Source organism: Nocardioides sp., from assembly GCF_035576065.1.
Taxonomy (GTDB): Bacteria; Actinomycetota; Actinomycetes; order Propionibacteriales; family Nocardioidaceae; genus Nocardioides.
The window spans coordinates 1-56,211 of record NZ_DATLWX010000022.1 but is presented as its reverse complement, the minus strand read 5'-3'; the positions used below and the strand labels follow the sequence as shown (position 1 = coordinate 56,211).

Below are 56,211 nucleotides of genomic sequence, written 5' to 3'. Positions count from 1 at the left end.
TCGCCTCGGCCTCCGTCGCGCTGGCCGTGGAACGGATCGCCTACAAGCCGCTGCGCAAGAAGAACGCGCCGCCCCTCATCTTCCTGATCACCGCCATCGGCTGCTCGCTGGTGCTCGTCGAGATCTTCGGCCACGTGCTGCGGTTCTTCTTCGGCCCGCCCTTCGGTCGGGCGCCGGTGAACGTACCCTCCCCGATCCAGACGGTCGTGCTGCTGGACGTCGGTGGCGTGCGCATCACCAACGTCCAGGTCTTCATCGTCGTGGGCGCCATCTTGATGATGGTCGCGCTCGACCAGTTCGTGAACAGGAGCCGCCTCGGTCGTGGGGTCCGGGCCGTGGCCCAGGACGCCGACACTGCTGCTCTCATGGGGGTCAACCAGGACCGGGTCATCATGCTGGTCTTCGTCCTCGGTGGCGCCATGGCCGGTGTCGCAGCCCTGCTCTACACGATCGCCTTCGACCTCACGAAGTTCGACATCGGCTTCATCATCGGCATCAAGGCCTTCACGGCCGCCGTGCTCGGCGGGATCGGCAATCTGCGCGGAGCTCTCGTCGGAGGGCTGCTCCTCGGCATCGTGGAGGTCTACGCCTCCACCGTCTTCAACTCCAGCTGGGCCGACGTCACCGCGTTCATCGTGCTGGTGCTGGTTCTGATGTTCAAGCCCACCGGCTTGCTGGGTGAATCGCTCGGAAAGGCACGCGCATGAGTGACAGTGACGGCGACAACGACTACAACTACACGACCGAAGGGCCGTCGGTCGCGGGGGACCGCAAGGCCGGCTTCATGGGGCTGCCCAGCCTCGGCATCGCGGACCGGTTTGCGGCGCTGCCGCTCTGGGGCAAGGTGCCCATCGTCCTGGCGCTGGTGTCCTTCGCGTTCTACCTGCCCTACCTCACGATCCTGCCGTTCGCCTTGGTCCGGACCGACCTCACCTCGGGCGGCTCCGACTGGGCCGGCGTGCTCTTCCTGGTCGTCATCTACATGATCGTCGCGATCGGCCTCAACGTCGTGATCGGCCTGGCCGGCCTGCTCGACCTGGGCTACATCGGCTTCTACGCGCTGGGGGCCTACACGGTGGCGATCTTCGGCTCCCCGTCGTCGCCGGTGACCAAGCTGATCGCGGACAAGTTCGGTCTCTCGGAGGGCTGGGCAGTTCCCTTCGCCCTCTGCATTCCGCTGGCCCTGGCGGTTGCCCTGATCTCCGGTGTAGCCCTGGGCGCACCGACGCTGCGTCTGCGCGGCGACTACCTCGCCATCGTCACCCTGGGCTTCGGCGAGATCATCCGGATCCTTTCGCGCAACGTCGACGCCGTGACCAACGGTCCTGCTGGCATCATCGGCGTCCCGCGTCCGCCCGAGCCGAGCGACAACTACTTCTCCAGCATCGAGTCGGCCCACTGGTACTGGCTGGCCCTGGCTGTCCTCATCCTGCTGATGTTCATGACCCGACGTCTCGAGGACAGCCGCGTCGGCCGAGGCTGGCTGGCCATCCGCGAGGACGAGGACGCTGCTGCCGTGATGGGAGTCGACGCCTTCAAGTTCAAGCTCTGGGCTTTCGCCATCGGTGCGGCACTGGGAGCCATGGCGGGCCTGCTCTTTGCCAGCAAGCAGGCCTATGTCGAGCCGACCGGCTTCGCGCTCAACCTGTCCTTCCTGTTCGTGGCCATGGTCGTCATCGGCGGCTCGGGCAACATGGTGGGCGTCATGCTCGGGGCCTTCCTGATCACCTACCTGCCGGAACGGTTCCGCGGCTTCGATGACTGGCGACCGTTCGCCTTCGGCGTGGCCATGGTCCTGGTGATGGTGCTGCGGCCGCAGGGCCTCGTTCCGAGCCGACGGCGTGCCAGAGAGTTCGAAGACCGCAAGCACGAAGCAGAGGAGGCGGCTGCCGATGTCTGAGCAGACCATGGAAACCGGCGCGCACAAGGCTGACAGTTCCGGCGACGCGATCCTCGTCGTCGACAACGTCACATTGCGCTTCGGCGGTGTCGTCGCCCTCGACGAGGTGGCCTTCGAGATCCGGCGGGGGGAGATCCTCGGTCTGATCGGCCCCAACGGGGCCGGCAAGACCACGTGCTTCAACGTGATGACCGGGGTCTACACCCCGACGTCCGGCGAGATCCTCTTCGACGGCGACCGGGTCAGTGGGGTCAAGCCCCACAAGATCAACGCCATGGGCATCGCCCGCACGTTCCAGAACATCCGTCTCTTCCCGGAGATGACGGCGATGGAGAACGTGATGGTGGGGGCCGACGCGCGACACAAGACCAGCGTGATGGGCACCCTGTTCCGCCTCTACCGCGTCAAGCCGAAGGAGCACGAGCTCCCGGACAACCCGCTCAAGCGCAGCCTGGCCAAGACCTTCGGGATCAGCCGGCACGCGCTCGAGGAGCGGGCCGGGCGCCAGAAGTCGATGGAGATGCTGCGCTTCGTCGGCATTGCCGACCGCGCGCACGAGCTGGCACGCAACCTGCCCTACGGCTACCAGCGGCGGCTCGAGATTGCTCGCGCCCTCGCCACCGAGCCCAAGCTGCTCTGCCTGGACGAGCCGGCCGCCGGCTTCAACCCGGCCGAGAAGGCCGACCTGATGAACCTCATCCGGCGGATCCGCGACAAGGGTCAGACCGTGCTGCTGATCGAGCACGACATGAAGCTGGTCATGGGCGTCACCGACCGTCTCGTCGTGCTCGAGTTCGGACAGAAGATCGCTGAAGGGTTGCCTGAAGAGGTCGCCCGCAACCCCAAGGTCATTGCTGCCTACCTAGGAGAGCCGGACGATGCTGCTCAAGCTTGAGGATGTCGTCCTCAGTTACGGAAAGATCGAGGCCCTCCACGGGATCAGCCTCGAGGTCAACGAGGGGGAGGTCGTTGCCCTGATCGGCGCCAACGGTGCGGGCAAGACCTCGACGATGCGGGCCATCTCCGGGGTCCGTGGCCTCTCCTCGGGGCGGATCACCTTCAACGGCGAGGACGTGACCAAGCTCCGCGCCGACCAGCGCATGCGCAAGGGACTCTGCCTGACACCCGAGGGCCGGGGCGTCTTCCCGGGCATGACGGTGACCGAGAACCTCGACATGGGGGCCTACACCCGCAAGGACAAGCAGGGGATCGCGGAGGACTTCGACCGCGTCTTCGGGCTCTTCCCCCGGTTGAAGGAGCGCCGCAAGCAGGTGGGCGGCACGATGTCCGGCGGTGAGCAGCAGATGCTCGCCATCGGCCGTTCCCTCATGTCGCGACCCAAGCTGCTGTTGCTCGACGAGCCGTCCATGGGTCTCGCGCCGATGCTGATCCAGCAGATCTTCTCGATCATCAGTGAGATCGCGGAGCAAGGGACGACGATCCTCGTGGTGGAGCAGAACGCCAAGCAGGCTCTCTCGCGCGCCGACCGGGCCTATGTCCTGGAGACCGGTCGGATCGTGAAGACCGGTTCGGGTGCTGGGCTGCTCGACGACCCGACGGTGCGCGAGGCCTACCTCGGCGTCGCCTGAGGTCACACCCCCTTCCTGCACCTAGCGGGATAGGCGGGCGTATGGTCGGGCAGTGGGGCCGGGAGACTTCTCGGTACGGGGAATGCATTCGTCACGGGGCAGATCCTGGGGAGTTGAGGCATGAGCCGGTCATCGGTCAACGTGCGGACAGCCGACGTCGCTGACGCGTCTGTGTTGCGCGAGCTGTGGAACGAGATCCTGCGCCGCGGCACGCCCGAAGAGCAGGTGGCGGACGTACGCCGGGTCATCGCGGACTGCGAGGACCGCGCGGATCGCTGCATCGCTGTAGCCGAGTGCGACGGCGAGGTGGCGGGCGCGGTGTTCCTCATGGCCACGACCCTGTCTCCGCTTAACCTCGAACCCACCGTGATGGCGGTCTCGCCCCACGTCCTGCCCGTCTTCCGGCGACGCGGAGTCGGCACGGCGCTCATCGACGCCGCTGCGCGCTTCGCGGAGAACCAAGGAGTGGGCACCGTGGCCACCGCCGCCATGGCCAACTCGCGCGATGCCAACCGCTTCATGGCCAGGCTTGCTCTCACGCCCCAGGCCACGCTGCGCGCGGCGACGACGTCGGCTGTGCGCGCCAAGCTGTCCGCCCGGCGCTCAGCGACAGGTCGCCGCGGCTCGCGGCAGATCGACAAGGTCCTGGCCGCTCGGCGGATGGGCCGGGAGCACGCCCACCAGTAGTCGGTTTCGAGCCCTCAGGCCTTGGTGGGCTTGTCCAGGAGCGCGCAGGTGATGCGTGAGGTGCACAACCGCCTGCCGGCCTCGTCGGTGATGACGACCTCGAAGGCGGCCATGCTCCGTCCGAGGTGGATCGGGGTGGCCGTGCCGGTGACGGTGCCCGCTGTCACGGACCGGTGATGGGTGGCATTGATGTCGACGCCGACCGCGATCTTGCCCGGGAACGCGTGGATCGCCGACCCGATGGAGCCCAGGGTCTCCGCCAGCGCGACCGACGCACCCCCGTGCAACAGTCCGTAGGGCTGCGTGTTGCCCTCCACCGGCATGGTCGCGACGATCCGCTCGGGCGAGATCTCGGTGATGACGACCCCCATCTTCTCGTTGAGGCCTCCCATGCCGTACGGCATCATCGCCACGAACTCGTCGATGCCGATGTCGATCGAAGGCAGTCTGGGCTCGCTCATGGAGGCATTCTGGCCGACACCCGGTCGGTCGGCGGCGTCGGTCCAAACGGTTAGAGTCGCGCTGTGTCCGAGACGAGTGCCGCCACCACCTCACCGACCGCCCGACTGCTCCTGCTCGACGGCCACTCGTTGGCCTATCGCGCGTTCTTCGCACTGCCGGTGGAGAACTTCTCGACCGCGACCGGACAGCACACCAACGCGGTCTACGGCTTCACCTCGATGCTGGTCAACGTGCTCCGCGACGAGGTGCCCACCCATGTGGCCGTGGCCTTCGACAAGTCCCGGCAGACCTTCCGGCTCGAGGAATACCCGGAATACAAGGCCAAGCGCAACAAGACCCCGGGCGAGTTCAGCAGCCAGCTCCCGCTGATCCAGCGGGTCCTCGATTCGCTGCGCATCCAGCACCTCGAGCTCGACGGCTACGAAGCCGACGACATCATCGCCACGCTCTCCACCCAGGCCCTCGCCGAGGGCATGGAAGTGCTCATCCTCACCGGTGACCGCGACTCCATCCAGCTCGTGACCGAGTCGTCCACCGTGCTCTATCCGATGCGCGGGGTCAGTGACCTGGCTCGGCTGACGCCGGCCTATGTGGAGGACAAGTACGGCGTCCCGCCCCACCGCTATCCCGAGCTGGCCGCGATCGTGGGCGAGACCTCCGACAACCTGCCCGGTGTGCCCGGGGTCGGACAGGGGTACGCCGCCAAGTGGATCAACCAGTTCGACGGGCTCGACAACGTGATCGCGCGCGCCGACGAGATCCCAGGCAAGAAGGGGGAGGCGCTCCGGGCACACCTCGGTGATGTGATCCGCAACCGACACCTCAACGCGCTCATCTGCGACCTCACGCTGCCAGTGCGCCCGGGCGAGACCGTCCGTCAGCCCTGGGACCGTACGACGGCGCTCGAGCTCCTCGACGAGCTCGAGTTCCGCGGGGAGCTGCGCACGCGCCTGATGGACACCATCGATCCCGCCGCCGACGAAGGGATCGCCGAGTCGGGCTTCGAGCTCGACGGTGAGCGGCTGGAGAGCGGCACAGTCGCGGCGTGGCTGGCGAAGCACGCCGGTGACGGCGAGCGCGTGGCCGTCGCCGTACAAGGATCATGGCGGGCCGGGACCGGCGAGGTCGTGTCGGTGGCTCTCGCGTCCGGGCCGGCTGCTGCGGCCTGGATCGACGTCACCGAGATCTCGCCCGAGGACGACGCTTCCATGGCGGGCTGGCTCGCCGACAGCGCCCAGCCGAAGGTGTTGCACGACGCCAAAGGCCCGGCCCTGGCGCTGGCTGCACACGGGTGGGAGCTGTGCGGACTGGCGGTGGACACCGCCCTGGCGGCCTACCTCGTCCAGCCGGACCAGCGCTCCTACGACCTCGCCGACCTGACCCTGCGCTACCTCAAGCAGGAGCTCCGCCAAGACACCGGGGACGCTGACCAGCTGAGCTTCGACACCCTGGGCGACACTGGAGCAAGCGACGTCGCCATGCTGACCGCGCGAGCAATCCTCGACCTGGCCAACGCCCTCGACGACGCGGTCGAGGAGCACGGCGGCACGGCGCTGCTGGCCGATGTCGAGCTGCCGCTGATCGGGACCCTCGTGCGCATGGAGCAGACCGGCATCGCGATCGACGTCGACCACCTCGAGGTGCTCGAGTCCGAGTTCGGGGACCAGGTCAAGGCCGCCGCCGCGGACGCCTACGACGTGATCGGCAAGGAGATCAACCTCGGGTCCCCGAAGCAGCTGCAGGTCGTGCTGTTCGACGAGCTTGACATGCCCAAGACCAAACGCACCAAGACCGGCTACACCACCGACGCCGACGCGCTGCAGTCACTGTACGAGAAGACCGAGCACCCATTCCTCCAGCACCTCCTCCGTCACCGCGACGTGATCAGGCTGCGACAGACGGTCGAGGGGTTGCTCAAGACGGTCGCCTCCGACGGGCGGATCCACACCACCTACAACCAGATCATCGCGGCGACCGGGCGGCTCTCCAGCACCGACCCGAACCTCCAGAACATCCCCATCCGCACCGAGGCCGGCCGGCGCATCCGAGAGGGATTCGTGGTGGGTGAGGGCTACGAGTCGCTGATGACGGCCGACTACAGCCAGGTGGAGATGCGCATCATGGCCCACCTGTCCGAGGACGCCCTGCTGATCGAGGCCTTCCGCTCCGGACAGGACTTCCACTCGATGACGGCGGCCCGGGTCTTCGACACGCCGGCCGACGATGTGACGCCCGAGCAGCGCGCCAAGATCAAGGCGATGAACTACGGGTTGGCCTACGGGCTCTCCGCCTTCGGGCTCTCCCAGCAGCTCCGCATCGAGCCGTCCGAGGCCCGGGGACTGATGGACGAATACTTCGAGACGTTCGGCGGCATCCGCGACTACCTCGGCGGCATCGTCGACGAGGCGCGGCGCTCGGGCTTCACCGAGACGATCATGGGCCGCCGCCGCTACCTGCCCGACCTGACGAGCGACAACCGGATGCGGCGCGAGACGGCCGAACGGATGGCGCTCAACGCGCCGATCCAGGGCTCGGCAGCCGACCTGATCAAGGTGGCGATGCTGGGCGTGGAGTCCGCCATCATCGACCAGGGCCTGTCGTCACGGATGCTGCTGCAGGTCCACGACGAGCTCGTCCTGGAGGTGGCGCCGGGGGAGAGCGAGGCTCTCGCCGAGCTCGTCCGCGAACACATGGGGAGCGCGGCCGACCTCACCGTCCCGCTCGACGTGTCCATCGGCACCGGCCGCAGCTGGCACGACGCCGCTCACTGAGGGACCGAGGCCGCGACTGTCTCCTCGGGTTCGGCAGCACCCTCACGCAGGAACCAGGCGCTGATCGCCAAGAGGACCACCAGCAACGCGACATCGACCAGCACGACGACCGTCACGAGGCCGAGCACCGAGTCGGCGCTCAGGCCGACGCCGACCAGGGCGATCAGGGCCGCCCAGACGACGTAGACCGAGCGCTTGCCCTGGCGCGCCAGCACGGAGTAGACCAACAGCTGGATCATCGAGAGCAGGGTGCCGAGGATCGCGAAGATCCACAGGCGGGGCTCCACCTCGGCAAAGTCCGCGCCGCCAACGAACCGGATGGCGATCCCAGACAGCAACCAGGCCGCGAGGGTCCCGACGGCACCGAGGGCAGCAACCAGGGAGAGGCTGACGACCAGCGCCCTGCGGCGCTCGCCCCCGGTCGCCATGGACGGGAAGGCGACGACCACCACGAACTGGGGCAGGAACAGCATCGCTTTGGTGAGGATGAGACCGCCTGCGTAGAGGCCTGACTCGTCGTTGGACATGACGTTGCGGGCCACGATGATGTCCACGCTGCTGAGCGCGAAGAAGGCAAAGAGGGCCTGACCGTTGCTGATGCTCTCCTTGAGCAGGGCCATGCCGGTGTGCGCTGGGTGGGCGACGCTGGGGCGGCGTCGGTGCCGGAGCGCCCAAAGACCCACCAGGACAGGTGCGAAGAAGCTGACGGCCACACCGATGAGGCTCCAGAGCTCAGATGGTCGCCAAGCGATGAGGAGGCTGCCGATGATGAGCCGTGGCACGCCGCTCATCACGTAGAGCAGGCCGAGAGCCGCCCACCGGCGCTCGCCCTGGAGGATGCCGGCAAACCCGCCTGTCAGGGTCAGCGGCACCGCGCATGCGGCGATGATCAGGGCCGAGCCGAGGTGATCGAGGTTGAGCACCCGCTGGATGACCGGGCTGAGGAGCATCAGGATGAGACCGAGGGCGGCGGCTGACCGGTAGGTCACCCGCAGGATGGAGTCCTCGATCTGAGCCACGTGCTCGGGCTCGGCAGAGATGCGTCTCGCGGCGGTCGCCTGCAACCCCAGTGCGCCGACACTGACGACGAGCAGCAGGTTGAGGGAGGCGGCAAGTGCGCCGTACCCCTCAGTGCCGAGCAGTCGGGACGCGACGATGACGAAGCCGTACGTCGTCACGTTCATCATCGCCATCGACACCGCGATGCCAGAGCTGCTGTTGGCGACGCGAAGCAGCGTGTCTCTCATTTGCACGCGGGTGAGCCTAGTTGCTCGGGCCGCCACTACAGTCGGCAACCAGCACAACCCGCGCGGCGGGCTCTCGTCGGGCAGCGGAGGGGAACGACCAGGTGGCACGAGCGGACAGGTGGGCTCCGACCCTGTGGTCCCTGGTGCTGGCGGTGTTGATGCTCGGCGGCGCGCTGGGTCCCGGCTACGTGCTCAGCTACGACATGGTCTGGGTCCCGGACCTTGTCCTGACACGCGATGCGTGGGGGGTCGGTACGGCGCTGCCCCGAGCTGTCCCCTCCGACGCCGTCGTGGCGGTCCTCGACACGGTCATCCCAGGGATGCTGCTGCAGAAGCTGGTGCTGCTGGGCTCCCTCGTCGGTGCCGGCACGGGTGCCGCGGCTCTCATCGGGCGGCGCTCCCTCGGGGCACAGCTCGTCGCCGCGTCGCTGATCATGTGGAACCCGTTCGTCGTCGAGCGGCTGGTGATCGGGCACTGGCCGGTCCTGGTGGGCTACGCGGTGCTGCCGTGGCTGCTCCTCGTCGTCCGCCGCTGGGACGTCGGTGCCAGGTGGCCGGCGGCGCTGCCCGTCCTGCTCGTGCTTGGTTCGCTGAGTGCGAGCACGGGGGTGGCGACCGGGATCGCTGCCCTGGCCGGCGGCTGGCGTCGCCGAGCAGGCAGGCGCAACGCACTGCTCGCCGCATCCGTGCTGGCCGCCAACCTGCCGTGGCTCGTCGCCGGGCTGCTGCACGCGGCCGACGCCACGTCGGCCGCCGCAGGCGCGGAAGTGTTCGCGGCGAGCGGCGAAGGGCTGCTGCCCGGACCGTTGGCGGCACTGTCCCTGGGTGGGATCTGGAACGTCGAGGTGGTGCCGGCGACGAGGCTGGGGTTCCTGGCCGTGGCGTCGCTGGTCGCTGTCGGAGCGCTGGCGGTGGCAGGTGGGCTGACGCATCGCCGTACGCCGATAGCCGGCCTCGCCGCGCTGGTCGTGTGCTGGGCTGCCGGGTGGGGACTGGCGGTGGTCAGCTGGGCCGCGCCGGATGCGATCGGCTGGCTCGCCGCGCACGTGCCAGGGGGCGGACTGCTGCGGGACGGCTCGCGACTGTTGGCACTGGCCGCCCCGCTGACGGTGGTGCTCGCCGCCCGGGGGGCCGATGCCGCGCTCGAGCGCCTGCCGGACCCGCCCACCAGGGTGCTGGTCGCGGGGCTGCTTGCCCTCCTGCCGGTCGCTCTCATGCCCGACGCGGCGTGGGGCTCGTCGGGCGAGCTGAGGGCGGTCTCCTACCCCTCGGTGCTCCACGACATGAGAGCCGCGGTCCACGAGGCGCCGGCGGGCGACGTCGTGCTGTTGCCCTTCACCAGCTATCGCGCGCCCGAGTGGAACAACGGGCACAAGGTGCTCGATCCGCTCCCGAGGTTCGTGGGGCGCCAAGCGATCGCCAACGACGTCCTGTCCGTCGACGGGCGACCGATCCCGGGGGAGGACCCGCGCGCTGCCGACGTCGCAGACGCACTGGCGCTCGGCACGCCCGAGGAGCGGGGACGGGCGTTGGCGGCACTCGGGGTTGCGGTGGTCGTCTCCGAGCAGCTGGGGACGCAGGAGATCGTCGAGGTCACCGGGGAGACCACGTTCGACGAGGACGGTCTCCGCGTCGTCGAGGTCGAGGGGGAGGTCCGCGCCGAGGAGGTGCCGAGGCAGTGGACGGCTGCCATGGGAGTCGCGTGGGTGGCCTGGCTGGGACTCTTCGTGGGCGGGTCGGCGAGCGGGGTACGGCGCAAGGTGACTCGCGAGTAACCAATGCTCTTGAAATGGCATATTTGTCGCAACGGGCTGTTATTCTCCTGGAGAACCTTTAGAAAGGGTCCACCACTCCATGAACTCGAATCTCATCGGTCCGATCGCCAGCGTCCTTGCTGGCGGCGTCCTTGCGGCCGTGTCCGTGTTCGGACTGATCTCGTCGCAGACCGCGCCCCCCTCGACGTCCCCGGCCATCGCTGAGGCGCCCGAGTTCGACTACGGCACCACGGCGGAGTGATCCGGCGGGGCAACCCGCTCGAGGCCGGCCTCGCCGCGCCTCACTCCTCGGCTGGATCCTGACTGTCGATCCTTTCTCCGCGCAGCGCGCTCGCCACCACGTGGGCGAACGACTCCTGTGCGTGTTGCCAGGTGAAGGCGTGGCTCATCTCCAACGCCCCCTGGCCCAGCCGCTCCCGCTCGGCGTGGTCTGAGAGCAGTCGACGCGTTGCGTCGGTGAACTCTGCGGAGTCTTCGACCAGGACCCCTGAGTGCAGGTGCGCGATCGACTCGCGCGTCCCACCGGCCGAGCGGTAGGCGACCGCCGGAGTGCGGTGCATGCCCGCCTCGCCGATCACCAGGCCCCAGCCCTCCTTGAGCGAGGGGAGCGCGAGCACCCAGGCCTGCTCGTAGACCTCGTGCTTGCGTCGTTCGTCGACATGGCCTTCGAAGACCACGGTGTCCCCGGCCCCGCGGGACGCAGCGTGCTCGTGCAGCTCGGCCTCCCACCAACCCGACCCGATCACGTGGAGGCGGAGGCCTGGGTGCTCCTCGCGAAGGGAGAGCGCGGCGTCGATGGCGTGCTCGACCTGCTTGTGGGGCACCAGACGACCCACCACGGCGATCATCGGGTGCGTCGCCTTGCCCACGCCGACGGGGATGACGGGGTCCGTCCCGTTGTGGACGACGGCGATGCGTTCCCGGTCCACCCCGAGCTCCTGGAGCTCGTTGCGGGTGGCGCGTGACACTGCGACGTACTGGCACGACCGGTAGAGCCTCGGAGCGACGGCGTGCTCGATCCACCAGCCGACCCGGCCCGTCAGGCCGGGGTAGACGACCGGCCACTGCTCGCGGTGCACGTGGTGCACCAGCACCACGACGGGCGCGCGCGTCGCTGCCCGGGTGAAGAACGGCAACCCGTTCTGCACGTCGACGACGACATCGATGCGGCCGAACTCCCGGCGGAGCAAGGCCGAGACACCCTCGCGATAGACAGTCAGCTTGGTGCCGCGTCGGACGAAGCGGACGCCGTTGATGGTCTCGTCCGGTGGTGCTGCGGCGTGGGCGGCGCACAGGATCGTCACGCGGGCGCCCCGCGCCACGAGGCCTTCCGCCATCTTCTCGAGATAGCGCTCGGCACCGCCGCCCTCGGGGTTGTGCGTGTCGCGCCAGCTGAAGAACGCGACGTGCCGGCCGGAGATATCACGATGGTCAGACATTGCGAACAGACGTTACTACCAGAGGGTAAGGTCGCCGGGTGCCGCGCCTGACTCGTTCTTCTCCGGCCCGCCGGACTGAAGAGTCCTGGCGGGCCGATCTGCGCCGTTCGCTGTTCCTCTTCAACGAGTTCCGCTACGAGCAGCCTGATCCCGCACGCTTCTACACAGCTCTGGCGCAGGACTCCGCCGCCCACGTGGGGGAGTATGCCGACCTGTCCGGAGCGACGCTCCTCGACGTCGGGGGCGGGCCCGGCTACTTCCGCGACGCCTTCACAGAAGCGGGCGCCACCTACTTCTCCCTCGACTCCGACGTGGGCGAGCTCGCGGGGGCAGGCGACATCGGCTCCGGGACGGTCATCGGCAGTGGCATGGACCTGCCGTTCCGCGACGACGCGGTCGACATCTGCTACTCCTCCAACGTCCTTGAGCACGTCCCGGACCCGTGGCGGATGGCCAGCGAGATGGTGCGGGTGACACGTCGCGGTGGACTGGCGTTCATCAGCTACACCACGTGGTACGGCCCCCACGGGGGTCATGAGACCTCGCCGTGGCACTACCTGGGCGGCGGGCTAGCACGCCGGCGATACACCCGGACGCACGGACGGGAGCCGAAGAACAAGTACGCCGAGTCGCTCTTCAAGGTCACTGTTGCCGACGGACTCCGGTGGGCCCGCGAGCAGGACCAAGCCGTCGTGGTGCACCTGATCCCGCGCTACAACCCCTGGTGGAGCCGCTGGCTGCTGCACGTCCCCGTCGTGCGAGAGGTGGTGACGTGGAACCTGGTGCTGGTGCTGCGCAAGCTGTGACGGAGGACAGCACACGGTTCCGGTGGCGCCTGGCCGGCTGCAGCGTCATCCTGATCGGCCTGGCGATGACGCAGTCACCCGGCCTCCTCATCGCTGACACCAAGCTTGACCTGGCGATCGCTCCGCTTGACTTCTTGGACCGCGCCGCGCACCTGTGGAACGCAAACGGGACCTTCGGGCAGTTGCAGAACCAGGCCTACGGCTATCTGTGGCCGATGGGGCCCTTCTTCGCCATCGGCGACGTGGTCGGGCTGCCGGCCTGGGTGGTCCAGCGGCTGTGGCTGGCTCTTGTCCTGGTGGTGGCCTTCCTCGGTGCCGCCCTCGTGACCAGGCGCCTGGGCGTGCGCTCGGACTTGGCATGCCTGGTGGCGGGCTTCGCCTACGCCCTGTCGCCCCGGATGCTGACGATTCTGGGATCCATCTCGATCGAGGCCTGGCCCAGTGCGCTGGCGCCCTGGGTGCTGCTGCCACTGGTCGTGGGCGCCGAGCGCGGCTCTCCGCGACGTGCTGCCGCTCTGTCGGCACTCGCCGTGGCGATGGTCGGGGGCGTCAATGCGGCCGCCACCTCCGCCGTCCTGCCGTTGGGCGCCCTCTGGTTGTTGACGCGTCAGCCCGGCCCACGTCGTCGCTCGTTGATGCTGTGGTGGCCGGTCTTCACCATCGTCGGAACGTTGTGGTGGTTGATCCCGCTGTTCCTGCTCGGGGCCTACAGTCCGCCCTTCCTGGACTACATCGAGGCGGCCGCCAACACCACGGCCACCACCACACTCTTCGACGCCCTGCGCGGCACATCCAACTGGGTGCCGTTCATCGACCCGGGGGCCAGGGCCGGCAACGACCTCATCAGACAGCCCTACCTCGTCGTGAACAGCGTCGTGCTGCTGATGCTGGGGGTGATCGGGCTGACCCTGCCCCGCAACCGCCATCGTGGCTTCCTGTGGAGCGGGGTGGCCGTCGGGCTCTTCCTCGTCACGATGGGCCACGAAGGCAGTGTCCAGGGCTGGTTCGCGCCTGAGCTGCGCAGTCTCATGGACGGTCCGCTGGCACCGCTGCGCAACATCCACAAGTTCGATCCGGTGATCCGGTTGCCCCTCGTGGTCGGGCTCGCCTTCTGCATCCACGAGCTCACCGAGCGGCTCGCCGCGACCCGCAGTGCTGGGTCAGCGGCGCGCGGGGACCGGGTGACCTTCCGGACGTGGACCGCGATCGCCGTGGTTGCGGTCGTCGGGGCGTCGGTGCCGATAGCCGTCGGCAGGGTGGCCCCAGCCGCCTCCTACACCGAGGTGCCGTCCTACTGGGCCGAGGCAGCTGACTGGCTCGGCGACCAGGACACCCAGGGAGTCGCCTTGCTGGTTCCCGGCTCCAGCTTCGGGTCGTACCAATGGGGCTTTCCTCGCGATGAGCCGTTCCAGGCGCTGGCCAGCACGCAGTGGGCCGTCCGGGATGCCGTCCCCCTCACGCCAGCAGGCAACATCCGGATGCTCGACGCCATCGAGTCCCGGCTGGCGCAAGGCCGGGGGAGCGCAGGTCTGACCGCCTACCTGCGTCGGGCGGGGGTGACCCACCTGGTGATGCGCAACGACCTCGCGCGTGGACCTGACACCCCCGATCCGGTCCTCGTCCACCAAGCGATGGCTGACAGCCCGGGGATCGACCTGGTGGCGGACTTCGGTCCGACCGTCGGTGGTGCGCCGGTCATCTTCGGCGACATCGGCAGGACGATGGTCAACGGTGGCTGGCAGGCCGAATACCCGGCCATCGAGGTCTTTGCCGTGACACCTGGGGCGTTCGCCGCAGAGACGACCAGCACTTCAACGGTGGTGGTGGGAGGACCCGAGGACCTCCTCGACCTTGCTGACGCCGGTCTCCTCGCCGACGCGCCTGTCCAGCTGGCCGCGGACCTGCCGGAGCTCGCGCCCGGGACCGAGGTGATCCTGACCGACGGACTGCGCAACGTGGAACGCAACTTCGGTCGACTGCACGACTCGACGTCGGCGACGCGCTCCGCGGGCGACGAGCTCAGCTTCTCGAAGGTGGCCCGCGACTACCTCCTGCCCGACGCTGACCGGTGGTCGACGGGCGCCGGACTAGTAGGAGCAGCGGCCGTCACAGCGTCGAGCTCACAGTCCGACGCCGACGCATACGGGGCAGTCCAGCCGAGCGCATTGCCGTACGCCGCGCTCGATGGTGACCCGTTCACCGGATGGGCCGCCGGCGACCGCACGCAGGACGGACGCTGGTGGCAGCTTGAGTTCGACGACCCGGTGCCGCTCGGCCAGCTGACCATCACCGTCGGCAACGAGGGCAACGAAGAGCTGCAGGTCACGACTGACGACTGGCAGAGTCCACCCCTTCGCTTTCGACCCAACGACACCCGGCTGGTCGTCGTTCCGGGCTCGACGAGGACTCTGCGCATCGAGGACGTCTCCGGATTCCGCGACAACCGGCTCGTGATCACCGAGGTCGTCTCGGACCAGATCGACGTCCAGCGCGAGCTGATCCTGCCGGCGCTCCCCGAGGACGCGATGCCCGACGCCGTGCTTCTGCGCCGACTCTCGGACGCGCGCAACGGGTGCGCCGTGGTTGACGACGACGTGCGGTGCCTGCAGGGTATCGGCTCCATCGCTGAAGAGGCGACGGACTTCCGCCGGTCGTTCACCCTGCCCCAGGCAGTCGACTACCCGATCAGCGTCACGGTGAGCCCGCGACCTGGACGCGCCTTCGACCAGCTTGCGCTGACTGACCAAGCCGTGGGTGTCACGGCCTCCAGCGTGGGAAACCCCGATCCGCGCAGCGGCCCGGTGGCCGCGATCGACGGTGACCCTCACACGACGTGGACAGCCAGCGTGGGCGAGATCCAGCCGGCGCTGGAGTTCGACTGGCTCGGGAAGGAGACCATCTCCGGCCTCGCGCTCAACGTCGACCAGGACACGGCCGCACGCGCGCCACAGAGCCTCCGGCTGAGCTGGCCCGGGGGGTCGCGCTACGTCGAGCTGAACGAGTCCGGGTCGGTGCAGTTCCTGCCCGTCCGCACCAACCGCCTCACCGTGGCCGTCGTTGACGCAGAGCCCGCCAACGACATTCGCTTCGACGGCTCCACGCGGGTGGTGCCGATCGGCATCTCCGAGATCGTCCTGACCGGGCTGCCCTACCTGCCGGTGGCCCTGCCGACGGATCCGATCCAGACCGCGTGCGGGACCGGGCCCGCGCTCGAGGTCAACGGCACCCAGGTCTCCACCCGGGTCATCGGCGCGCCGGCCGACCTGTTCGCCGGGCAGGGAGGGGAGGCGGTGCCGTGCGACGTCTCCACGGTGGCGCTTGCTGCTGGCGCGAACAGCGTGGCAGCCATCGCCAGTGACGCCTTCGTGGTCGATTCCATCGTCCTGGGCACGGCCGCCCAGGCGCCGACCGAGGGCCTGGAGGTTCGCCGGTCCTCGCCGGTTGCCATCGGTGCGGAGATGCCCGATGCCGGGCCGCTCGTCACCCACATGAACGTCAACCCGGGCTGGAAGGCCGAACAGTCAGGCGCGGAGCTCACGCCTGCCGTGTTCGACGGGTGGCGTCAGGGTTGGTTGAGCCGGGACACCGGACCGGTCGAGGCGCGTTTCGGACCTGACCTCGGCTATCGCCTGGCGCTTGGCATCGGACTTCTCGGTGTGCTGCTCCTGCTCTTCATCGCCGTACGGCGCCCGAGGCGCGACGACACGGAGATGCTTGCCACTCCCGCCCGCCCGGCCTCGGGTCTGTGGTTGGCGGCAGGCGTCCTGGTGTCCGGCGCGGTGCTGGCCGGACCGGGTGGGCTGCTGACCTCAGCGGCCGCACTGGGTGCGGGTCTGTGGCTCCATCGCCGCGAACCCAACCTCGGCGGTGCCTGGGCGGCCGTCCTGCTGCTGCCGGCGGGGGGCGCGTACTTCTTCCGGCCCTGGGGGGCGGCTTCGCTCTGGGCCGGCTACCTGGACTGGCCTCAGGTGCTGGTGGTGGCAGCCTGTTGTGTCGCCGCTGGCTGGGTGGCGGCGGACTTCGGTGTCCCACGCTGGCCGAGGCGGACGCCCGGCAGCTCCACCACGCGGTAGAGGATCTCCGCTGCGACGATCGACAGCAGGAGCGCCATCGGCCAGATCTTCAACGTGTCGCCGGCAAAGAACTCGTAGTCGGTGAACCGGTAGATCAAGCTGAGCACGACCAGGTGCACGCAGAAGATGCCGTAGGAGATGTGCCCCAGGTGGCGCAGCAGTCGGCTCGACATGACACGGGCATAGACGCCGCTGCTTCCGAAGATGCCTGTCATGACGATCAGCGTGCCAACGATCGCGTAGAGGAACTGCTTGGTCAGGACCTGGCCGTGCGTGCCGACCTGGAACATCACCGGCCCGGCAAGCGGCGTCGCCGCCATCAGGAAGAGTCCGGCGACCAGCGCCCAGCAGACCCCTGGCTGGCGCCCGAGCTCGACCACCCAGCGAGCTGGACGGGGCAGTTGGCCGAGCTCGAGCTGCACCTGGAGGAGCGCCAAGGCGATGCCGGCAGCGAACCAGCTCGCGAAGGCGGGTAGCCAGAGCCCGGGGGTGCCCTGAATCGCCGCCTCGAGGGGGTCGCTGATGAAGGACACCCACACGACAGTGGTGGCGAACAGGCCCGCGACCAGGAGCCACACGCGCCGGGGTGAGAAGCGGCCGTTGCGGAGCACCAGCCACATCAGGACGGGCAGCACCGCGTAGAAGGCGACCTCTGCGGCCAGGCTCCACATCTGGGTCAGGCCCTGGGGGAGACGCTTGTCCACATAGGGGCCGGACAGCGTGAGCGTCGCCAGCCATCCCCGCATGCTGGTGCCGGCGTTCTCCGGGATCGCCAGCATGGCCGCCACCACCGTGACGAGGTAGAGCGGCGTGATGCGCCAGAAGCGCTTGATGTAGTAGCGGCGTGCGCTGGGAAGCGGCACCTCGGCGGCCGCACTCGCCAGATAGGGCCGGGAGAGCAAGAAACCGGAGAGCACGAAGAAGATCGCGACACCGATGTCCAGCCGCGCGAACATCGTCCCGACCGTGCCGTTGCGCAGGTACTCGCCGCCCTGGAACGCTGCGTGGGTCGTGAACACGGCCAGCGCACCGACGGCTCGCAGTGGGTCGAGAACGGGGAAGGCGGGACGCAGCTCGAGTGCAGGTCGTCCTGCTGGATGAGAGCTCATCGAGGGTCTCCCGGCTCAGGGTTGCCGACCTCGACCACGTCGACGCACAGGGTGGCGTCGGAGGTGAGCCCGGAGAATTGGATGCTGTCGAAGCTGCTCTCCACGCGGACGAAGAGGTCGTTGAGGCCGGCCAGGACCATGGTGTCGACCGTGCTGTCCCCTGCGGTGATGCGGACGGGAGAGTCGGAGGACGAGAGGTAGCCGATGCGCAGCCACCACTCGTAGTCGAACGCTTCCCCGGTCAGCGGGATGGTCCTGCCAGCCTCGGTGATCCGCCATCCGCAGCCCTGGTCGGGACCCTCCTCCGAGACGACGCCGGCGTCGATCTCGACAGCGCGCACCTGGCCCGTCTCGTCGAGCATGCTGAGGACGGGCGCGGACTCAGGGAAGCGTGCATGGTCGGTCATCATGGGCAACATCGCGGCCGTGGTGTTGTCGGGAACGAAGATGAATCCCATCACAGGTTGGGGCAGCACCTGGTCGACCAGGTCGGCGTTGCCGACGCGGTCCAGGTCCGCCACCGCCCTGTCGAAGTAGTCGTGGCCGGCGTTCGCGTCGTGGAAGGCCTGCGCGTAGGAGATGGTGCTGTAGGTCCCCGACGCCATCACTCCCACTGCCACCGCCGGCAGGAGCCACTGCGGCGCTGCGACAGGCACCAGCGGTGCGGGTCGCGAGGTGCTGGACTCGGTGGCGCCATGGAGCTCCATGAACGCAAGTCCACACCCCAGGACCACGGCGCACATGACTTCGCCGTAGAACCGGTAGTTCAGGCCCACCACCGCGCCCAGTGCGGGCGCCCGAGACACACACAGGAGCACGAAGATCGACCCCAGCAGGAACAAGGCCGGAATCCAGGCTCGCAGCGTCCGTCTGCGCGTCACGAAGGCAACGGCAGGCACGATCAGGACGGCGACCCAGGAGAGCCAGACGGCCCACTGCGGTGGCTCCGGGACGAGAAGTGCGTCGTCCCACCGCCACGGTCCGCCGGCCAACCCGACCGGGAAAGCGGTCAGGAACATGCTGGTGACCATCTCGCGGACGATGCTCCAGTTGCCCGGGGCGAACGGTTGCGGCACGTAGGTGGTGTACGCCGCGACATACGACAGCGACACGGCGCCGCCGATCGCCACTGCCGGCCAGATGCGGCCCAACGAGGCGAGCCGGCGCGTCGGGTTGCCCGTCGAGAAGTAGGCGAGCGCGATGAACACCAGGACCGGGACGACAAGGAGCGCGCGCACGTCGAAGGCGAGACCGAAGCCAACGGCGAGGATGGTGTAGCCCAACCACGACCATTCGCGGGTGCGCAGGTAACGCACGAAGCAGCCCACGCCCCAGAAGAACGACACCTGGGTGGGTAGCGCAAGCACGGCCGCCGACCACCAGAGCATCGAGGGCATCGTGAAGGCGCTGGTGAGATAGAGAGCAAGGGGGGCCACAATCCCCCAGCGACGACCGAAGAGCGTCAGCAGCATCCACAGCGCACCCGCAGCGACAGCCGCCTCCATCAGCAGGGTGATGGCACTCGCCATACCCCAGTTGAGGCCGCCGTTGTTTCCCAGCATCCACGCGATGAGTCGGGCGCCTGGCAGGAGGTGACCGCTGTAGGGCTCGAACAGACGCGTGAGCGCCGAGGGCGACGATCCTTCCTGGATGAGGAAGAAGTCGTCGTAGTAGAACCAGTTGACCGACAACGTCCAGGCACGCAGGAGCAGATGGGCAACCACGAGTGTCACCGACACCGGCACGAGGAGCTCGATGGCTGGCGAGAACCCCGAGGTCCGCCGGGAGCGGGTGGGTTGCCTCTGCGCTTGCACTGTGCCTCCTCGGCGGCGAATCATGCCACAGGTCAAACTTTTGCCGTGCCGTTTCTGATGGGCTTTGACCGTCCTGTAAGCACGTCGGAGATTCCTGTACTGGACGGGCCTACTTGCTGGTAGCCTTCGGCGACTTTACTGAATCCTGGGAGGGACCTCGTAGTGCGCAAGATCATTGGCTGGGTATTGCTCGGCTTGGGAGCGTTCTTGTTGGTGACCGGTCTGATGGCCACCTTCTGGGCCCCCGGACAGGTCGAGCGCACGCCGCTCGACACGGACAGCACGACGTACCTGAGCGGCAACGCCGACAAGCTCAACCCCGCAACCGGTGACACCGAGGCGATCGACGTCAAGGCGACGAGCATCACCAAGGCTGACTCCAAGCGCTCGGACGACGAGGTCATCGTCTTCGTCAACACCACCTGCCTGGTCATCGACGAGGGCGACGTGCCGGACTGCGTCGACGCCGAGGACCCGGAGGCGCGTCTTGTGAGCGCGTCGTCCGACGTCTTCGCGACCGACCGCAACACCGGCGAAGCGGTCAACGGCAAGTACCTCCCTGCCGGCGCCGAGGAGAAGGAGGGCCTCGTCAACAAGTGGCCCTTCAACGCCGAGAAGAAGGACTACCCCTACTGGGACGGCCTTCTCGGCGCGACGGTCACAGCGACGTACGACAGCACCGAGACCCTCGACGGGCTCGAGACGTACAAGTACCACGTCCTCCTCGAAGAGGTCGAGGCTGACGTCGTCGAGGGTGTCGCGGGCATCTACAGCCAGGACAAGTTCATCTGGATCGAGCCGCGCACCGGCGCCATCGTCAACCAGCAGTACCACGAGATCCGCGAGCTCGAGGACGGGACAACCGTCCTCGACATGGAGATCGGGTTCACCGAGGAGCAGATCGCTGCCGGCATCAAGACGGCCGAGGAGAACAAGGGTCGCCTCGACCTGGTCACCGGCACGCTGCCGCTGGTCGGTTTCATCGGTGGCCTGCTGGCCCTGCTGGCCGGCGCGTTCCTCGTGTTCGCGGGACGCCGGGACGCGCAAGCGGACCACTGATCCTCTGAGAGCGTGGCTGACGGGCCGGATCCCTACGGGGATCCGGCCCGTCACTCATTTCGGTGACGTGTCGCTCGCTTCGTCCATGTGGGCAACGACGACCTCGGTCACGCACAGAAGGGCGTCGCCGCTCACGAGCACGACGTCGATCGTGCTCGGGACGGGGCCGACGTGCTGGATCTCGCGGGACGACAAGCCCGCCGGCATCGAGAACAGGATCTCCTCCGAGCCCAGCGAGACCACGGCCTCGGCACTAGTGTCCGAGAATGCGGTGAGTCGAACGACCCAGCCCCAGGAGTACAGCTCTCCTGACATCGGGACGCGCACCGGAGCGTCCGCGGTGACGGCATAGCCGCAGCCCTCCTGGGGACCTGGCTGGGAGTGGGCCGCCTCGGTGACCTGCGCCTCGACCACCCGTCCCTGCGGGGTGACGGTGTACAGCTGGTCCGTTGATCGTCTGAACTGGATGTCAGGTCGGAGGGGCCGCAGCATGGAGGACAGGGAGGCGTACTCGCCCCAATAGCCCCAGGGGAGCACCTGCGAGGGGGCGTAGGCGTCCCAGAGCACCAACGGCTGGGTGCGGTCGTCGCGCGCCGCGGTGAGCCTGACGACGTCGCCGCGCACGGTCGCCGCCCAGTCCCGTCCGGGGTGCACACCGATGCTCTGGGCGCCGAGGATGTTGCCGACCACGAGCGAGACCGCAATCGTGCCGACGACCGCCGGAACCAGGTGACGGGCCCGAGCCGTGCCTCGGTGGCTGGCCGTTCGCCGCCGGTGGACGCCCAGCATCAACGCCATGGTGGCGGCTCCGACCGCCACGGAGTCGGTGTAGTAGCGCTCCGTGGTCATCAAGTCCCATCTCACCGCCACCTGCGCCCGCGTGGTGAACTGCACCAGGCTCAGGGCGACCAGCACGTAGACGACCGGCAGCACGAGCAGCCAGACCAGCGCACGGTGGCGCACAGCCAGCCAGACAAGACACAGCGCCGCGACGACGAGCACCATCACGGTCACGGCCGCGCCCTGGCGGGCGTACGGGTCGCCTGGATTCGGCAGCGATCCCCACGGGCCCCCGAGCGTCGAGGGGATGAAGGTATGTGAGAAGCCTCGCGCGAAGTCCGTGACGACACGCTCGGGCGTCTGCCCTTCCAGGGTCATCTCGACGGAGTTGTTGCTCGAGACGCCGCGGGTGGCCAGGAAGAAGAGGACGAGGTAGACCCCCGAGATCACGGACAGGGCTGCGACGGGGGCGAGCGTGATCCTGAACCGCTCCCGCCATGGCCCAGGGGCGAGGGCGAGCACCGCGATCACGGCGGGGTAGACGACGAGAAGGCTCTTGTGCCAGAAGAAGAGCCCTCCGACGAGGATGAGGCACATCCAGAGCAGGTGTCTGCGTCGTCGGGCCGCTGGTGCCCCTGCGTAGCGGGCAGCGGCGATCATCATCAGGCCCAGGCACAGCAGGAGGGGGATGGCGTTGACCGAGACCGCCCACCACTGCATCGAGTGGATCATGATCGGGGAGAGGGTGACCAGGCTCAGCGGGACGAGCGCCAGCGTGGCGCCCCCCGAGACGAGCTCCAGGGCCCGCCCCCACACCGCGACCAGCAGCGCGCTGGCGAGCGTCACCACCACGACGACCGGCACGAAGCTCAGTGGAGCGACCTCGACCACCGCCTTGGTCACCAGGAAGCCGCCGGGCATCAGGTGCCCGTTGTGGTCCTGAAATGCGTAGGCCCACAACGACATCGACTCACTGCGAGGGATGAAGAGCCAGTCGTCGTCCTCCCACGACCAGCGCGCGAGCGTCCATACCCGCCAACACACCGTGCCGAGCATCAGGACCAGCACACCGACGCGGTACGGGTTCGCGACGAGAACGCGTGGTGACGGCACGCCGGCGATGCTAGTGCGGGGCACCTCGGGCCAACGATCCGCGGACCGCCACAGTCACGGACGTTCGGCGACGAAGATCGCCGTACCGGGCGTGAGCAGGCCCCGAGTCCGGGACCAGCCGCCCCAGACGCGGTCGTGACCGGTGGGCCACTCGGGCTCGACCAGGTCAGTGAGCATCAACCCCCGGCCAGTCAGGAGCCGCACCCAGTCCCCGAGGGTGCGGTGGTGCTCGACGTACGCCACGACGCCCGAGGCGTCGTCGATCTCGACGTAGGGAGTGCGATCCCAGTAGGACTGGGAGGCGGTCAGGCCGCCGACGCCCGGGTCGTCGGGGAACATCCACCTGGTGGGGTGGGTGATGGAGAACGCGAACCGGCCCCCGGGTCGCAACACCCGCACGGTCTCGTCGAGGGCGGTGTCTATGTCCGCGACGAACTGGAGCGCCCCGAAGGAGCAGAACACGACGTCGAAGGAGTCGTCGGCAAAGGGCAGGGCGGTGGCAGTGGCGTGGACGGAGGGGACGTGGACCCCGGTGTTCTCGTCGAGCCGGCGGCTGTGCTGGAGCTGGCGGTGCGAGAGGTCGAGACCGAACGCGCGGCCACCTTGCGCGCGGACCCATCGCGAGCACTGGCCGGCACCGGAGCCGACCTCCAGCACGTCCTTGCCTGCCACCGGTCCGAGGATGCGCAGATCGGCCTCGGTCTGGCCCTCGGGGCCCCAGACGAACCCGGCGTCGCCGAGGAAGTCGCCGTGGGTGGCTTGGTACTCGTCGGCGTAGCGGTCCCAGTCGCGGCCGTTCGCACGCCGGGACTCGGCCTCGTCGACCGGGCGTCGCTCGACCCGCACGGACTGAGGTAGGTGGTCCTGCACGCGGCCACGGTAACTCGCCTACGCCGGGGCTTGTCCGGGCGATCGTCCCAGTTGGACGCGTGGCGCAGCGCACGCGTACTCTTCAGGGTGCGCCAGAGGTCTGCCTGGGTTCCATACGGAGCGGACGCTCGCTCGCCCTCGATCATCGATGGCGAAACATGGTCTCTTGCGCGTCCGCACAACTTCTATCCATCCAAGGAATCACTTCCCTTATGACGAGCACCCTCTCTCATCTTCAGGACTACGACGCGCCTCAGGTCGCGATCAACGACATCGGTTCTGAAGAGGACTTCCTCGCGGCCATTGACGCGACCATCAAGTACTTCAACGACGGCGACATCGTCGAAGGCACCATCGTCAAGGTCGACCGCGACGAGGTCCTGCTCGACATCGGTTACAAGACCGAAGGTGTCATCCCGTCCCGCGAGCTCTCGATCAAGCACGACGTCGACCCCTCAGAGGTCGTTTCCGTGGGTGACAAGGTCGAGGCCCTCGTTCTCCAGAAGGAGGACAAGGAAGGCCGGCTGATCCTGTCCAAGAAGCGCGCACAGTACGAGCGCGCCTGGGGCACCATCGAGCAGGTCAAGGAAGAGGACGGCGTCGTCGAGGGCACCGTCATCGAGGTCGTCAAGGGTGGGCTCATCCTCGACATCGGTCTGCGCGGCTTCCTGCCCGCCTCGCTGGTGGAGATGCGTCGCGTCCGCGACCTGCAGCCCTACGTCGGTCAGGTCCTCGAGGCCAAGATCATCGAGCTCGACAAGAACCGCAACAACGTGGTCCTCTCGCGCCGGGCCTGGCTCGAGCAGACCCAGTCCGAGGTTCGCCACGGCTTCCTGACCCAGCTCCAGAAGGGTCAGATCCGCAAGGGTGTCGTCTCCTCCATCGTCAACTTCGGTGCGTTCGTGGACCTCGGCGGCGTCGACGGTCTCGTCCACGTCTCCGAGCTGTCGTGGAAGCACATCGACCACCCCTCGGAGGTCGTCACCGTCGGCGACGAGGTCACCGTCGAGGTGCTCGACGTCGACATGGAGCGCGAGCGCGTGTCGCTCTCGCTCAAGGCGACGCAGGAAGACCCGTGGCAGCACTTCGCCCGGACCCACCAGATCGGCCAGATCGTTCCCGGCAAGGTCACCAAGCTGGTGCCCTTCGGTTCGTTCGTCCGTGTCGAGGAGGGCATCGAGGGCCTGGTGCACATCTCCGAGCTCGCCGAGCGTCACGTGGAGATCCCAGAGCAGGTCGTCCAGGTCAACGACGACGTCATGGTCAAGATCATCGACATCGACCTCGAGCGTCGTCGGATCTCGCTGTCGCTCAAGCAGGCCAACGAGACCGCTGCTGCGGCCGAGGTCGAGGACTTCGACCCGACCCTGTACGGCATGGCTGCGACGTACGACGACCAGGGCAACTACATCTACCCGGAGGGCTTCGACCCCGAGACCGGTGAGTGGCTCGAGGGCTTCGACGACCAGCGCGCGGTCTGGGAAGAGCAGTACGCCAAGGCGCACGAGCGCTGGGAGGCCCACGTCAAGCAGCAGGCCGAGGCGAAGGTTGCCGAGGTCGAGGCCAGCGAGGCCACCTCGTACTCCTCGGACAGCAGCACCGGCAGCGGCGAGGCCGCGGCCGACGACGAGACGACCAGCAGCAGCGGTTCGCTCGCGTCCGACGAGGCGCTCCAGGCGCTTCGCGAGAAGCTGACGGGCGGACAGGCCTGACGGTCTGACCCTCCAGTTCATCGAACGGCCCACCGGTCCTCCGGTGGGCCGTTCGGTTTTGCGCCGCCTCACGGCGCGTGCACCTATGCTGGCCTGGTGTTGCCCACCAGGGGACGTCGAGCGATGGCGAGCTTCACCGCGTTGCTGCTGGGATGCGGCCTGACTGTCCGTGCAGCCGCGGAGCCTCCTGAGCCCGTCCGCATCCTGCTGCTGGGCGACTCGGTCACGCACGGAACGACGGGCGACTGGACGTGGCGCTACCGCCTGGCTGAGCAGCTCACGGCACAGGGCGTGCGCTTCGACCTGGTCGGTCCCGAGGATGACCTCTTCCCCGGCTCGGTGGACTACGTCGACCCCGCCTTCGACCGCGAACATGCAGCGGCCTGGGGCATGGCGGCGTCCGCTCCGGCTTTCGACGTCGGCGAGCTGGTGGCGCGACATCAGCCGGACGTGGTGATCGAGATGCTGGGCGTGAACGACCTCGTATGGCAAGAACACCCGCCCGAGACAGTCGTGGGCCGGGTGGCGACGATGACCGAGGAGATCCGCTCGGTCGATCCCGACGTCCACGTGCTCGTCTCGGAGGTCCCTGCGACCTGGTTCCCCGGGGTGCCGGAGTTCAACGAGCTCTTGGCGGACTTCGCCGGGCGAGCCGACACCACCAGCACGCGCACGGTCCTGGTCGACGCCGACCGGGACTACACCAAGGGGCTGCACACCTACGGCCTCGCGCACCCGAGCTCCCGCGGCGAGCAGTCCCTGGCCTTCGCCGTCCTCGATGCCCTTGCTGACATCGGCGTCGGCTCGGGGGCGCCCGGGGTCGCGCCCGAGCTGCCGCTCGGCCCGCGCCTGGTGCCGACGCTCGTCGGCCACACCGGTCAGGACTCGGTGCGCCTGGAGTGGGCGGACAACCGGGGAGCGGACCGGCAGTTCGTGTGGTGGCGCGACGTCACAGAAGGATCGGCATATGCCAGGTTTGCCGACCCCGTCCTCGGCACCGCCACCACCGTCGAGGGCCTGTCGCCGTCCCACCGCTATGCGTTCCGGTTGCAGCCGGCCAAGGGCGTCCACCTCGCGGCGGAGGACGTGCGGTCCAACGAGCTCGAGCTGAGCATGCCCTCCCCGGCCGAACCTGCGGGCCAGCTGCCCGGCCCGTCGGTGCCTCCCACGGCCCTGCCGGTGGCGCCCCACCTGCCGCTCGCTCCGGACTCGTCGCGGCCACGCCTGCGCGCCACCCTGCTGCCCGACGGTGTCGTACGCCTGCGCTGGCGCCACGTCAGCGGCGGTCCGGTCGAGATCCAGGCGCGTCTATCGGGCTCCTGGTTGACGTGGCGGAAGGTGTCCGGGTCCCGTCACACCCTCGTGACCAAGAGGTTCACCCATCGCTCGCGCACCGTGCTCCGACTCCGGGACTCCTCGGGGTTGATCAGCAAGGTGGTGGCGATCCGCATCCGCTGATCTCGAGTGCCGGTCTCGCCAAACACCTCACGCAGAACGCTGCGGTGCGTCACGATTCACGGGTCGGGCGGACCGGCACGGATGAGGGAGCGACATGGCGCGCACAGGCCAGCAGATGCGCATGCGTACGGCGAAGGCGATGGCACGCGACGGTTCGGGGCCACGCACGGCCACGACGGCGGGCTCACGGCTGGGGGACAAGCTCCGCTACCGGTTCGACAACAGCATGTCGCGCGGGACGCCGGCGCTCATCGCCTGGCTGAGCGCCGCGACGCTGGTGCTGATCGTGTTGTTCTCGTTGTTCGTGACGTTGCTCGACCTGCGCCCCGACGCCGAGGGTGTCCCGGACGGCTTCCTCCACGAGCTCTTCTACAGCCTGCTGCACGCCCTCGACCCCGGCACGATCGGCGGGGACGACCCGAGCTCCTGGCGCTTCGTGCTGACCATGCTGGCCCTCACCGTGGCGGGGCTGTTCATCGTCAGCGCCCTCATCGGCGTCATTGCGAGCGGTATCGACACCAAGCTGGCGGACCTTCGCCGCGGTCGCTCGATCGTCCTCGAGCGGGACCACACGGTGATCCTGGGGTGGTCCGACTCGATCTACACGATCATCCGCGAGCTGACGCTGGCCAACGAGAGTCGGCACAAGCCGGTCATCGTGATCCTCGCCGACCGCGACAAGGTCGAGATGGAGGACGAGGTCAAGGTCAAGGTGCCCGAGCTGCGAGGGACGCGGGTGATCTGCCGCTCCGGCTCGCCCATGGACATCGACGACCTCGCGTTGAGCAGCCACATGTCGGCTCGCTCCGTGATCCTGCTCGCGCCCGAGTCCGAGGACCCCGACAGCGAGGTCATCAAGACCCTGCTGGCCCTGACCCACGGCGGCGAGGCCGGCCCCAACATCGTCGCGGAGATCCGCAACCCCACCAACCTCGAGGCCGCCCGCCTCGTGGGGGCCGACCGCACGGTGCTCCTCGACATCCGCGAGACCGTCGCGAAGCTCGTCGTCCAGACATCGCGCCAGTCCGGAGCTGCGGCCGTCTACACCGAGCTCTTCGACTACGACGGGGACGAGATCTACTTCCTCGAGCGTCACGGGCTCGGGGCCCTGACGTACGCCGACGCGCTGCTCGCCTTCGAGAAGGCCTCGGTCATCGGCCTGATCGAGGATGGCGTGCCCACGCTGAACCCGGCGGGCGACACCGTCGTCGGCAACCGCACCCTCGTCGTGGTGGCCGAGGACGACGCAGGTCTCGAGCAGGAGACGCGCGCCGAGACCCTTCCGGACCTCGACGGGCTCGGCACGGTCGTCGGAGCCGAGGAAAGTGCCACCGACGCTGTCCTGATCGGGTGGAACGAGCGGGCGCCGATCATCCTGCGGGAGCTCGATCACTACGCCGCTCCGGGCTCCTCGCTCACGGTGGTGACGTCGTTCGGCACACCCAGCGTGCCCAACCTCGACAACCTTGCCGTGACCGTGGTGGCGGCATCGACCACCGATCGACGCACCTTGGAGTCCTACGTGGTCGCGGGCCTGGACCAGGTGATCGTGCTCTGCTACTCCGACCACCTGGGGGTCCAGGCCGCCGATGCCCGGACCCTGGTCACCTTGTTGCACGTGCGCGACATCCTCGGACGCCTCGACTCTGCCACCCCGGTCGTCAGCGAGATGATGGACGACCGCAACCGGGTGCTGGCCCAGGTCGCACACATCGACGACGTCGTGGTGAGCGGCGAGATCGTCAGCCTGCTGGTCACCCAGCTCTCGGAGGACCGCCGCCTCGAGGCGGTCTTCGGCCAGCTCCTCGGCAACGACGGGAGCGAGATCTACCTGCGCCCGGCCGAGTGGTACGTCCAGTCGGGTCGCGAGGTCAGCTACGCCACCGTCGTCGCCGGTGCGGCCGCCCGGGGCGAGACCGCCCTGGGCTACAAGTCGGGCACCCTCGCCGGCGACGACGCCGGCTTCGGGGTGGTGGTCAACCCTGCCAAGTCCCGCACGTTCGACGTGCAGCCGGGTGACCGGGTCGTGGTCCTCGCGGACAGCTGACGAACGCGCCCCTGGGCACTCCGATCAGCAGTGGCGAGGCACCAGGTGCCGGCGGCTGTCCACCGGACCCAGCTCGTCGTGGTCGTCGGCACGCCACGCGGCGCCCGCGAAGTGGTCGTGCCGGGCGTAGTTGATGAGCAGTCCGATGAAGGCGGCGGTGATCAGGATGATGAGTGTGGTGGTCATGGCAGTAAGTCTGCGCTCAAAGGATTGCTGCCACCAGTGGCAGGAATGACAGTGGTAGTTGATTTACTGCCAACGATGCGGCAGGCTGTCCACCATGCACAAAGTCGCAGTGGTGGTCCAGGACGGCGCCGAACCCTTCGGGCTGGGTGCCATGTGCGAGGTGTGGGCTGAGCCCTACCACCCCGAGGACGACAACCCCGTCTTCGACTTCGTCGTGACCACCCCGCGGCCCGGGCGCGTGCGGGGGAGCGTCTACGACCTGCACGTCGAGCTCGGGCTCGAGGCCGCCGCCGACGCTGACCTGATCTGCGTGATTCCCAAGCGCGGCTACCTCGATCCCTCACCGGAGGTGGTGGAGCTCGTCCGGGCCGCCGATGCGCGGGGCGCCTTCGTGTTCGCGCACTGCACAGCCGCCTTCGTGCTGGGCGAGGCCGGCCTGCTGGACGGCAAGCGGTGCACCACGCACTGGCGACACGTCGACGAGCTCGCGGCACGTCACCCCCAGGCGCAGGTGGACGGCAACGTCCTCTACGTCCAGGAGGGCAACATCGTCACCGGCGCCGGATCGGCGGCCGGACTCGATGCCGCACTGCACCTGATGAGGCAGCAGTTCGGTGCACGCGTGGCCGCGTCCGCTGCCAGGCGGATCGTGGTCCCGCCCCATCGCGACGGTGGGCAGGCCCAGTTCATCGTGCGACCCGTCCCGGTCTGCGAGTCGGAGGCGCTGGCACCGCTGCTGGCCTGGATCTCCGGCAACCTCGCCGAGGAGCTCACCGTCGAGGCCCTGGCCCGGCACATGCACATGTCGCCCAGGACGTTCGCGCGCCGCTTCAAGGACGAGACCGGCACGACGCCGTACAGCTGGGTGCTGGCCCAACGTGTGCAGGCCGCCGAGGAGCTGCTGGAGCAGACGGACCACTCGATCGACTGGATCGCCGGCGAGGTCGGGTTCGGCAACGCAGCCACGCTGCGCCACCACTTCGGCCGCTCCCGCGGGGTGAGTCCGGTGGAATATCGCCGTACCTTCGGCCAGACCGCCTGACCTCACCAGACCGACCCGCCGGGGCCAGCCCTCGAACCCGTGCGGGCCCGTGACGGGAGTCTCGGTAGCCTTGCCCGGTGACGCATCAGCCGCTCTCTGCCCTGTCCCGAGACGACCTGTCCGCCCTGCTCGAGGAGCAGCAGGCGGCGTACGCCGAGCTCAAGGGCCGTGGGCTCAAGCTCGACCTGACCCGTGGCAAGCCGTCGGCGGCCCAGCTCGACCTGTCCGACGAGCTGCTCAACCTCCCGCGAGGCACGAAGGACTCGACCGGAACCGACGTGCGCAACTACGGCGGCCTGACCGGCCTGGCGGAGCTGCGCGCGATGTTCGCCGAGCTGCTGTGGGTCGAGCCGGAGCAGGTCGTCGCCGGCGGCAACTCGAGCCTGACGATCATGCGCGACGTCCTGACCTTCATGCTGCTCCACGGCGCGCGCGACAGCGACCGCGCCTGGATCAAGGAAGACACCATCAAGTTCATCTGCCCGGTGCCGGGGTACGACCGCCACTTCACGCTGCTGGAGTCGCTGGGCATCGAGATGATCACGGTGCCGATGAACGACGACGGTCCGGACGCGGAGGCGACGGCCGCGCTCGTGAAGAACGACCGTTCCATCAAGGGCATGTGGGTCGTCCCCACCTACGCCAACCCGGCCGGGTCGGTCTGCAGCCAGGAGGTGGCGGCGCGCCTCGCCTCGATGGAGACCGCCGCTCGCGACTTCAAGATCTTCTGGGACAACGCCTACGCCCTGCACCACCTCACCGAGGAGGAGGCCAAGAGCGCCGACATCCTCACCCTGGCCGCTGCCTCGGGCCACCCCGACCGCCCGATCATGTTCGCCTCGACCTCCAAGATCACCTTCGCCGGTGCCGGCGTCGCCTTCCTTGCTGCCTCCGAGGGCAACATCCGGTGGTACCTCAGCCACCTCGGCAACGGCTCGATCGGTCCGGACAAGGTCAACCACCTGCGCCACGTGCAGTTCTTCGGCTCGGCCCAGGGTGTGCGTGACCACATGGCCAGGCACCGCGAGATCATCGCGCCGAAGTTCGGCGAGGTCGACCGGGTGCTGTCGGACCGGCTCGGCGGTCGCGAGGTGGCGACCTGGAACAACCCCGCAGGCGGTTACTTCGTCAACCTCGACGTGCTCCCGGGCACGGCGTCCCGGGTGGTCGCGCTAGCCAAGGAGGCCGGTGTCGCCCTGACGCCGGCCGGCGCGTCGTTCCCGCACGGGAACGACCCCGACGACTCGAACATCCGGCTGGCGCCCACCATGCCCCCGCTGGACGAGGTGACCGTCGCCATGGACGCCGTGGCCGACTGCATCCTGCTCGCCGCCGCCGAGCACCTGACCGAGCACCTGACCGAGCCGATGACTGAGCCGATGACCGGGCCGATGACCGGGCAGCGCAACGGGCAAGGCTGACGCCGTGGCCTTCCTGGCGTTCACCTTCTCCATCGTCGGCGTCCAGAAGGCCGGCACCTCGACGTTGCAGTGGATGCTCAACCAGCACCCCGAGGTGGCGCGGCCCCCGCGCAAGGAGATGGGCTGGTTCGATGTCGATGACGCGAGCTGGCGAACGGTCGACCACTCGGCGTACGGCATCAAGCACGCGCAGCCGATCCATCGCGCCCTCGGTGACGCGACCCCGCGCTACCTGTTGATGCCGGGTGCGCTCGACCGCATGCACGCACGTCGTCCCGACCTGCGCCTGATCGCGATCTTCCGAGACCCCATCGACCGGCTGGTCAGCCAGTGGGTGATGGTGCGCGACCGGCAGCCCGACCGCGCGCCGGACTGGCCGGAGATGATCCAGTGGCGCCCCGACGACTTCCCGACCGAGCTGCCGTCGCAGTTCGAGGGGCCTGGTGGGCGAGCGAGGTTCATGCGCGCCTCCGGGGTGATCCGCGGCTACTACGGCGGGCAGGTCCGGCACGGGCTGAGCCTCTTCCCCCGTGAGCAGTGGCTGTTCCTCGATTTCGCCGAGCTGCTCTCCGAACCCGCCAAGACCCTCGACACCGTCACCCGGCACATCGACGTCGGCAGGTTCAAGCCCTACCCGCCGCTGAAGAAGCTGATGGCGGGATCGCCCCAGATCACGGGCACCGCACCGACAGGGGAGGACCTGATGGTCCTGGCGAAGGCGTTGGAGCCCGAGCTGGCGGAGTTCGTCGCACTTACGGGGCGCTCGGTCGACCACTGGACCACCGAGCGGCTGCTCACCGGCGAGCTGGACCCCGACGAGCAGGCGGCGGTCTATGCCCGCAAGGCAGGGCTGGGGGAGCCGTCATGACACTGCGAGTGGGACTGACGGGGGGAGTCGCGTCGGGCAAGAGCACCGTCTCAGGGATGCTGGCGGAGGTGGGTGCCGTGGTCATCGACGCCGACGCGCTCGCGCGCGAGGTCGTGGCAGGAGGGAGCCCCGGCCTGGCAGCTGTCGTGGAGGCGTTCGGATCATCCCTGCTGGCCGCCGACGGCGAGCTCGACCGGGCGGCCATGGGCAAGCTGGTGTTCGGCGACGCCGGGGCGCGCAAGCGCCTCGAGGCGATCGTGCACCCTCTCGTCCACGAGCGGATGGCGGCGCTCGAGGCCGACGCCGCGGAGGGATCGGTCGTCGTCCACGACATCCCGTTGCTGGCCGAGGGCGATCGCGCCCACACCTTTGACGCCGTGATCGTCGTCGACTGCCCGCGGGACGTGCAGGTCGCGCGGTTGGTCTCCGTCCGCGGCTGGAGCCTCGAGGACGCCGAGGCGAGGATCGCCGCCCAGGCGTCGCGGGAGGATCGCCTCTCCATCGCCACCCACGTCATCCCCAACGTGGGATCACTCGACGAGCTGCGCGACCGGGTGGTGGCGGTGTTCGTCGAGCTCCGGGCCCTCGCTGGCGAGCAGGGTTTCGGCCCTCGCCCGGACCGACGGTAGCCTCCCGCCGTGCGAGCAACCCATCGAGCGGCCGCGGCCCTCAGCGTCCTGGCGTGCGTCTTCGCCGGGTGTACGCCGCAGCAGGACTCGTCGAAGGTCACGTCGGCCGAGCCCGGGAGCACCGGGTCCACGACCAGTGAACCCACAGCCAGCGAGACGCCCGTCGACCCGAGCACGCCCCTGGGCTGGGGCCCGACCGTGGGTGAGCTCGAGCAGGCCCAGGAGATCGTCGCTGCGATGTCCAGCGAGCAGCTCGCCGGTCAGGTCATCGTCGGCCGCTATCTGGGCAGCGACCCCGCGGAGGTGGCGGCCATGCTGCGCAAGCACCATCTCGCCGGGATCTCGATCACCAACGGCAACGTGGTCGACGAGGCCCAGGTGCGGGCGATGACGGCCGCGCTGACGCAGGCCTCCCTGGACGACGGACGCGACTTCCCGCCGGTGCTCGGCGTCGACCAGGAGGGGGGCTACGTGTCCCACCTGCGCGGGATCGCGACCGAGTTCCCCGCCTTCGACGCTGCCGGTGCTGCGATCGAGTCCCAGGGAGCCGAGGGGCGCAAAGTGGTGAGCCAGGCGTCCTACGCCACGGGTCTCGAGCTGCGCGACCTCGGCTTCACCTGGGTCTTCGCACCGGTGGCCGACGTGACGATCGGTGCGGCCGACCCGACCATCGGGACCAGGTCCGCCAGCGAGGACCCGGCCATTGCCGCCGAGGCGACCGCTGCCGCCGTGCGCGGCTTCGACGCGGCCGGCGTGGTCTCCACCGTCAAGCACTTCCCCGGACACGGTGGCGCCACCAGCGACAGCCACGACACCTTGCCCAGGCTCGACTCACCACTCGCGCAGCTCCAGGAGCAGGACCTGCCGCCCTTCGAGGCAGCCATCGCCACGCACGCACCGGCGGTCATGCTGGCCCACCTCGACCTGACGGCCATCGCGCCCGGGGTGCCGTCCAGCCTGGCGCCCGAGGTCTACGAGCTGCTCCGCGAGGACCTCGGCTTCGAGGGTGTGGCGATCACAGACTCCCTCGGCATGGGCGCCGTCGCATCGAGCTTCAAGCCGGCAGTGACAGCTCTCAACGCCGGTGCCGACCTGCTGCTGATGCCGGTCGACACGGTCGAGACCCACCGCGTCGTCACCAAGGCGATCGACGAGGGCGAGGTCTCCCGTGAGCGGGCCGAGGAGGCCGCGGCTCGCGTCGTGGCAGTCCAGCTCTGGCAACAGCGCGCTGCTGCCGCGACCCCGATCCCGCCCGACGTCACCTCGCTGGCCCAGGACGCCGCCGCGGCGCTGACTGCTGCGGCGTACTGACCGCGTACTGACCCCAGGAACCCAGAGGCCCGCCCCGGTGACGACCGGGACGGGCCTGGGTGTGAAAGGTGAAGGCGGGTCTGGCTCGGGCCCAGCTTCAGGCGGCAGTGCTGCCGGACGCCAGGTCCGGGTCACCGAGGCGACGCAGCTTCTGCAGCGCCTCCCGCTCGAGCTGACGCACGCGCTCGGCCGAGATCCCGTGCTTGACGCCGATGTCGGCCAGCTTGTGCTGACGTCCGTCGGTCAGGCCGTAGCGGGCCCGGATGATGTCGGCGGCACGCTCGTCGAGGTGTGCCACCAGGTCGTCCAGACGCTGACGCGCCTCCACGTCGAGGAACTCCAGGTCGGGGCCGGGCGCGGTCTCCTGGGCCATCAGATCGCCCAGCGAGGTGTCGCCGTCCTCGTCGACCGGGGTGTCGAGCGAGACGTGGTCGCGCCCCCACGCCATCAGGTCGAGCACGCGGTCGAGATCCATCTCCAGCTCGGTCGCGATCTCGTGCGGCTCCGGGTCGCGGCCCAGCTGGCGCTCGAGGGTACGGCGCGCACCGGAGACCTGGTTGAGCTCCTCGACGACGTGGACCGGCAGTCGCACGACGCGCGCCTGCTGTGCGATGCCACGCGTGATGGCCTGGCGCACCCACCAGGTGGCATACGTGGAGAACTTGTAGCCCTTGGTGTAGTCGAACTTCTCGACGGCCCGGATGAGTCCCGTGTTGCCCTCCTGGATCAGGTCGAGCATCGGCATCTGCGAGCGGCCGTACTTGCGGGCGATGGAGACGACGAGGCGGAGGTTGGCGGAGATGAAGAGGTCGACAGCCTTGCGGCCCTCATCGGCCAGCCACTCCAGCTCCTCCTGACTCGCGCTCTTCGGGGCGCCGCCGCGCTTGCGCCCGACCCGGCCCTGCTCGAGCAGCTTCTCTGCCAGCAGCCCGGCCTCGATCGTCTTGGACAGATCGACCTCCTGGGCGGCGTCGAGCAGCGGGGTGCGTGCTATCTCGTCGAGGTAGAGACCGACGCTGTCGCGCCCCTCGATCTCGCGCGTCGCGCCGCGCGTCCCACGGCCGGCTGCGCTGCGAGCCGGTGCGTTCTTGGTGATCTGTGTGGTGGTCATCGTTGCCCTCCTCCTCGTGACGCTGTCCCTGTGCGCCACATCTGCTCCAACGGCCCGGGCCGCCCGGTGATTCCCCGGCCGGTGTGGAGCCCTTCATCTCTGACTGACGTCTGGCAGTTCCGTGAAGTTGCAACTATTGCCAACTCTCAGGGACTTCTCAGGGGTGCTTCGGAGACGTGCCCTGAGAGGATTGGTCCCATGCGTCAAAGGGCGGTCGACCTCAACGCCGACCTGGGGGAGGAGGTCACCGATGACCCCGCCCTGTTGCAGGTGGTCACCAGCGCCAACGTGGCGTGCGGCTATCACGCCGGCACGCCGTCGGTGATGCGAGCGGCCTGCGAGCTCGCCATCGAACGCTCGGTGACGCTGGGGGCCCAGGTCTCCTACGCCGACCGCGCGAACTTCGGCCGGGTGGTGGTCGACGTCGCACCGTCGGTCCTGGCCGAACAGGTGGCCGACCAGGTCGGCGTGCTGACCGAGGTCGCTCGCGCCGCCGGGGGAGCGGTGGCCTACCTCAAGCCGCACGGTGCCCTCTACCACCGTGCCGCGTCCGACGAAGCCACGGCGCGGGCCGTGCTGTCCGGGTCGGGGGCGCTCCCGGTGCTGGGAATGCCCGGCTCGACGCTGCTGTCCCTGGCCGCTGCCAGCGGGCGGGCGACGCGCCACGAAGGCTTCCCCGATCGCGGCTACACGCCGGCAGGGACGCTGGTCCCGCGCTCCGAACCGGGTGCCCTGGTGACCGACAGTGCCGCGATCGCTGCTCGGGCCGTCGAGCTCGCGGGGTCGGTGGACTCGGTGTGTGTGCACGGTGACTCACCCGACGCGGTGCGGCACGCTATCGACGCCCGTCGAGCCCTGAGCGCCGCGGGCTTCGTGGTCACGACATGCTGGTCGGACGCCGACGCTCGCCCGACACCGGGCCGGCAGTGAGACGCAGACCATGACGATCGAGCGGATCATCCCCGTCGGTGCCCACGCCCGGCTCGTCGAGGTCGCGGACACGCGCGCTGCGGTCTCCCTCGCCTTGTGGGCGCGGGAGCGCGGTGTCCAGGCGACCGAGATCGTCCCGGGCGCTGCGACGGTGCTGTTCGACGGCCTCACGGCGGTGACTGACCTCCCGGATGCCCTCGCCGGGTGGCGTCCGGACGCGCCACCAGCCCGGGGCCGCGTGGTGGTGGTCGCTGTTGCCTACGACGGTCCGGACCTGGCTGCAGTGGCCGACCTCTGGGGGGTGTCCTCCGCCGAGGTCGTCCGTCGGCACACGTCGGTCGAGTTCACCTCCGCGTTCTGCGGGTTCGCCCCGGGATTCGCCTACCTCGCGGGACTTCCGCCGGAGTGGGCGGTGCCGAGACTCGACCAGCCGCGGCCGCGGGTGGAGCCCGGCTCGGTGGGGCTGGCCGACGCCTGGTGCGGTGTCTATCCGACGGCCTCCCCGGGGGGCTGGCGGCTCCTGGGGCGGACCGAGGCGCCGCTGTGGGACCTCGCGCGCGACGAGCCCGCACTGCTCCCACCAGGCGCCCGGGTCCGCTTCGAGGCGCTCCCGTGAGCCTCGAGGTGCTCGACGCCGGCGCTTTGACCACGATCCAGGACCTGGGACGCTTCGGTCACGCCCACCTCGGGGTGCCGCGGGCCGGCGCGTTGGACGCTCCCGCCGCGGCGCTGGCCAACCGCCTCGTCGGCAACGGGCGTGCCGCTGCGGTGCTGGAGACGACCCTGTCCGGGCTGACGGTCCGGACGCACCGCGCGCGGACGATCGCCGTCACCGGCGCGACCTGCGAGGTCACCGTCGACGGCCGCGCCATGGCCCACTCCGAGCCGATCTCGGTGCGCGCGGGCGCGACGGTCGAGCTGGGCCACGCCAGCGCCGGGGTGCGGTCCTACCTCGCCGTGGCCGGTGGCATCGACGTACGCCCCGTGCTGGGCTCGCGGAGCACCGACACCCTCGCCTGGGTCGGTCCGGCCCGGGTGCAGGACGGGGTGTGGCTGCCGGTCGGCACGCCTGAGGGCGCGCCGGCGCCCTTGGACGTGGGGGTACGCCGAACAGCCGGCCGGCACCTGCGGATCGCGCCGGGCCCCCGGGCCGACTGGATCAACGACAGTGCCTGGCGCGACCTCGACCACGCGGCGTACACCGTGGGAGCCGACTCCAACCGCGTCGGCCTACGGCTGCAGGGACCGCCCCTCCATCGCGCGCGCACGGGGGAGCTGGCGAGCGAGGGGATCGTCCTGGGCGCCGTCCAGCTGCCGCCGTCGGGCCAGCTGGTGGTGTTCCTCCACGACCACCCCGTCACCGGGGGCTATCCGGTCATCGGTCTCGTCGATCCCGACGACCTCGCCATCTGCGCCCAGCTGCGCCCCGGCGAGCGCGTGGAGCTGCGGGTTCAGTCCTCGAGCGGTCGCGGGGCCGGCCCGAGCGCGGGATCGTCGACGGGGTAGGACCGCACCGGTCCCGGAGGGGTGTCGGCCGTCTCGAAGCGGACGGTGACGACACCCTTGCCCGAGCCCCACACCCATCCGGGGCCCATCTCGTCGTGGACCACGTCCATGCCAGGGACGTAGGCACGCTGCGAGGGCTCGGGGCTGGGCAGGTCGATCTCGGGCTCCTCCGGTTCGCTCTCTCCGAACAGGTCCTCCTGGATCCAGTCCGCGAGGCCGGACACGCCCACACCCAGAAGGCGGACCCCACCGGACGTGTCGAGATCGTCCAGCAGGCCGCGAGCGACGCGGGCGATGGTGGCCCCGCTGTCGGTGGGACTGGCCAGCGTGGAGGAGCGACTGAGCGTGGTGAAGTCGTGCAGGCGCACCTTGATGGACACGGTGCGCCCCGACAGGCCGTGCTTGCGGAGCCGTTCGCCGACGTGGGTGGCCTGGCGGGCGAGCAGGCCCGCCATCAGTCGGCGATCGGTGAGGTCCGTGTCGTAGGTCCCCTCCGAGCTCACCGACTTGGTCTCCCGGTCGGCCACGACCGGACGGTCGTCCTCGGCACGCGCAAGCCGGAAGAGCCCGTGGCCGTGCGCCTTGCCCAGCAGGCGGACGATCTCGTCCTCGCTGACCGCCTCGAGCTCGGCGATGGTGCGGATGCCGGCGCGCCGCAGCCGCTCGGCCGTTGCGGGGCCGACGCCGGGGATGACGGTCACCTGCATGGGGCGGAGCAGCTCGCTCTCGGTGCCGGGCGGCACGACCGTCAACCCGTCAGGCTTGTCGAGCTCACTGGCCACCTTGGCGATGAACTTCGACGACCCGATGCCGACGGTCCCGGTCAGGCCTCCGGTGACCTCGGCCACCCGCGCCCGGAGCTGCTCGCCGAACTCGACCACGGTGGCGACCTCGAGGTCGGGCAGGCCCGCCTGGGCGAGGTCGACGAACGCCTCGTCGAGCGAGAGCGGCTCGACGAGCGGAGAAGCTGCCTTGAGCACTGCCATCACCTGGCTGCTCGTCTCGCGGTAGGCGTGGAAGCGACCGGTGAGGAAGGCGGCGTGGGGGCAGCGGGCGCGTGCCTCGCGGGTCGACATGGCCGAGCGCACGCCGTACGTCCGGGCCTCGTACGACGCCGTCGCGACGACCCCCCGCCCGCCGACACCGCCGACGATCACGGGCTTGCCCCGCAGCGAGGGCTTGTCGCGCTGCTCCACGGCCGCGAAGAACGCGTCGAGGTCGAGGTGGAGAACTGACGCGGTGCTTCTCACGGGACACACCACGTCATGCACCCATTGTCGCAGTCCCCAAGACGTCCACAGGCTCCCACTCCGACGCCGTCGACCGTCCTCGTCCACAGGCTGCGCTCGGGCGGTGCTGCAGTGTCCGAGGACCCGGGCAGCGTGCAGACATGACCACTCCACACACACCACCCCACCTGATGAGAGCCACCTGTCCCGAAGACCTGCTGGCCTTCGTGCCCGTCGCGATCGGGTTCGCCCCGGCCGACTCCGTCGTCATGCTCACCGTCGAGGGCGCTCGACCCTTCCATGCCCGCATCGACCTCCCCGACGACGAGGACGACGTGGACGAGGTCGTCGAGGCGTTGCTGCGGCCGGCCCGTCATCACGGCATCGCCCGGGTCGTCTTCGTGGTCTACGACGACGACACGGCCATCGCCGACGAGACAGCCTGGTCCCTCCATGTCGCCTTCACCGCGGCCGGCATCGAGGTCTTCGAGGTGCTGCGCGTCCATGACGACCGTTACTTCGCCGTGCTGCCCGGCCGGGCGCCAGCGGCCTATCTCGGGGTGCCGTTCGAGCCACGCCACCATCCGTTCGCCGCGCACTCGATCTTCGGGGGCAGGGTCACCCATGACTCCCGCGAGGCGCTGGCGGCCACCCTGGTCAGTGACGAGGTCGGGGCCGCACGAGTGGCGTCAGCCCTCGAATGCTGCGCTGACCTCCTTCCCCGCCAGATCCGTCCGCTGGTCACCGAGCACGCCGGCGACCGGTCCACCACTCCACCCGAGGTCGTCGCGGCGCTCGCGCTGTCGATGCGCGACGGCTCACTGCGCGACGAGGCGTGGCGTTGGCTGACGCGTGCCACGGCCCCCTCGTACGTCGACTTCTGGACCGACGTCGTGCGGCGGTCGCCGGCGCCGCTGGTGCCCGGGCCGGCGTCCGTGCTGGCCTTCACCGCATGGCTGGCAGGCGAGGGGGCGCTCGCGTGGTGCGCCGTCGACCGTGCCCGGGCGGTCGAGCCCGAGCACTCGTTGGCCGGGCTGGTCGCGGACATGCTGATGTCCGCGACCGCGCCGGATGAATGGGACCTCCTGGGTGGCCCCTCCGTTGGGGTGGCCTGAGGGCGCCATCCGGGCATGTCGTGGACGTCCTCTTGCCATCGGGGCCCCGCTCGTCGCTACTGTCCCTTCATGGGCGAAGAAGTTGAGCAGCAGGAGTTCTCGCGCGCAGACCGCACCCGGCACCGAGAGAAGGTGCGCCGCAACCTCGACGTCTTCGCGCGGATGTTGCGCGAAGCCCGCTTCGACACCGACGACCCGATGACGGGTCTCGAGGTCGAGCTCAACCTCGTCGACGACAAGGGCGACCCTGCACTGAAGAATGCCGAGGTGCTCGAGGCGATCGCATCGCCGGACTTCCAGACCGAGCTGGGACAGTTCAACATCGAGATCAACGTCCCGCCCGCGACGTTGCGCGAGGGTGGGCTGACCATCTTCGAGGACTCCCTGCGCCGGTCCCTCAACGACGCCGAGTCCAAGGCCGCGGCGTCGGGGGCGCACCAAGTGATGATCGGCATCCTGCCGACGCTGGACGAGGGACACATGGGTGCCCACAGCCTCAGCGCCAACCCCCGCTACAAGCTGTTGAGCGAACAGATCCTCTCCGCGCGTGGGGAGGACATCACGATCAGCATCTCGGGGCGCGAGCGCCTCTCCACGACGGCCGACTCCATCGTGCCGGAGGCCGCCTGCACGAGCACCCAGTTCCACGTCCAGACCTCGCCTGACGAGTTCGCCGACTACTGGAACGCCTCGCAGGCGATCGCCGGGGTCCAGCTCGCAGTGGGAGCCAACTCTCCCTACCTCCTCGGCAAGGAGCTGTGGCGCGAGACCCGTATCCCGCTCTTCGAGCAGGCGACCGACACCCGCAGCGACGAGCTCAAGGTGCAGGGAGTCCGCCCCCGGGTGTGGTTCGGCGAGCGGTGGATCACCTCGGTCTTCGACCTGTTCGAGGAGAACGTCCGATACTTCCCGGCGCTGCTGCCGATCACCGACGACGAGGACCCGCTCCAGGTGCTCGAGTCCGGGGGCACGCCGACCCTCCCCGAGCTGCGCCTGCACAACGGCACGATCTATCGCTGGAACCGCCCGGTCTACGACATCGCCGACGGGGTGCCCCACCTGCGGGTGGAGAACAGGCTGCTCGCGGCCGGACCCACGGTCGCGGACACGATCGCCAACGCGGCGTTCTACTTCGGGCTGGTGCGCTTCCTCGCCGAGAGCGAACGCCCCCTGTGGTCGCAGATGTCCTTCTCGGCCGCAGAGGAGAACTTCCACGTCGCCGCTCAACAGGGCGTGGACGCCCAGATCTACTGGCCCGGCGTGGGCCAGGTGCGAGCCACGGAGCTCGTCCTGCGCCGGCTGCTGCCGATGGCAGCCGAAGGCCTGGACGCCTGGGGTGTCGAGCCAGAGGTCCGCGACCGGCTGCTCGGGATCATCGAGCAACGATGCCTGCTCGGCACCAACGGGGCCGAGTGGTTCGTGGGGCGCATGAGGCAGCGAGCCCGCGAGGACAGGTTCGACGCCCTGCGTGCGACGCTGCTCGAGTATCGCGAGCGGATGCACACCAACGAGCCGGCCCACACCTGGGATCGCGACTAGGACTAGGGCGCGGCCCCGGAACGCCGCCGCAGGCGCGTCCACTCGCGGCCGACCCCCGTGCGGGGGTCGCGCCAGCCGGCGCGGGTGACGATCACCAGCGGCACGTCGACGTCGGCCTCGGCACAGGCGGCGTACCACGCGGCCGACCACAGCACGTCCGCGTCGTGCAGGGCGAGCGCTCCCACGCGGGTCAACCAGGCCCACCGGTGGGGGCTCTGCGCGGCCGTGCGCTGCAGCAGGGCGGCCGCGATGTCGGTACGGAGCGCCTGGTCCAGTGCCTGTCCTGGCTGCACGACGTGGCACTCGTTGGACGCGTCGGGCACCCCGACATGAAGGGCGACCGGAGCTCGACCGCGGGGCGCGGACTCCTTGAAGGACAGCACCGCCGCACGGAATACCACGTGGTGCGTCCGGGTGATCGGCGCGGTCACGGGCATGCCCGTCAGCCTGCCCTGCCGGACCGGATCGTGCGCCCGGTCGTCCACAGTCTCCCGCTTGCCCGCCGCATTCGATACGGTGCCAGCGTGGCTGGGCGCAACGAAGCGCACCGGCACGTGAGAAGGAGGCACCATGGGCACCGTCGTCGTTGGATACGTCCCCAAGCCGGAGGGCGAGGCTGCTCTGGCAACCGCCATCTCTGAAGCCAAGCTGCGCGGCAGCAAGCTCGTGGTGGTCAACTCGCACCGCGGTGGCAGCGAGTTCGACCAGGACAAGGCGCGACTGGCCGAGAGTGAGATGGAGTCGGTGCGGAAGACCCTGGACGACTCGGGCGTGGACTACGACATCCGGCAGCTCGTGCGGGGCTTCGAGCCCGCCGAGGACCTGATCTCGTTGGCCGAGGCCAACTCGGCCGAGCTCCTCGTCATCGGACTGCGCCGCCGGTCGCCCGTCGGCAAGCTGATCCTGGGCTCCAACGCCCAGCGGATCCTGCTCGACGCCCACTGTCCGGTGCTGGCGGTCAAGGCCGACTGACCACTCCGTGGTCTGGACTGACTGACCACTCCGTGCTCTGGACTGACTGACCACTGGGTAATCGAGGCCGACTGAGCCCGTCGGGGAGGATGTGCCCATGGCCATCCACATCACGGGCGACGCTGCCGCCGACAAGATCCTCGACGAGTCGCCCTTCGCCCTGCTCGCCGGGATGATGCTCGACCAGCAGTATCCGATGGAGCACGCATTTCGGGGCCCGGCCAAGGTGACCGACCGCTTCGGCACCTTCGAGCCGGCGGCGATCGCCTCGGCCGACCCGGAGGAGTTCGCAGCGATGGCGGCGACGACGCCTGCCATCCACCGGTTCCCTGGCTCGATGTCGAGCAGGTTGCAGGAGCTGGCCCGGATCGTCGTCGACGACTACGACGGCGATGCCTCGAGGTTGTGGAACGAGGCGAGGGACGGCCAGGACCTGCTCAAGCGCATCATGGCCCTGCCTGGCTTCGGTAAGCAGAAGGCGCAGATCTTCGTCGCGTTGTTGGCCAAGCAGCGCGGCGTACGCCTCGAGGGCTGGGAGTCGGTCGTGGGGGACTACGCCCTCGACGGACACCGCTCCGTCGCGGACGTGGTCGACCCCGACTCGCTGCAGAAGGTCAGGGACTTCAAGAAGGCCAAGAAGGCGGCAGCCAAGGCCACCGACACCACTCCGGACACCGCGCCCGGCACCGCTTGAACGGTGCCGGGGCGGCGCGGGGCACGGCATCAGACGGACGACTCCTGTTGGTCGTTCTCGCGGGGCAGCTCGGGCGCCTCGGCATCGCCCTGGAGGGCCGACGTGCGCCGGGAGGCCAGCAGGCTGGTCGTCGTGGTGACCATCAGGATGGCCAGGATCACGCCGAGTGAGGCGAGGGTGGGCACGTTGGGCACCGAAGGCCACACCTCGTGGGCCCAGTGCAGGACCAGCTTGACCCCGATGAACCCGAGGATCGCTGCCAGCCCGTAGGAGAGGTGCACCAGCTTGTCGAGTGCGCCCTGGAGCACGAAGTACAGCGCCCGCAGCCCCAGCAGGGCGAAGGCATTGGTGGCGAAGACGAGGTAGGGGTCGCCGGTGATGCCGTAGACGGCAGGAACGGAGTCGACGGCGAAGACGAGGTCGGTGGCGAACACAGCGATCACGACTAGGGCGAGCGGGGTCAGCCAGCGACGACCTTCGCGCCGGACGACCATCTTGGTGCCGTCGTACTCGTCCGTCACGGGCATCACCCGGCGGACGAGGCGAACCACCCGCATCTGGTTGATGTCCACCTCGTGGTCGTTCCCTAAGATGGCATCGCGGAGCAGCTTGACCCCGGTGAGCAGCAGCACACCACCGAAGACGAGGAACACCCAGTCGAACCGCTCAAGAGCAACTGCCCCAAGAGCGATGAAGATCGAGCGGAGGACGAGGGCTCCCACGATCCCGTAGAGCAGCACTCGTTGCTGCAACACCTTGGGGACGGCGAACGCCGTCAGCAGCAACATGAAGACGAACAGGTTGTCGACGCTCAGCGTCTTCTCGACGAGGTAGCCGGTGTAGTACTCCAGTCCGCGCTGGGATCCGTGGACGTTCCACATGTAGAGCCCGAACGCGAGGGGGAGTGCAACGTAGAAGCTCGACCAGGCGACGGCCTCCCTCATCGACACTTCGTGGGGTTTGCGGGTGGCAAGGAAGTCGACGGCCAACAGGGCGACGACAGCGGCGATCGTGACCCACCACAGGGTCGGGGACGCGATGGAATCGAGCATGGAGGTTCTCCTCGGGATCTCAGGAACACAGAATCTGACCTGAGGTCTCCCTCGCCGGTGGTCTCATCGAGCCCCGGCGCCCACCCGAGGCGCGAGCTGCAGGCGCCGTACTGACCGGGTGTTCTTGGTGAGGTACTCCCCTCGCGGCAAACTGTACAGAGTCACTCGAGAATGAGGGTCTGGCGACGACACGAGGGCGCGGTGGCAGCGCTCGCGGGTGGCCGTGGCAGAATGACGGCGCGGCTCTTGACGTTAGAGGTCCTTGCTGCGCCCCGATGTCGTTTTACGAGAGGTGTTCGTGTCCCCGAACGCACGGAAGTTGCTCCCCGCAGAGGTGCTCGCGCACCCGTCCATCGTCGCCCTGATCGAGCGCGGCACCCCGATCGGCAGCGTTGCCCCTGAGGACGTCCGTCAGGCCAGTGACGACGCGGCGGTCGAGCCGCGTCACCTCAAGGCCCTGATGGTCCACCTCGGCAGCCTGGGTATCTCCGTCAACGTCGACGCGGCCAGCATGCGCGCGGTCGCGGCCACGACGAGCACGCGCAAGACCACGACGGCCGCCGCCAAGAAGGCGCCGGCCAAGAAGGCGGCGACCAAGACCGTCGAGCCCGCCGATGCTGCTGAGCCGGTCAAGAAGGCTGCGGCCAAGAAGGCCCCCGCGAAGAAGGCCCCGGCCAAGAAGACCGCCGCGAAGTCCGCAGCCGCACCCGTCGACGTCGCAGCCGACCTCGAGCCCGGTGCCGTGGGAGCAGACGGCAAGAAGATCCTGCCGGACATCCCCGATGAGGAGTTCGAGAAGGACGTCAAGGTCGACCCGACCATCAAGGAGGACGAGAAGCAGGCCTTCACCGTCTCCGCCTCCGACGACACCGACGAGCCCGAGCAGCAGGTCATGGTGGCCGGTGCCACCGCCGACCCGGTCAAGGACTACCTCAAGCAGATCGGCAAGGTGCCCCTCCTCAACGCCGAGATGGAGGTCGAGCTCGCCAAGCGGATCGAGGCCGGCCTCTTCTCCGAGGAGAAGCTCGGCAAGGGCGGCAAGATCAGCCCCAAGATGCTCGAAGAGCTCGAGTGGATCTCCCAGGACGGCCGTCGCGCCAAGAACCACCTCCTGGAGGCCAACCTGCGCCTCGTCGTCTCGCTCGCCAAGCGCTACACCGGCCGCGGCATGCTCTTCCTCGACCTGATCCAGGAGGGCAACCTCGGTCTGATCCGCGCGGTCGAGAAGTTCGACTACACCAAGGGCTACAAGTTCTCGACGTACGCCACGTGGTGGATCCGCCAGGCGATCACGCGCGCCATGGCCGACCAGGCCCGCACCATCCGCATCCCCGTGCACATGGTCGAGGTCATCAACAAGCTCGCACGCGTGCAGCGCCAGATGCTCCAGGACCTGGGCCGCGAGCCCACGCCTGAAGAGCTCGCCAAGGAACTCGACATGACCCCCGAGAAGGTCATCGAGGTCCAGAAGTACGGTCGCGAGCCCATCTCGCTGCACACGCCCCTGGGCGAGGACGGTGACTCGGAGTTCGGAGACCTGATCGAGGACTCCGAGGCGATCGTCCCGGCCGACGCAGTGAGCTTCACGCTGCTGCAGGAGCAGCTCCACGCCGTGCTCGACACGCTCTCCGAGCGGGAGGCCGGCGTGGTGAGCATGCGCTTCGGTCTGACCGACGGGCAGCCCAAGACCCTCGACGAGATCGGAAAGGTCTACGGCGTGACCCGCGAGCGGATCCGCCAGATCGAGTCGAAGACGATGAGCAAGCTGCGCCACCCCAGCCGTTCACAGGTGTTGCGCGACTACCTCGACTGAGGTTGACGCCCACCAAGTTGCTCCGGTGCAGGTCAGAGGCGCTTTTAGGGCCTTCGAGACGACACGCTAACCCAGCACAGCGCTCTTAGTCCAGATATTCGGCTATGCTTGTTGCATGTCGTATGAACTTGGACTGATCCTGATTGGCGTCCTCGTCGCTTTCGCAGCAGTCTTTCCCCGCAAGGGATTTTGGGGAAAGCCGCGCTGGACCGGTGGCGGTAAGCGAGAGGACCGTGAGTCGGGTAACGCCCGGGAGATGGCCACTTGGGGTTGGCTCGGCGTGGTTCTGGCTTTGCTGGGTCTAGTCCTCTACGCCGTGTGATCCATGGCGAACGATGTGCGAGTCGCTGACGTCCGCCTGCTCTCGCAGTCGTGGCAGCTCGCCCTGCGCGCCGAGCGCAAGAGCCCCCAGACCCTCAAGACCTACGGCGACGGGCTGAGGCTGTTCCTCGACTGGTGCGAGGCTGAGAGCGCCGAGCCGATGACGCGCGCGGCGCTGAACGGCTTCACTGCGGCGATGCTCGACAACGGCAACGCGGCCGCCACGGCCCGCGCACGACAACTCGCCGTGAAGCGCTTCGCGTCCTGGGCTGTCGTGGAAGGCGAGATCGACGCAGACCCCTTCCTGAGCGTGAAGCCGCCCAAGCTCGACCAGGTGGTGATCGAACCTCTGACCGAGACAGAGCTGCGAGCTCTCATCAAGGTGTGCCAACCGCCCAAGGGTGCTGAGCCGAAGGTGGCGCTGCGCTACCGCCGAGACGAAGCGATCGTGCGCCTCATGATCGATGCCGGCATCCGGGCCGGAGAGATGGTTTCGCTCGAGCTGGGGGACCTCGACCTGATCGCCGGCGAAGCGGTTGTGCGTCGGGGCAAGGGTGGCAAGGGGCGCAGGGTGCCGGTCGGGCCAGAAGCGGCACTAGCCCTCGACCGCTACCTACGTCTGAGGCGTGCCCACAGACTCGCTGACCGACCTGCACTATGGCTGGGGGACCGGGGGAAGGGATTCACCTACGACGCCCTGCACGCGACACTCAAGGAACGCGCGATCGCGGCAGGCATCGAGGGCTTCCACCCACACCGGATGAGACACACCTGGGCGCACCGCTGGCTATCCGCGGGCGGCTCCGAGTCAGGCGCGATGGCCGTAGGCGGCTGGACCCGACCCGACATGCTCATGCGCTACACGAAGGCTCAGGCGTCCGCTCGAGCCTCTGAGGAAGCCCGGACACTGAACCTGGGGGAGCTGTAAGCGTGCGCTGTGCCCACTTGCCCTACCACACCGGTGTAACTATGCTGGGCGTGACAAGAGAACACCGAGTTGCTCAGTGTCTCCCCGATGTACGGGAAGCCCGCGGCCCATAAAGAGGACCTGCCCCTGTGGCCGGCCCCGGAGTCCGGACTAGGGGAGTGCCCACCATGTGTGTGGGTCGCCAAAGAGGCCGCGCCGTCGATTGAGATGGCCGGGGTGGGTAGTCACTGAGAACTGACGGGAGTACCACCCCCCGCCGGGCCGACGAATCACAGATTGATTCGCCGCGCTCGGCGTTCGTGATTTCCGAAAGGGAACGCGATGCTCACCAACTCCGAACGCTCGCAGCTCGGCAAGCTCGCCGCGCACGAGTCCTGGGGCCGCTGCACTGACCGCGCCGGGCGCACTGCGAATGCCCGCGCGGCCCTCGATCAGAAGTTTCTCGACGAGGCGAGCGGAGACCCCGTTCGCGCTGCGAGTCTTCGCAAGGCTCACTTTGCTCGGCTGGCGCTCAAGAGTGCCGTAGCGCGCCGTAAGGCGCGCGACCTCACGGCCACTGCGGTCAAGGCAGAGTCCGAGTTGGCCTCCCTCGGAGATCCAGATGCTGCCTAATCAAGCGGGCCAGTGGCCCGCACACAGCCCTACCGCACCGGCCGGAAGCCGAGACAGTCAGTCAGGAGGCGTGTCCCCGAGAGTGGCCGCGCGGGAGTTCTCGCGCCTCTTCGCCGCCCATGGGATTACGACGCATCCCGCAGAGGTACGGCGCATCGCGGGCAAGTTCTGCGACGCCGGACATGACCTCTCGCGCGTCGAGGACTTCGTACTTGCTTACTCCGACCCGACCGGGGAGTCCGCATGGCGTCTTGCCGACCGAGACAAGGGACTCGGGGAGCGCTTGCGACGAGTCGAAGCCGCACGAACCGGCGGTGTCCATGCCTGACGAAATGCGAACGGCCCCCGGCGGTGAATCCGGAGGCCCTGTTGTCCGCGTGGCTGCTGACACTCACCATTCTAGCGCCTGCACCCGATGCGAGCGATGCAACGCGGCCCTGACTGCTGCGCGTTCTATCGAGCGCGGTCTAGGTCCTGTCTGCTGCAAGGCGGTGGCCTAGATGGGAAGCCGAGTCTTGACCGTCCTGCTCGGAGACAACTTCGCTGAGTTTTCGGGACACAGAAGCCGGCAGCTTTACGTCGACCTTCGACGCCGACCCCCGGTTTTCAACACACGGACAAAGCGTTGGACCTGCCAACTCAGCACCGCGGCCGACCTCTGCGCCCTGGCAGAGTCGCGGGGCTGGTCCGTGCTGGTCAGCGACTACGCGGAGGCTCCCAGGTGAGGCCCGAGAAGCTGGACCAACTCGCGCGCCGGCTGCTGGTTGACATCTTGCTCGAGGCCGATGAGCGCTACTGGCTCAAGCGCGCGGACGACTTCGATCGAGTCGGCACACTCGCCTGCCGTGAGATAGCACGAGCATGCCGCGCCAAGGCCGAGCTGTGCCGCCAAGACAACGGCGACGTGTGGGCTGGCTTGCTCGCCGTCGATCTCGGGGAGGTCGCATGACCAGGCGACGCACTCCCGACGACTGGCGCAGGGAGGTCTACCGCTCCACGACCCTCAGCGACCGGACGAAGGTGCTGCTGCTCTTCCTTGCCGACCACATGAGGGAAGACAGGAAGGTCAGCGTTCCCCGCGACCGGATCGCCAAGGCTCTGGGCCGCTCCGAGCGGCGCATCACCGAGCGCATCACCGAGGCGCATGACGCCGGCTGGCTGAGCACGGTCGTCCGTGGCCAGAAGGGTCTGACTGCCGTCTATCAGGGCCTTTTTCCAGACGTGGTCAGCGGGACGGATGCCCGCCCCCTGAACCGCAGGGTGAGCCAGTTCAGCGGGACGCCTACTAGCCCCCTGAACGATGCTGAAACCCGCCCCCTGAACGGGCCAAAACAGGCGTTCAGCGGGACACACGGGGGTCCCACCAATAGAAGAGCGGACCTGTCGGTTCGTGGTGCGGACCGTGACGAAGAGCGCAGCGAGGAACAGGTGCCACGTGAGGCCGTGGTCGACCACCGGGGCCGTGCCACCCACGACCGAGAGGAAAGCGCATGACCGCGACCGTGCTCGACCTCATCAGCGCTCGTGAACGTAGGGGACGAAACCCCCTGCACTTCGAGGACGACGTCGACGCGATCACGTGGGTCCAGGGCCAGATTGCTGAGGTCCGCGACCAGTCCGCGGGCGTGCTCCTCATCCCCACGGCGGCGCTCGACGTCCGACTCGCCCAGGTGTCGGCCGTCCTCGCTGCGATCGGCGACCTCTACCAGCGCGACGAGAAGGGCACGCAATGAGCTTCCTGTCATCCATCCCCACCGAACCCAAGCGCACCGACCGCAAGCCCTGCCCGGCGTGCGAAGGCACCGCGTCCGGCTGTCGCTCCGTCGAGTGGCTCCGTGGCCGGCGCTGCTGCGAGACGTGCACCGGCAACCACGACCAGATCACCACCCCAACCCAAGGAGACCGACCATGACCGACACCCTGCGCCAGTGGGCGCCCATGTTCAACGACTGCGCCGAGAACGTGCACGACCTGCCCGCTGACGTGCTCAAGGCACACAAGGCGGTCATCCGGCTCGACGAGAAGTTGGCTGCCATCGCCGCAGACCGACCCGACCCCAACGCGGCCACCCGCGAGGTAGTCGCCGCTACCAAGGCAGCCGCGCTGGCAGGCAAGGCGTGGCCCGAGGTCTCAGCGATTCGTGTCGCAGCCGATGCGGTCGCCGACTACGACGCGCGCCGCCAGACGATCGAGCGCGCCCGCGAGGAGATGGCCGGCGAGGTGCATGACCTGATCATCACCGGAGTGGACGTCATCTTCTCCGAGTACCTGCGACCCGTGCACGACCGCCTCGCAGCCACCTTCACAGCCGCGGCGAAGGTGATCCCCGAGGCGCCCACGACCGACATGCTGATGCGGGCCGACGACAAGGTGCGCACCGCCTGGCTGTCCCTCGATGACAGCGTGAGCGCGTACACCCGCATCCGAAACACCGCCGAGCGGCTCAACCGTCTCAACCCGGTGCAGAACGACACGTCCGGTGAGTTCGCGATGATGCGCAACACCGTCGATGTCTGGCCAGACTGGCAGGTCGGCCGTACCGCGCCGTGGGCCTCGACCGACCCGCGCCTGACGTATCTGTGGCTGATCCGCCACGGTGCCGAGCTGTGGTTGCCGACCAGCGCCGAGCGTGACGCGGCGTGGTGGGCCAAGCACGGCGAGGCCGTCGAGCGTCACCGCACCAACCGTCAGCAGTCTCAGGCTCTCGCGGCGGTGATGGGCGGATGAGCGAGGAGCGGGCCACTGACATGAACGCTCGCCTACGGCTGCGCAGCACCACCACCCCGGCAGACCTGATCGCTCGCCTGTTCGGCACGCCTGAGGCCGCCCCCGAGGGGGACGACGACGGGGGCGCAGCCGCATGAACACGGGCTCAGGGCGTGAACGTCACGCGGGCGCCCAACGCGACCGTGAGCGAAGCCGGCGAGGGTCGAGTGACCTCCTATCCCCGCCGACCCGGCTGCGCCCTGAGCCCGCCTCGGACTCGGACTCCCCGACCTGGGGCATGACCCACAAGCGCGCTGCCAGCAGAGGACCGCATAGGCAGTGGGGGTGATCCCCGAACAGACGTTCGAAGAGTACCGCGGGAGAGGTGCCTCGCAGTTCGGAGGGCTCAAAACTTCCTGGGGAGACGCCCGTGAGAGCGCCTGAGGGCCTTGGGGCCGGGGGTAAGGCACTTTGGCGTGCCGTCTCCGAGACTCACGAGCTCGACCCGATGCAGCTAGTCACGCTCACCGAGGTGTGCCGCGCCAAGGATCGTCTTGACCGCCTCGACGCGATGACCCGTAGCGGCTCCGATGAGTGGGCGAGCCTGCCCGGAGTTGTGCTGACCCTCGACCCCGAGGCGCGAGTGAACTCAACCGCCGACCTCTTGAAGCAACTGCTGGCTTCGCTGCGATTGCCAGACAAGTACGGACGACGCCCGCAGCGCCGCGGCACCCCGCGAGGCGTCTATCGCCTGAACTCTTCGACGCGCAACCCCTACCCACGAAGGAAGTGACCTCATGACAGACCCATCCGCGGTCCCTGGCTACGAGCATGACGAACCCCTGACCGGCCTCGATACGCACCTCGACGACCTTGTGAGGGCTCTGGGGCGCTTCCCCAACCTCCCCGGCCTCATCGCCGTTCTGACCGCCTACGACGCGGTGCTCGGCGGCCTGACACCGAGCGACCCTGCCGTGGTCGATGCCGTCGCCGCTGCGGACGTCTGGCGAGCCCTGGCTGACGTCGCAACCGACGTCAGCACCCTGCGGAACATGAAGGAGAACAGCTGATGGCCGTTCGTAGAGAGAGTGTCCGTCTCGGCCTCGAGGATCACTTGAGTCCGGGCATCCTCAAGGCTGCCGCGACGGTCGCCCTGCTCAACCGCGAGTTGGGCACGCTCTCCAGGCAGGAGGTCGCCGCCTCCCGCTCCTCGCAGGCGTTCGTGCGTGATGTGCAGGCCATGGGGCGTGCCGCGAATGGCACGGAGTCGCAGATCGACCGCCTGTCTGGTCGCCTTCGGCTGCTCGGCGAGGCGGCGGCGATCTTTGGGCCCGCCGCAGGTCCGTTGGGGGGCGTCGCCGCGGTCGGTCTCACGGACCTGTCGGCACAGCTTGGCTTCGCCGCGGTGGGTGCCGGCGTGCTCATGGGTTCGATGCGGGGACTCGGGACGGCCATCTCTGCGATGAACAAAGCAGACCTGGAGCCGACCACCGAGAACATCGCGAAGGCCAAGGATGCCCTGAATGCGCTCGCGCCGGCCGCTCGCGAGTTCGCCGAGGAGGTCCGCGGGCTGGCTCCGACCCTCAAGGCGGTTCGCGACATCGGCGCCGAGTCCCTCGTGCCTGGCCTCACCGCGTCGTTGGATGACCTCGAGCGGCTTGGACCGAAAGTCGCCACCATCTTCGACACCGTCGGCGGCGCGCTCGGATCCATCGCGTCCGACGGCGCTGCGTCGCTCGCGTCTGACCGGTGGGCCATCTTCTTCGAGTTCATCGCCCGAGAGGCCCCCGCCGCCCTCACCGAGCTGGCTTCCACGATCGGTTCCATCACGCACGGCATGGGCGAGATGTGGATGGCCTTCCAGCCGCTCAACGACGGGTTCTCGTCGTGGTTGATGGACGCAGCTGCCGACTTCGACGACTTCGCGTCCGGACTCTCCGAGACCCAGGGCTTCGAGGAGTTCGTCGAGTACATCCAGACCAACGGCCCACAGGTCGCTGACACCCTGGGCGCCATCGGCAATGCTGCGCTGCAGATCGTCCAGGCCGCTGCCCCTCTCGGTGGGCCGGCCCTCAAGGCGCTGGAGTCGGTAGCCGACGTGGTCGCCTCTATCGCGGATTCGGACCTGGGCGGGCCGATCCTGGCCGGCGTCGCGGCGCTGTCGCTGCTCAACCGCACACTGGCAGTGACCGCAGCCCTGTCGAAGACGTCCATGACGACCGGGATGTTCGCCGGCGTCGGCACGCTCCAAAAGGGCATGAAGTCCGGGGCGGGCTCGATCCGGTCCGACTTCGCCGCCATGTCGGACTCGATGGTCGTCTTCGGCTCGAACGCCGAGAAGGCCGGAGCCGCGACTGAGCGGATGAAGGGCAGGCTCGCGGGACTCGGCCAGGGCGCTGCCATGATCGGCGGACTCGCAGTCGCTTCTACGGGGGCCGCAGACGGGATGGGCCTGACAAACACGGCATCCCTGGCGTTGATGGGCACCATGATCGGCCCATGGGGAACTGCCATCGGCGCGGGAGCCGGTCTACTGCTCGACTGGAAGGCCGCCAACGAAGCCGCGGCCCAGTCGACCCGCGACTTCGGCCTGGCATTGCAATCCCTGACCATCGAAGAGCTTGACGCCGGACTGGAGGAAGCCCGACGGATCCAGGGCGAGCTCGCCGGCGGCCCCGGGGAAGAATTGCTCCAGGAGCGCATCACTCAAATTGAGGCGCAGCGCGAGGCGACCGCCGAGCTCAACGAAGCAGAGGCGGCCCGTGCTGCCGACGCGAAGACGGCCGCAGCGATCTACGCGCGCAGCGTCGGCGTGAACGTCGACATGGGCAAGTCCGCCCTGGCGACCGTCAAGGAGATCGAGGCGCAGGCCAAGGCGATGATCGAGTCGCGCGAGGCAGCGCAGGCGCTCGCGCAGACCTTCGGCGGGCTCGGCTCGTCCCTGAACGACTCGAAGGCGTCGTTCGCCGATTGGTTGGCCGACATGCGGGCCGGCACCCGCGCGCTGAACAACTTCAACGACAACACCCTCGCCGCCGCGAAGAAGGGCCTTGACGGAGGGCTCATCAAGTCCTTGCGCAACGCCGGCAAGGAGGGCGCCCTCCGGATGGAGCAGCTCGCCAACGGCACGAGAGCCGGCGTAAACAAGGCCAACGACGCTTACCGCGACCTGCAGCGCGAGACCGAGCGCACCAGGGAGATCACCGAGCGACTGTCGGGCATGGTGGTCGACATCCGCACTGAGAAGGCTCGCGCGTCGATCGCATCGCTTGAGGCGCAGCTCAACGCCATCAGTGACGAGGACGTGTACATCAACGTCCGGCACAACCCGATTGGCTCGCCCCCCACAGGCTTCGGCCCCCAGAGCGACTTCGCGACCGGCGGCTACACCGGCAACGGCGGCAAGTACGAGCCCGCTGGCGTAGTCCACCGCGGCGAGGTCGTGATCCCACAGGAGGATGTCCGGCGCGATTGGGACTTCCTCTCGTCGCGCTACAGCCACCTTCCCGGCTTCGCTGGTGGGGGCAAGGTTGGCGACAAGAACGACAAGGCCAAGGAGCGCGCCGAGAAGGCCAAGGAGAAGGCTGAGGAGGCTCGCGAGCGCGCTGAGGAGCGCCGCCAGCGTGCGGAGGAGAAGCGCCAGCGGCAGCTGGACAAGCAGCGGACCAAGGATCTCCTGAAAAGCGACCTCGGCGACGACCGCGAACAGGCTCGCCTGGAGCTGGACGACGCTCGGCGCCGGTTGAAGTCGGCGAAGAAGGCCGACCGCCCCAAGGTAGAGCTGCTGGACGCTCGTCTCGCGGTGAAGACCGAGCGGAGCGACCTGCGCGAGATGCGCAAGGAGCTTCGCGCCGAAAAGGCCGCGGAGACATTGCAGAAGGCCGCCGACGTGGCCATGCTCGCGGCCCAGGACCAGCTCAAGGCCGGTGAGGATTCGCTCTCGGCGGCCGAGGACATGCTCAAGGGAACGCAGCAACTCCGTGACGGCCTGTTCGAGTCGGTCTCCGGTCAGTTCTCGGGCTCGCTCACGGGTGGTGGTCTGGCTGGGCTCATGCGAACTCTCGGCAACGATGCCAACGCCGGGTCTTCGATGGACAGCACCCTGCGGGCTCTGGTCGGCGCAGGTCTCGACACGACAGGCGCCGCCGCTGGCTTGTTCCAGGAACTCGCCGCGTCCAACGACCTGAAGACCACCAACGAGCTGCTGGCCGGCGGTCCAGCCGCTATCGAAGCTGCCGAGCAGGCCTACGCGCAGCGCAGCCAGATCAACACCGCGCGCGGGAACTTCGCTGCCGATGCATCCTTCGCCGAGTCGATCGCCATGCAGTCGCGGATGGTCGACATCGCTGAGGCGCAGGTGGCCCGACAGGAAGTCACCATCGCTGTGCTCGAGGCGAAGTTCGAAGAGGCGATCGCGGTCGCACGGGACACGGGCAACCGCGTCTCAGCGGTCGCCGGTCAGTTCGCGCAGGCACTTGACGGCGTAGCGGCTGACGCCGGCCGAGGTAGCAACCACTCACAGGCCGGCAGGTGGAGGGGATGAGCGACGCTCGTCGATAGTTCCACTTCCGCGTGCGATGGTGTCTCGCATGAGCGATCAGGAAGACAGGGATCTGCAGGGCATCCTCGATGACGTCACCTTCGAGGTGCAGACTCGGGGCGCTCGGTTCGAGCGGATAGGCACCACGGAGCCGGACGACCCATCGCACGTGGAAATACTCAAGATGCCCAGCGAGCCGAGCGGCGACCCTGTGTTGGACACACTGGGCCGCCTAGCGGACACGCTGGGCCAGCAGATCGTAATGACTTCGCGCATCAGCATGGAGATCGCAAAGTCGCTCGGTTTCGATGTCGGGACCTTGCAAGCGGTGGTCACCAGGCTCGTGGAGCAAGACCAGGAGATCGAGGCGCTACAGCAAGCCGTTGACGACCTGCGCCGGCGTCTATGACGGCCAGCACCTAAGACGCAGAACCTCCCACGGTCTCGGGTCCGTGGGAGGTTCTGCGTCTACGCGTCGGGCAGCCCTCGAAGCCACGCCTCAAGGGCGGCGTAGGTGTAGAGCTCCTTGCCTCCCGGGCGCGTCTCATCCTGCGTGAGTCGCTTGGCCTTGAGTGCGCCAGAGCTCTTCGCCTTGGCGATCGTGTCGACGGAGACGCCGCACATCTCGGCGGCCTCTTTTCGGGTGTAGGCCAGACGCGGAAGGTCTCTCATGCACCAATTCTCTCCATCCATCGAGGAGTGCCGTCTGGCACTCAGACCCGCTCCGCCGTCTCGACAAGGAACTCGAGCGCCACGATGAGATCCTGCGCATCCTGGACCGAGAGCGAGAGGCGCTTCTCGAACTTGAGGTTGTTGTACTGGGGCCAGTGGCGTAGGTAGACGTCGATCACGGGCTCCCCCTGCCCGCGCTGCTTCAAGTGAGGCTCGATCGTCGCTGCGCGGATGTCCCTGTCTCCCGTCGAGGAGTTGCCCGAACAGTGGCCGGCATATCTGGAGGCGAACACGGTCGGGACC

Annotated in this window: 54 protein-coding genes (1 of these 54 only partly in view); 40 read left to right on the top strand and 14 right to left on the bottom strand. The window is 68.7% G+C overall.

Going from position 1 to position 56,211, the window contains the following annotated elements; translation table 11 throughout:
- The 5 genes from VNJ48_RS11715 to VNJ48_RS11695 all read left to right on the top strand — a co-directional run.
- Window positions 1-707, top strand: the 3' portion of a protein-coding gene (locus VNJ48_RS11715) for a branched-chain amino acid ABC transporter permease (RefSeq protein ID WP_325602257.1). Its footprint begins 259 nt before the window's first position; the window shows 707 of its 966 coding nt (coding positions 260-966); its start codon lies beyond the left edge, outside the window; its stop codon occupies window positions 705-707.
- Window positions 704-1,900 carry a branched-chain amino acid ABC transporter permease gene (locus tag VNJ48_RS11710; protein ID WP_325602255.1) on the top strand — a complete coding sequence of 399 codons (1,197 nt, stop codon included), beginning with the start codon at window positions 704-706 and terminating at the stop codon, window positions 1,898-1,900. The genes VNJ48_RS11715 and VNJ48_RS11710 overlap by 4 nt, the downstream gene beginning before the upstream one ends.
- Window positions 1,893-2,795 (top strand): ABC transporter ATP-binding protein, encoded by a 903-nt coding sequence (locus VNJ48_RS11705; protein ID WP_325602253.1) that lies wholly within the window; start codon window positions 1,893-1,895, stop codon window positions 2,793-2,795. Before VNJ48_RS11710 ends, VNJ48_RS11705 begins: the two co-directional genes overlap by 8 nt.
- Window positions 2,782-3,489, top strand: a complete 708-nt coding sequence (locus VNJ48_RS11700; RefSeq protein WP_349255867.1) for an ABC transporter ATP-binding protein — start codon at window positions 2,782-2,784, stop codon at window positions 3,487-3,489. The genes VNJ48_RS11705 and VNJ48_RS11700 overlap by 14 nt, the downstream gene beginning before the upstream one ends.
- Before the next feature lie 120 nt (window positions 3,490-3,609).
- Window positions 3,610-4,176, top strand: a complete 567-nt coding sequence (locus tag VNJ48_RS11695) for a GNAT family N-acetyltransferase (protein ID WP_325602249.1) — start codon at window positions 3,610-3,612, stop codon at window positions 4,174-4,176.
- A gap of 14 nt (window positions 4,177-4,190) precedes the next feature.
- Here VNJ48_RS11695 and VNJ48_RS11690 read toward each other — a convergent pair whose 3' ends face one another.
- Window positions 4,191-4,637 carry a hotdog fold thioesterase gene (locus VNJ48_RS11690; RefSeq protein ID WP_325602247.1) on the bottom strand — a complete coding sequence of 149 codons (447 nt, stop codon included), beginning with the start codon at window positions 4,635-4,637 and terminating at the stop codon, window positions 4,191-4,193.
- 63 nt (window positions 4,638-4,700) lie between these two features.
- Here VNJ48_RS11690 and polA point away from each other — a divergent pair, with 63 nt between their 5' ends.
- The gene (gene polA, locus VNJ48_RS11685; RefSeq protein ID WP_325602245.1) at window positions 4,701-7,409 is read left to right on the top strand and encodes a DNA polymerase I; all 2,709 of its coding nucleotides are present in this window, start codon (window positions 4,701-4,703) and stop codon (window positions 7,407-7,409) included.
- Here polA and VNJ48_RS11680 read toward each other — a convergent pair.
- Window positions 7,403-8,656: a polysaccharide biosynthesis protein gene (locus VNJ48_RS11680; protein WP_325602264.1), complete on the bottom strand. Its 1,254-nt coding sequence runs from the start codon at window positions 8,654-8,656 to the stop codon at window positions 7,403-7,405. The two genes, polA and VNJ48_RS11680, sit on opposite strands and share 7 nt — an antisense overlap.
- 101 nt (window positions 8,657-8,757) lie before the next feature.
- On the opposite strand from VNJ48_RS11680, the gene VNJ48_RS11675 reads away from it, so the two are divergent.
- Window positions 8,758-10,431 carry a hypothetical protein gene (locus tag VNJ48_RS11675; RefSeq protein ID WP_325602244.1) on the top strand — a complete coding sequence of 558 codons (1,674 nt, stop codon included), beginning with the start codon at window positions 8,758-8,760 and terminating at the stop codon, window positions 10,429-10,431.
- A 79-nt stretch (window positions 10,432-10,510) separates the two neighbouring features.
- Window positions 10,511-10,672, top strand: coding sequence for a DUF2613 family protein (locus tag VNJ48_RS11670; protein WP_325602242.1), 162 nt, complete (start codon window positions 10,511-10,513; stop codon window positions 10,670-10,672).
- A 40-nt stretch (window positions 10,673-10,712) separates the two neighbouring features.
- Here VNJ48_RS11670 and VNJ48_RS11665 read toward each other — a convergent pair whose 3' ends face one another.
- Entirely contained in the window at window positions 10,713-11,870 is a 1,158-nt protein-coding gene (locus VNJ48_RS11665) for a glycosyltransferase family 4 protein (protein WP_325602241.1), read from the bottom strand.
- A 38-nt stretch (window positions 11,871-11,908) separates the two neighbouring features.
- On the opposite strand from VNJ48_RS11665, the gene VNJ48_RS11660 reads away from it, so the two are divergent.
- Both VNJ48_RS11660 and VNJ48_RS11655 read left to right on the top strand, forming a co-directional pair.
- The gene (locus VNJ48_RS11660) at window positions 11,909-12,676 is read left to right on the top strand and encodes a class I SAM-dependent methyltransferase (protein ID WP_325602239.1); all 768 of its coding nucleotides are present in this window, start codon (window positions 11,909-11,911) and stop codon (window positions 12,674-12,676) included.
- A complete protein-coding gene (locus tag VNJ48_RS11655) occupies window positions 12,643-16,749 on the top strand; it encodes an alpha-(1->3)-arabinofuranosyltransferase domain-containing protein (RefSeq protein ID WP_325602237.1) in 4,107 nt (1,368 codons plus the stop codon). Before VNJ48_RS11660 ends, VNJ48_RS11655 begins: the two co-directional genes overlap by 34 nt.
- Here the strand turns inward: VNJ48_RS11655 and VNJ48_RS11650 are convergent.
- A complete protein-coding gene (locus tag VNJ48_RS11650; RefSeq protein WP_325602235.1) occupies window positions 16,641-17,858 on the bottom strand; it encodes an acyltransferase in 1,218 nt (405 codons plus the stop codon). The two genes, VNJ48_RS11655 and VNJ48_RS11650, sit on opposite strands and share 109 nt — an antisense overlap.
- A complete protein-coding gene (locus VNJ48_RS11645; RefSeq protein ID WP_325602233.1) occupies window positions 17,855-19,672 on the bottom strand; it encodes a hypothetical protein in 1,818 nt (605 codons plus the stop codon). The genes VNJ48_RS11650 and VNJ48_RS11645 overlap by 4 nt, the downstream gene beginning before the upstream one ends.
- Before the next feature lie 162 nt (window positions 19,673-19,834).
- Between VNJ48_RS11645 and VNJ48_RS11640 the strand changes: the two genes are divergently transcribed.
- A complete protein-coding gene (locus VNJ48_RS11640; RefSeq protein ID WP_325602231.1) occupies window positions 19,835-20,731 on the top strand; it encodes a DUF3068 domain-containing protein in 897 nt (298 codons plus the stop codon).
- Between the two features lie 54 nt (window positions 20,732-20,785).
- Here the strand turns inward: VNJ48_RS11640 and VNJ48_RS11635 are convergent, their stop codons facing one another.
- Both VNJ48_RS11635 and VNJ48_RS11630 read right to left on the bottom strand, forming a co-directional pair.
- Window positions 20,786-22,624, bottom strand: a complete 1,839-nt coding sequence (locus VNJ48_RS11635) for a hypothetical protein (RefSeq protein ID WP_325602229.1) — start codon at window positions 22,622-22,624, stop codon at window positions 20,786-20,788.
- A 54-nt stretch (window positions 22,625-22,678) separates the two neighbouring features.
- Window positions 22,679-23,494: a class I SAM-dependent methyltransferase gene (locus VNJ48_RS11630; protein ID WP_325602227.1), complete on the bottom strand. Its 816-nt coding sequence runs from the start codon at window positions 23,492-23,494 to the stop codon at window positions 22,679-22,681.
- A gap of 212 nt (window positions 23,495-23,706) precedes the next feature.
- On the opposite strand from VNJ48_RS11630, the gene rpsA reads away from it, so the two are divergent.
- From rpsA to VNJ48_RS11615, 3 genes are all read left to right on the top strand, one after another.
- Entirely contained in the window at window positions 23,707-25,206 is a 1,500-nt protein-coding gene (rpsA, locus tag VNJ48_RS11625; RefSeq protein WP_325602226.1) for a 30S ribosomal protein S1, read from the top strand.
- A 96-nt stretch (window positions 25,207-25,302) separates the two neighbouring features.
- On the top strand, window positions 25,303-26,664 hold the full coding sequence (locus VNJ48_RS11620) for a GDSL-type esterase/lipase family protein (protein WP_325602225.1): 1,362 nt from the start codon (window positions 25,303-25,305) through the stop codon (window positions 26,662-26,664).
- A 94-nt stretch (window positions 26,665-26,758) separates the two neighbouring features.
- Complete coding sequence (locus tag VNJ48_RS11615) at window positions 26,759-28,711, top strand: CASTOR/POLLUX-related putative ion channel (RefSeq protein WP_325602224.1); 1,953 nt, start codon at window positions 26,759-26,761, stop codon at window positions 28,709-28,711.
- Between the two features lie 24 nt (window positions 28,712-28,735).
- Here VNJ48_RS11615 and VNJ48_RS11610 read toward each other — a convergent pair whose 3' ends face one another.
- A complete protein-coding gene (locus VNJ48_RS11610; protein ID WP_325602222.1) occupies window positions 28,736-28,897 on the bottom strand; it encodes a hypothetical protein in 162 nt (53 codons plus the stop codon).
- A gap of 94 nt (window positions 28,898-28,991) precedes the next feature.
- Here VNJ48_RS11610 and VNJ48_RS11605 point away from each other — a divergent pair, with 94 nt between their 5' ends.
- From VNJ48_RS11605 to VNJ48_RS11585, 5 genes are all read left to right on the top strand, one after another.
- Window positions 28,992-29,939, top strand: coding sequence for a GlxA family transcriptional regulator (locus VNJ48_RS11605; protein ID WP_325602220.1), 948 nt, complete (start codon window positions 28,992-28,994; stop codon window positions 29,937-29,939).
- A 77-nt stretch (window positions 29,940-30,016) separates the two neighbouring features.
- A complete protein-coding gene (locus VNJ48_RS11600) occupies window positions 30,017-31,360 on the top strand; it encodes an aminotransferase class I/II-fold pyridoxal phosphate-dependent enzyme (protein ID WP_325602219.1) in 1,344 nt (447 codons plus the stop codon).
- Between the two features lie 4 nt (window positions 31,361-31,364).
- On the top strand, window positions 31,365-32,228 hold the full coding sequence (locus VNJ48_RS11595; RefSeq protein ID WP_325602217.1) for a sulfotransferase family protein: 864 nt from the start codon (window positions 31,365-31,367) through the stop codon (window positions 32,226-32,228).
- Window positions 32,225-32,857 (top strand): dephospho-CoA kinase, encoded by a 633-nt coding sequence (gene coaE / locus VNJ48_RS11590; protein WP_325602215.1) that lies wholly within the window; start codon window positions 32,225-32,227, stop codon window positions 32,855-32,857. Before VNJ48_RS11595 ends, coaE begins: the two co-directional genes overlap by 4 nt.
- A gap of 9 nt (window positions 32,858-32,866) precedes the next feature.
- Window positions 32,867-34,168 carry a glycoside hydrolase family 3 N-terminal domain-containing protein gene (locus tag VNJ48_RS11585; RefSeq protein ID WP_325602213.1) on the top strand — a complete coding sequence of 434 codons (1,302 nt, stop codon included), beginning with the start codon at window positions 32,867-32,869 and terminating at the stop codon, window positions 34,166-34,168.
- A 97-nt stretch (window positions 34,169-34,265) separates the two neighbouring features.
- On the opposite strand, the gene VNJ48_RS11580 is transcribed toward VNJ48_RS11585, so the two are convergent.
- Window positions 34,266-35,279, bottom strand: coding sequence for a sigma-70 family RNA polymerase sigma factor (locus tag VNJ48_RS11580; protein WP_325602211.1), 1,014 nt, complete (start codon window positions 35,277-35,279; stop codon window positions 34,266-34,268).
- 198 nt (window positions 35,280-35,477) lie between these two features.
- On the opposite strand from VNJ48_RS11580, the gene VNJ48_RS11575 reads away from it, so the two are divergent.
- Genes VNJ48_RS11575 through VNJ48_RS11565 form a run of 3 tightly spaced genes read left to right on the top strand, consistent with a single transcriptional unit; the run spans window position 35,478 to window position 37,715 of the window.
- On the top strand, window positions 35,478-36,209 hold the full coding sequence (locus VNJ48_RS11575; protein ID WP_325602209.1) for a 5-oxoprolinase subunit PxpA: 732 nt from the start codon (window positions 35,478-35,480) through the stop codon (window positions 36,207-36,209).
- 10 nt (window positions 36,210-36,219) lie between these two features.
- Window positions 36,220-36,825: an allophanate hydrolase subunit 1 gene (locus tag VNJ48_RS11570; RefSeq protein WP_325602207.1), complete on the top strand. Its 606-nt coding sequence runs from the start codon at window positions 36,220-36,222 to the stop codon at window positions 36,823-36,825.
- Complete coding sequence (locus VNJ48_RS11565; protein WP_325602205.1) at window positions 36,822-37,715, top strand: biotin-dependent carboxyltransferase family protein; 894 nt, start codon at window positions 36,822-36,824, stop codon at window positions 37,713-37,715. Before VNJ48_RS11570 ends, VNJ48_RS11565 begins: the two co-directional genes overlap by 4 nt.
- Here VNJ48_RS11565 and VNJ48_RS11560 read toward each other — a convergent pair.
- Window positions 37,661-38,965, bottom strand: a complete 1,305-nt coding sequence (locus tag VNJ48_RS11560; RefSeq protein ID WP_325602203.1) for a DNA polymerase IV — start codon at window positions 38,963-38,965, stop codon at window positions 37,661-37,663. The genes VNJ48_RS11565 and VNJ48_RS11560 overlap by 55 nt on opposite strands.
- Window positions 38,966-39,105: 140 nt before the next feature.
- Between VNJ48_RS11560 and VNJ48_RS11555 the strand changes: the two genes are divergently transcribed.
- Both VNJ48_RS11555 and VNJ48_RS11550 read left to right on the top strand, forming a co-directional pair.
- Window positions 39,106-40,059 (top strand): DUF4192 domain-containing protein, encoded by a 954-nt coding sequence (locus tag VNJ48_RS11555; protein ID WP_325602201.1) that lies wholly within the window; start codon window positions 39,106-39,108, stop codon window positions 40,057-40,059.
- Between the two features lie 69 nt (window positions 40,060-40,128).
- Window positions 40,129-41,598: a glutamate--cysteine ligase gene (locus VNJ48_RS11550; protein WP_325602199.1), complete on the top strand. Its 1,470-nt coding sequence runs from the start codon at window positions 40,129-40,131 to the stop codon at window positions 41,596-41,598.
- A gap of 2 nt (window positions 41,599-41,600) precedes the next feature.
- On the opposite strand, the gene VNJ48_RS11545 is transcribed toward VNJ48_RS11550, so the two are convergent.
- Window positions 41,601-42,035, bottom strand: a complete 435-nt coding sequence (locus tag VNJ48_RS11545; protein WP_325602197.1) for a hypothetical protein — start codon at window positions 42,033-42,035, stop codon at window positions 41,601-41,603.
- Window positions 42,036-42,168: 133 nt separating this feature from the next.
- Between VNJ48_RS11545 and VNJ48_RS11540 the strand changes: the two genes are divergently transcribed.
- Window positions 42,169-42,570: a universal stress protein gene (locus VNJ48_RS11540; protein WP_325602195.1), complete on the top strand. Its 402-nt coding sequence runs from the start codon at window positions 42,169-42,171 to the stop codon at window positions 42,568-42,570.
- Window positions 42,571-42,667: 97 nt separating this feature from the next.
- Complete coding sequence (locus VNJ48_RS11535) at window positions 42,668-43,264, top strand: HhH-GPD-type base excision DNA repair protein (RefSeq protein WP_325602193.1); 597 nt, start codon at window positions 42,668-42,670, stop codon at window positions 43,262-43,264.
- A 29-nt stretch (window positions 43,265-43,293) separates the two neighbouring features.
- On the opposite strand, the gene VNJ48_RS11530 is transcribed toward VNJ48_RS11535, so the two are convergent.
- Window positions 43,294-44,316 carry a TerC family protein gene (locus VNJ48_RS11530; RefSeq protein WP_325602191.1) on the bottom strand — a complete coding sequence of 341 codons (1,023 nt, stop codon included), beginning with the start codon at window positions 44,314-44,316 and terminating at the stop codon, window positions 43,294-43,296.
- 292 nt (window positions 44,317-44,608) lie between these two features.
- On the opposite strand from VNJ48_RS11530, the gene VNJ48_RS11525 reads away from it, so the two are divergent.
- The 14 genes from VNJ48_RS11525 (at window position 44,609) to VNJ48_RS11465 (ending at window position 55,645) form a co-directional block, all read left to right on the top strand.
- Window positions 44,609-46,129 (top strand): RNA polymerase sigma factor, encoded by a 1,521-nt coding sequence (locus VNJ48_RS11525; protein WP_325602189.1) that lies wholly within the window; start codon window positions 44,609-44,611, stop codon window positions 46,127-46,129.
- A 115-nt stretch (window positions 46,130-46,244) separates the two neighbouring features.
- The gene (locus tag VNJ48_RS11520; RefSeq protein ID WP_325602187.1) at window positions 46,245-46,451 is read left to right on the top strand and encodes a hypothetical protein; all 207 of its coding nucleotides are present in this window, start codon (window positions 46,245-46,247) and stop codon (window positions 46,449-46,451) included.
- Between the two features lie 3 nt (window positions 46,452-46,454).
- A complete protein-coding gene (locus VNJ48_RS11515; protein WP_325602185.1) occupies window positions 46,455-47,378 on the top strand; it encodes a tyrosine-type recombinase/integrase in 924 nt (307 codons plus the stop codon).
- Between the two features lie 321 nt (window positions 47,379-47,699).
- Entirely contained in the window at window positions 47,700-47,990 is a 291-nt protein-coding gene (locus VNJ48_RS11510) for a hypothetical protein (RefSeq protein WP_325602183.1), read from the top strand.
- 119 nt (window positions 47,991-48,109) lie between these two features.
- Window positions 48,110-48,490 (top strand): DUF6011 domain-containing protein, encoded by a 381-nt coding sequence (locus VNJ48_RS22670; protein ID WP_414689944.1) that lies wholly within the window; start codon window positions 48,110-48,112, stop codon window positions 48,488-48,490.
- 221 nt (window positions 48,491-48,711) lie between these two features.
- Window positions 48,712-48,939, top strand: a complete 228-nt coding sequence (locus tag VNJ48_RS11505) for a hypothetical protein (protein WP_325602181.1) — start codon at window positions 48,712-48,714, stop codon at window positions 48,937-48,939.
- Window positions 48,936-49,484 carry a helix-turn-helix domain-containing protein gene (locus tag VNJ48_RS11500; protein ID WP_325602180.1) on the top strand — a complete coding sequence of 183 codons (549 nt, stop codon included), beginning with the start codon at window positions 48,936-48,938 and terminating at the stop codon, window positions 49,482-49,484. Before VNJ48_RS11505 ends, VNJ48_RS11500 begins: the two co-directional genes overlap by 4 nt.
- Window positions 49,481-49,723: a hypothetical protein gene (locus VNJ48_RS11495; RefSeq protein ID WP_325602178.1), complete on the top strand. Its 243-nt coding sequence runs from the start codon at window positions 49,481-49,483 to the stop codon at window positions 49,721-49,723. Before VNJ48_RS11500 ends, VNJ48_RS11495 begins: the two co-directional genes overlap by 4 nt.
- Before the next feature lie 175 nt (window positions 49,724-49,898).
- A complete protein-coding gene (locus VNJ48_RS11490) occupies window positions 49,899-50,717 on the top strand; it encodes a hypothetical protein (protein ID WP_325602176.1) in 819 nt (272 codons plus the stop codon).
- On the top strand, window positions 50,714-50,854 hold the full coding sequence (locus VNJ48_RS11485; protein ID WP_325602174.1) for a hypothetical protein: 141 nt from the start codon (window positions 50,714-50,716) through the stop codon (window positions 50,852-50,854). Before VNJ48_RS11490 ends, VNJ48_RS11485 begins: the two co-directional genes overlap by 4 nt.
- A 350-nt stretch (window positions 50,855-51,204) precedes the next feature.
- Entirely contained in the window at window positions 51,205-51,489 is a 285-nt protein-coding gene (locus VNJ48_RS11480) for a hypothetical protein (protein ID WP_325602173.1), read from the top strand.
- A 4-nt stretch (window positions 51,490-51,493) separates the two neighbouring features.
- Window positions 51,494-51,766 carry a hypothetical protein gene (locus VNJ48_RS11475; protein ID WP_325602171.1) on the top strand — a complete coding sequence of 91 codons (273 nt, stop codon included), beginning with the start codon at window positions 51,494-51,496 and terminating at the stop codon, window positions 51,764-51,766.
- Window positions 51,766-55,239 (top strand): hypothetical protein, encoded by a 3,474-nt coding sequence (locus tag VNJ48_RS11470; RefSeq protein WP_325602169.1) that lies wholly within the window; start codon window positions 51,766-51,768, stop codon window positions 55,237-55,239. The genes VNJ48_RS11475 and VNJ48_RS11470 overlap by 1 nt, the downstream gene beginning before the upstream one ends.
- Window positions 55,240-55,285: 46 nt before the next feature.
- A complete protein-coding gene (locus tag VNJ48_RS11465) occupies window positions 55,286-55,645 on the top strand; it encodes a hypothetical protein (RefSeq protein WP_325602167.1) in 360 nt (119 codons plus the stop codon).
- A gap of 59 nt (window positions 55,646-55,704) precedes the next feature.
- Here the strand turns inward: VNJ48_RS11465 and VNJ48_RS11460 are convergent, their stop codons facing one another.
- Complete coding sequence (locus tag VNJ48_RS11460; protein WP_325602165.1) at window positions 55,705-55,908, bottom strand: hypothetical protein; 204 nt, start codon at window positions 55,906-55,908, stop codon at window positions 55,705-55,707.
- A 41-nt stretch (window positions 55,909-55,949) separates the two neighbouring features.
- Window positions 55,950-56,211 (bottom strand): hypothetical protein (locus tag VNJ48_RS11455; protein WP_325602163.1); only part of this gene is annotated, 262 nt, incomplete at its 5' end.

What these genes read in the sequence shown, in the direction of transcription:
- VNJ48_RS11615 (WP_325602224.1), top strand. Translation starts at nt 26,759, where the DNA reads ATGGCGCGCACAGGCCAGCAGATGCGCATGCGTACGGCGAAGGCGATG.
- VNJ48_RS11555 (WP_325602201.1), top strand. Translation starts at nt 39,106, where the DNA reads ATGACCACTCCACACACACCACCCCACCTGATGAGAGCCACCTGTCCC.
- rpsA (WP_325602226.1), top strand. Translation starts at nt 23,707, where the DNA reads ATGACGAGCACCCTCTCTCATCTTCAGGACTACGACGCGCCTCAGGTC.
- coaE (WP_325602215.1), top strand. Translation starts at nt 32,225, where the DNA reads ATGACACTGCGAGTGGGACTGACGGGGGGAGTCGCGTCGGGCAAGAGC.
- VNJ48_RS11535 (WP_325602193.1), top strand. Translation starts at nt 42,668, where the DNA reads ATGGCCATCCACATCACGGGCGACGCTGCCGCCGACAAGATCCTCGAC.
- VNJ48_RS11460 (WP_325602165.1), bottom strand. Translation starts at nt 55,908, where the DNA reads ATGAGAGACCTTCCGCGTCTGGCCTACACCCGAAAAGAGGCCGCCGAG.
- VNJ48_RS11690 (WP_325602247.1), bottom strand. Translation starts at nt 4,637, where the DNA reads ATGAGCGAGCCCAGACTGCCTTCGATCGACATCGGCATCGACGAGTTC.
- VNJ48_RS11670 (WP_325602242.1), top strand. Translation starts at nt 10,511, where the DNA reads ATGAACTCGAATCTCATCGGTCCGATCGCCAGCGTCCTTGCTGGCGGC.
- VNJ48_RS11545 (WP_325602197.1), bottom strand. Translation starts at nt 42,035, where the DNA reads ATGCCCGTGACCGCGCCGATCACCCGGACGCACCACGTGGTATTCCGT.
- VNJ48_RS11695 (WP_325602249.1), top strand. Translation starts at nt 3,610, where the DNA reads ATGAGCCGGTCATCGGTCAACGTGCGGACAGCCGACGTCGCTGACGCG.
- VNJ48_RS11490 (WP_325602176.1), top strand. Translation starts at nt 49,899, where the DNA reads ATGACCGACACCCTGCGCCAGTGGGCGCCCATGTTCAACGACTGCGCC.
- VNJ48_RS11650 (WP_325602235.1), bottom strand. Translation starts at nt 17,858, where the DNA reads ATGAGCTCTCATCCAGCAGGACGACCTGCACTCGAGCTGCGTCCCGCC.
- VNJ48_RS11470 (WP_325602169.1), top strand. Translation starts at nt 51,766, where the DNA reads ATGGCCGTTCGTAGAGAGAGTGTCCGTCTCGGCCTCGAGGATCACTTG.
- VNJ48_RS11475 (WP_325602171.1), top strand. Translation starts at nt 51,494, where the DNA reads ATGACAGACCCATCCGCGGTCCCTGGCTACGAGCATGACGAACCCCTG.
- VNJ48_RS11570 (WP_325602207.1), top strand. Translation starts at nt 36,220, where the DNA reads ATGACGATCGAGCGGATCATCCCCGTCGGTGCCCACGCCCGGCTCGTC.
- VNJ48_RS11510 (WP_325602183.1), top strand. Translation starts at nt 47,700, where the DNA reads ATGCTCACCAACTCCGAACGCTCGCAGCTCGGCAAGCTCGCCGCGCAC.
- VNJ48_RS11680 (WP_325602264.1), bottom strand. Translation starts at nt 8,656, where the DNA reads ATGAGAGACACGCTGCTTCGCGTCGCCAACAGCAGCTCTGGCATCGCG.
- VNJ48_RS11480 (WP_325602173.1), top strand. Translation starts at nt 51,205, where the DNA reads ATGCAGCTAGTCACGCTCACCGAGGTGTGCCGCGCCAAGGATCGTCTT.
- VNJ48_RS11550 (WP_325602199.1), top strand. Translation starts at nt 40,129, where the DNA reads ATGGGCGAAGAAGTTGAGCAGCAGGAGTTCTCGCGCGCAGACCGCACC.
- VNJ48_RS11575 (WP_325602209.1), top strand. Translation starts at nt 35,478, where the DNA reads ATGCGTCAAAGGGCGGTCGACCTCAACGCCGACCTGGGGGAGGAGGTC.
- VNJ48_RS11500 (WP_325602180.1), top strand. Translation starts at nt 48,936, where the DNA reads ATGACCAGGCGACGCACTCCCGACGACTGGCGCAGGGAGGTCTACCGC.
- VNJ48_RS11610 (WP_325602222.1), bottom strand. Translation starts at nt 28,897, where the DNA reads ATGACCACCACACTCATCATCCTGATCACCGCCGCCTTCATCGGACTG.
- VNJ48_RS11530 (WP_325602191.1), bottom strand. Translation starts at nt 44,316, where the DNA reads ATGCTCGATTCCATCGCGTCCCCGACCCTGTGGTGGGTCACGATCGCC.
- VNJ48_RS11605 (WP_325602220.1), top strand. Translation starts at nt 28,992, where the DNA reads ATGCACAAAGTCGCAGTGGTGGTCCAGGACGGCGCCGAACCCTTCGGG.
- VNJ48_RS11520 (WP_325602187.1), top strand. Translation starts at nt 46,245, where the DNA reads ATGTCGTATGAACTTGGACTGATCCTGATTGGCGTCCTCGTCGCTTTC.
- VNJ48_RS11495 (WP_325602178.1), top strand. Translation starts at nt 49,481, where the DNA reads ATGACCGCGACCGTGCTCGACCTCATCAGCGCTCGTGAACGTAGGGGA.
- VNJ48_RS11665 (WP_325602241.1), bottom strand. Translation starts at nt 11,870, where the DNA reads ATGTCTGACCATCGTGATATCTCCGGCCGGCACGTCGCGTTCTTCAGC.
- VNJ48_RS11465 (WP_325602167.1), top strand. Translation starts at nt 55,286, where the DNA reads ATGAGCGATCAGGAAGACAGGGATCTGCAGGGCATCCTCGATGACGTC.
- VNJ48_RS22670 (WP_414689944.1), top strand. Translation starts at nt 48,110, where the DNA reads ATGGGATTACGACGCATCCCGCAGAGGTACGGCGCATCGCGGGCAAGT.
- VNJ48_RS11705 (WP_325602253.1), top strand. Translation starts at nt 1,893, where the DNA reads ATGTCTGAGCAGACCATGGAAACCGGCGCGCACAAGGCTGACAGTTCC.
- VNJ48_RS11710 (WP_325602255.1), top strand. Translation starts at nt 704, where the DNA reads ATGAGTGACAGTGACGGCGACAACGACTACAACTACACGACCGAAGGG.
- VNJ48_RS11540 (WP_325602195.1), top strand. Translation starts at nt 42,169, where the DNA reads ATGGGCACCGTCGTCGTTGGATACGTCCCCAAGCCGGAGGGCGAGGCT.
- VNJ48_RS11515 (WP_325602185.1), top strand. Translation starts at nt 46,455, where the DNA reads ATGGCGAACGATGTGCGAGTCGCTGACGTCCGCCTGCTCTCGCAGTCG.
- VNJ48_RS11580 (WP_325602211.1), bottom strand. Translation starts at nt 35,279, where the DNA reads ATGACCACCACACAGATCACCAAGAACGCACCGGCTCGCAGCGCAGCC.
- VNJ48_RS11485 (WP_325602174.1), top strand. Translation starts at nt 50,714, where the DNA reads ATGAGCGAGGAGCGGGCCACTGACATGAACGCTCGCCTACGGCTGCGC.